This window comes from Neisseria sp. P0008.S004 (genome assembly GCF_051962755.1).
In the GTDB taxonomy this organism is placed as follows: domain Bacteria; phylum Pseudomonadota; class Gammaproteobacteria; order Burkholderiales; family Neisseriaceae; genus Neisseria; species Neisseria subflava_A.
The window spans coordinates 57,672-115,342 of sequence record NZ_JBQCUZ010000004.1 but is presented as its reverse complement, the minus strand read 5'-3'; the positions used below and the strand labels follow the sequence as shown (position 1 = coordinate 115,342).

General features: G+C 48.7%; 51 protein-coding genes and 1 pseudogene (2 of these 52 cut by a window edge). 37 read left to right on the top strand and 15 right to left on the bottom strand.

Going from position 1 to position 57,671, the window contains the following annotated elements; translation table 11 throughout:
• The 3 genes in view from ACTHSW_RS05585 to ubiE are tightly spaced (at most 29 nt apart) and all read left to right on the top strand, a layout consistent with a single transcriptional unit that may run on beyond the window.
• Positions 1-193 carry the end of a gamma-butyrobetaine hydroxylase-like domain-containing protein gene (locus ACTHSW_RS05585; protein WP_070461748.1) on the top strand. The gene continues 239 nt to the left of window position 1, outside the view, so the window shows 193 of its 432 coding nt (coding positions 240-432); the start codon falls outside the window, past its left edge; the stop codon is at positions 191-193.
• Entirely contained in the window at positions 172-579 is a 408-nt protein-coding gene (locus tag ACTHSW_RS05580; protein ID WP_283127021.1) for an MBL fold metallo-hydrolase, read from the top strand. Before ACTHSW_RS05585 ends, ACTHSW_RS05580 begins: the two co-directional genes overlap by 22 nt.
• A gap of 29 nt (positions 580-608) precedes the next feature.
• Entirely contained in the window at positions 609-1,346 is a 738-nt protein-coding gene (ubiE, locus tag ACTHSW_RS05575) for a bifunctional demethylmenaquinone methyltransferase/2-methoxy-6-polyprenyl-1,4-benzoquinol methylase UbiE (RefSeq protein WP_004519946.1), read from the top strand.
• Positions 1,347-1,512: 166 nt separating this feature from the next.
• Here the strand turns inward: ubiE and ACTHSW_RS05570 are convergent, their stop codons facing one another.
• Positions 1,513-2,643, bottom strand: coding sequence for a polyamine ABC transporter substrate-binding protein (locus ACTHSW_RS05570; RefSeq protein WP_070461746.1), 1,131 nt, complete (start codon positions 2,641-2,643; stop codon positions 1,513-1,515).
• A gap of 251 nt (positions 2,644-2,894) precedes the next feature.
• On the opposite strand from ACTHSW_RS05570, the gene alaS reads away from it, so the two are divergent.
• The 3 genes from alaS (at position 2,895) to ACTHSW_RS05555 (ending at position 8,125) form a co-directional block, all read left to right on the top strand.
• Complete coding sequence (gene alaS, locus ACTHSW_RS05565; protein WP_070461745.1) at positions 2,895-5,786, top strand: alanine--tRNA ligase; 2,892 nt, start codon at positions 2,895-2,897, stop codon at positions 5,784-5,786.
• 219 nt (positions 5,787-6,005) lie between these two features.
• Positions 6,006-6,998, top strand: coding sequence for an adenine-specific methyltransferase EcoRI family protein (locus ACTHSW_RS05560; RefSeq protein WP_070461744.1), 993 nt, complete (start codon positions 6,006-6,008; stop codon positions 6,996-6,998).
• A 14-nt stretch (positions 6,999-7,012) separates the two neighbouring features.
• Positions 7,013-8,125, top strand: coding sequence for a GmrSD restriction endonuclease domain-containing protein (locus ACTHSW_RS05555; RefSeq protein WP_234396200.1), 1,113 nt, complete (start codon positions 7,013-7,015; stop codon positions 8,123-8,125).
• Between the two features lie 289 nt (positions 8,126-8,414).
• On the opposite strand, the gene ygfZ is transcribed toward ACTHSW_RS05555, so the two are convergent.
• The 3 genes from ygfZ to ACTHSW_RS05540 all read right to left on the bottom strand — a co-directional run bounded on the left by ygfZ (position 8,415) and on the right by ACTHSW_RS05540 (position 12,380).
• Positions 8,415-9,272, bottom strand: coding sequence for a CAF17-like 4Fe-4S cluster assembly/insertion protein YgfZ (gene ygfZ, locus ACTHSW_RS05550; protein WP_070461742.1), 858 nt, complete (start codon positions 9,270-9,272; stop codon positions 8,415-8,417).
• A 122-nt stretch (positions 9,273-9,394) separates the two neighbouring features.
• Positions 9,395-9,958, bottom strand: a complete 564-nt coding sequence (locus ACTHSW_RS05545; RefSeq protein WP_070461741.1) for a peptidylprolyl isomerase — start codon at positions 9,956-9,958, stop codon at positions 9,395-9,397.
• 199 nt (positions 9,959-10,157) lie between these two features.
• Positions 10,158-12,380, bottom strand: coding sequence for a TonB-dependent receptor (locus ACTHSW_RS05540; RefSeq protein WP_070461740.1), 2,223 nt, complete (start codon positions 12,378-12,380; stop codon positions 10,158-10,160).
• A 232-nt stretch (positions 12,381-12,612) separates the two neighbouring features.
• Here ACTHSW_RS05540 and ACTHSW_RS05535 point away from each other — a divergent pair, with 232 nt between their 5' ends.
• From ACTHSW_RS05535 to ACTHSW_RS05480, 12 genes are all read left to right on the top strand, one after another.
• On the top strand, positions 12,613-14,379 hold the full coding sequence (locus ACTHSW_RS05535; protein ID WP_070461739.1) for an ABC transporter ATP-binding protein/permease: 1,767 nt from the start codon (positions 12,613-12,615) through the stop codon (positions 14,377-14,379).
• A 146-nt stretch (positions 14,380-14,525) separates the two neighbouring features.
• On the top strand, positions 14,526-15,251 hold the full coding sequence (locus ACTHSW_RS05530; protein ID WP_107696908.1) for a glycosyltransferase family 2 protein: 726 nt from the start codon (positions 14,526-14,528) through the stop codon (positions 15,249-15,251).
• Between the two features lie 4 nt (positions 15,252-15,255).
• Complete coding sequence (locus ACTHSW_RS05525; RefSeq protein ID WP_107696909.1) at positions 15,256-16,185, top strand: LpxL/LpxP family acyltransferase; 930 nt, start codon at positions 15,256-15,258, stop codon at positions 16,183-16,185.
• Positions 16,186-16,211: 26 nt separating this feature from the next.
• Positions 16,212-16,649, top strand: a complete 438-nt coding sequence (locus ACTHSW_RS05520; protein ID WP_107696910.1) for an acyl-CoA thioesterase — start codon at positions 16,212-16,214, stop codon at positions 16,647-16,649.
• A 105-nt stretch (positions 16,650-16,754) separates the two neighbouring features.
• A complete protein-coding gene (locus ACTHSW_RS05515) occupies positions 16,755-18,134 on the top strand; it encodes an MATE family efflux transporter (RefSeq protein WP_107810899.1) in 1,380 nt (459 codons plus the stop codon).
• A 62-nt stretch (positions 18,135-18,196) separates the two neighbouring features.
• Complete coding sequence (locus ACTHSW_RS05510; RefSeq protein WP_107791825.1) at positions 18,197-18,970, top strand: LEM-3-like GIY-YIG domain-containing protein; 774 nt, start codon at positions 18,197-18,199, stop codon at positions 18,968-18,970.
• 46 nt (positions 18,971-19,016) lie between these two features.
• Positions 19,017-20,057, top strand: coding sequence for a UDP-N-acetylmuramate dehydrogenase (gene murB / locus ACTHSW_RS05505; protein WP_440373788.1), 1,041 nt, complete (start codon positions 19,017-19,019; stop codon positions 20,055-20,057).
• Between the two features lie 18 nt (positions 20,058-20,075).
• On the top strand, positions 20,076-20,717 hold the full coding sequence (locus ACTHSW_RS05500) for a TetR/AcrR family transcriptional regulator (protein ID WP_004519965.1): 642 nt from the start codon (positions 20,076-20,078) through the stop codon (positions 20,715-20,717).
• An 89-nt stretch (positions 20,718-20,806) separates the two neighbouring features.
• Complete coding sequence (locus tag ACTHSW_RS05495) at positions 20,807-21,580, top strand: NAD(P)-dependent oxidoreductase (protein ID WP_107696913.1); 774 nt, start codon at positions 20,807-20,809, stop codon at positions 21,578-21,580.
• Between the two features lie 50 nt (positions 21,581-21,630).
• Positions 21,631-22,203, top strand: a complete 573-nt coding sequence (locus tag ACTHSW_RS05490; protein WP_004519967.1) for a ubiquinone biosynthesis accessory factor UbiJ — start codon at positions 21,631-21,633, stop codon at positions 22,201-22,203.
• 26 nt (positions 22,204-22,229) lie between these two features.
• A complete protein-coding gene (locus tag ACTHSW_RS05485) occupies positions 22,230-23,120 on the top strand; it encodes an NAD(+) kinase (RefSeq protein WP_039863638.1) in 891 nt (296 codons plus the stop codon).
• A gap of 26 nt (positions 23,121-23,146) precedes the next feature.
• Positions 23,147-23,452, top strand: a complete 306-nt coding sequence (locus ACTHSW_RS05480) for a hypothetical protein (RefSeq protein ID WP_049332487.1) — start codon at positions 23,147-23,149, stop codon at positions 23,450-23,452.
• A 98-nt stretch (positions 23,453-23,550) separates the two neighbouring features.
• Here the strand turns inward: ACTHSW_RS05480 and ACTHSW_RS05475 are convergent, their stop codons facing one another.
• From ACTHSW_RS05475 to ACTHSW_RS05445, 7 genes are all read right to left on the bottom strand, one after another.
• Positions 23,551-24,684 carry an AAA family ATPase gene (locus ACTHSW_RS05475; protein ID WP_070504670.1) on the bottom strand — a complete coding sequence of 378 codons (1,134 nt, stop codon included), beginning with the start codon at positions 24,682-24,684 and terminating at the stop codon, positions 23,551-23,553.
• A 32-nt stretch (positions 24,685-24,716) separates the two neighbouring features.
• Positions 24,717-25,520, bottom strand: coding sequence for an RNA ligase family protein (locus tag ACTHSW_RS05470; RefSeq protein WP_225905480.1), 804 nt, complete (start codon positions 25,518-25,520; stop codon positions 24,717-24,719).
• Between the two features lie 59 nt (positions 25,521-25,579).
• The gene (locus ACTHSW_RS05465) at positions 25,580-26,881 is read right to left on the bottom strand and encodes a hemolysin family protein (RefSeq protein ID WP_070504676.1); all 1,302 of its coding nucleotides are present in this window, start codon (positions 26,879-26,881) and stop codon (positions 25,580-25,582) included.
• Between the two features lie 182 nt (positions 26,882-27,063).
• The gene (locus ACTHSW_RS05460) at positions 27,064-27,480 is read right to left on the bottom strand and encodes a low molecular weight protein tyrosine phosphatase family protein (protein WP_234395576.1); all 417 of its coding nucleotides are present in this window, start codon (positions 27,478-27,480) and stop codon (positions 27,064-27,066) included.
• A complete protein-coding gene (locus tag ACTHSW_RS05455) occupies positions 27,461-27,676 on the bottom strand; it encodes a hypothetical protein (RefSeq protein WP_004519973.1) in 216 nt (71 codons plus the stop codon). The genes ACTHSW_RS05460 and ACTHSW_RS05455 overlap by 20 nt, the downstream gene beginning before the upstream one ends.
• 187 nt (positions 27,677-27,863) lie before the next feature.
• The gene (locus ACTHSW_RS05450) at positions 27,864-29,171 is read right to left on the bottom strand and encodes a replication-associated recombination protein A (RefSeq protein ID WP_070461712.1); all 1,308 of its coding nucleotides are present in this window, start codon (positions 29,169-29,171) and stop codon (positions 27,864-27,866) included.
• Positions 29,172-29,234: 63 nt separating this feature from the next.
• On the bottom strand, positions 29,235-30,494 hold the full coding sequence (locus tag ACTHSW_RS05445; RefSeq protein ID WP_070461710.1) for a hypothetical protein: 1,260 nt from the start codon (positions 30,492-30,494) through the stop codon (positions 29,235-29,237).
• 147 nt (positions 30,495-30,641) lie between these two features.
• Between ACTHSW_RS05445 and ACTHSW_RS05440 the strand changes: the two genes are divergently transcribed.
• The 15 genes and pseudogenes from ACTHSW_RS05440 (at position 30,642) to ACTHSW_RS05370 (ending at position 47,182) form a co-directional block, all read left to right on the top strand.
• Positions 30,642-31,013, top strand: coding sequence for a hypothetical protein (locus ACTHSW_RS05440; protein ID WP_049229122.1), 372 nt, complete (start codon positions 30,642-30,644; stop codon positions 31,011-31,013).
• A 143-nt stretch (positions 31,014-31,156) separates the two neighbouring features.
• Complete coding sequence (thrC, locus tag ACTHSW_RS05435) at positions 31,157-32,566, top strand: threonine synthase (RefSeq protein WP_070461708.1); 1,410 nt, start codon at positions 31,157-31,159, stop codon at positions 32,564-32,566.
• A 227-nt stretch (positions 32,567-32,793) separates the two neighbouring features.
• Positions 32,794-34,560 carry a lipid A export permease/ATP-binding protein MsbA gene (msbA, locus tag ACTHSW_RS05430; protein ID WP_070461706.1) on the top strand — a complete coding sequence of 589 codons (1,767 nt, stop codon included), beginning with the start codon at positions 32,794-32,796 and terminating at the stop codon, positions 34,558-34,560.
• An 85-nt stretch (positions 34,561-34,645) separates the two neighbouring features.
• Complete coding sequence (locus tag ACTHSW_RS05425) at positions 34,646-35,422, top strand: ferredoxin--NADP reductase (RefSeq protein ID WP_070461704.1); 777 nt, start codon at positions 34,646-34,648, stop codon at positions 35,420-35,422.
• A gap of 71 nt (positions 35,423-35,493) precedes the next feature.
• Positions 35,494-36,129 (top strand): annotated as a pseudogene (locus ACTHSW_RS05420) (uroporphyrinogen-III synthase); the annotation flags it as partial.
• A 216-nt stretch (positions 36,130-36,345) separates the two neighbouring features.
• Positions 36,346-37,617 (top strand): uroporphyrinogen-III C-methyltransferase, encoded by a 1,272-nt coding sequence (locus ACTHSW_RS05415; protein WP_234395981.1) that lies wholly within the window; start codon positions 36,346-36,348, stop codon positions 37,615-37,617.
• Positions 37,614-38,837 carry a heme biosynthesis protein HemY gene (locus tag ACTHSW_RS05410; protein ID WP_107768978.1) on the top strand — a complete coding sequence of 408 codons (1,224 nt, stop codon included), beginning with the start codon at positions 37,614-37,616 and terminating at the stop codon, positions 38,835-38,837. Before ACTHSW_RS05415 ends, ACTHSW_RS05410 begins: the two co-directional genes overlap by 4 nt.
• A gap of 135 nt (positions 38,838-38,972) precedes the next feature.
• On the top strand, positions 38,973-40,034 hold the full coding sequence (gene hemE / locus ACTHSW_RS05405; RefSeq protein WP_004519981.1) for a uroporphyrinogen decarboxylase: 1,062 nt from the start codon (positions 38,973-38,975) through the stop codon (positions 40,032-40,034).
• A 146-nt stretch (positions 40,035-40,180) separates the two neighbouring features.
• On the top strand, positions 40,181-41,674 hold the full coding sequence (cls, locus tag ACTHSW_RS05400) for a cardiolipin synthase (RefSeq protein ID WP_440373787.1): 1,494 nt from the start codon (positions 40,181-40,183) through the stop codon (positions 41,672-41,674).
• A gap of 317 nt (positions 41,675-41,991) precedes the next feature.
• A complete protein-coding gene (locus ACTHSW_RS05395) occupies positions 41,992-44,088 on the top strand; it encodes a TonB-dependent receptor plug domain-containing protein (protein WP_440373786.1) in 2,097 nt (698 codons plus the stop codon).
• Between the two features lie 463 nt (positions 44,089-44,551).
• The gene (locus tag ACTHSW_RS05390; protein ID WP_003685761.1) at positions 44,552-44,746 is read left to right on the top strand and encodes a YgaP family membrane protein; all 195 of its coding nucleotides are present in this window, start codon (positions 44,552-44,554) and stop codon (positions 44,744-44,746) included.
• A gap of 12 nt (positions 44,747-44,758) precedes the next feature.
• Positions 44,759-45,280 carry a rhodanese-like domain-containing protein gene (locus ACTHSW_RS05385; RefSeq protein ID WP_070461697.1) on the top strand — a complete coding sequence of 174 codons (522 nt, stop codon included), beginning with the start codon at positions 44,759-44,761 and terminating at the stop codon, positions 45,278-45,280.
• Between the two features lie 79 nt (positions 45,281-45,359).
• Positions 45,360-45,662, top strand: coding sequence for an ArsR/SmtB family transcription factor (locus ACTHSW_RS05380; protein WP_070461695.1), 303 nt, complete (start codon positions 45,360-45,362; stop codon positions 45,660-45,662).
• A gap of 200 nt (positions 45,663-45,862) precedes the next feature.
• Positions 45,863-46,495, top strand: a complete 633-nt coding sequence (locus tag ACTHSW_RS05375; protein WP_107768975.1) for a hypothetical protein — start codon at positions 45,863-45,865, stop codon at positions 46,493-46,495.
• Positions 46,496-46,783: 288 nt separating this feature from the next.
• Positions 46,784-47,182 (top strand): hypothetical protein, encoded by a 399-nt coding sequence (locus tag ACTHSW_RS05370; RefSeq protein WP_070461939.1) that lies wholly within the window; start codon positions 46,784-46,786, stop codon positions 47,180-47,182.
• A 220-nt stretch (positions 47,183-47,402) separates the two neighbouring features.
• On the opposite strand, the gene mfd is transcribed toward ACTHSW_RS05370, so the two are convergent.
• Both mfd and ACTHSW_RS05360 read right to left on the bottom strand, forming a co-directional pair.
• Positions 47,403-50,807 (bottom strand): transcription-repair coupling factor, encoded by a 3,405-nt coding sequence (mfd, locus tag ACTHSW_RS05365; protein ID WP_070461938.1) that lies wholly within the window; start codon positions 50,805-50,807, stop codon positions 47,403-47,405.
• A gap of 130 nt (positions 50,808-50,937) precedes the next feature.
• Positions 50,938-51,630, bottom strand: a complete 693-nt coding sequence (locus tag ACTHSW_RS05360) for a VIT1/CCC1 transporter family protein (RefSeq protein WP_070461694.1) — start codon at positions 51,628-51,630, stop codon at positions 50,938-50,940.
• A gap of 297 nt (positions 51,631-51,927) precedes the next feature.
• Between ACTHSW_RS05360 and ACTHSW_RS05355 the strand changes: the two genes are divergently transcribed.
• The 4 genes from ACTHSW_RS05355 to ACTHSW_RS05340 all read left to right on the top strand — a co-directional run bounded on the left by ACTHSW_RS05355 (position 51,928) and on the right by ACTHSW_RS05340 (position 54,861).
• The gene (locus ACTHSW_RS05355; RefSeq protein WP_049336812.1) at positions 51,928-52,074 is read left to right on the top strand and encodes a hypothetical protein; all 147 of its coding nucleotides are present in this window, start codon (positions 51,928-51,930) and stop codon (positions 52,072-52,074) included.
• 192 nt (positions 52,075-52,266) lie between these two features.
• Positions 52,267-52,467, top strand: coding sequence for a hypothetical protein (locus tag ACTHSW_RS05350; protein ID WP_070461692.1), 201 nt, complete (start codon positions 52,267-52,269; stop codon positions 52,465-52,467).
• Positions 52,468-52,556: 89 nt separating this feature from the next.
• The gene (aspA, locus tag ACTHSW_RS05345; RefSeq protein WP_070461690.1) at positions 52,557-53,954 is read left to right on the top strand and encodes an aspartate ammonia-lyase; all 1,398 of its coding nucleotides are present in this window, start codon (positions 52,557-52,559) and stop codon (positions 53,952-53,954) included.
• Between the two features lie 244 nt (positions 53,955-54,198).
• Positions 54,199-54,861: an NAD(P)H-dependent oxidoreductase gene (locus tag ACTHSW_RS05340; protein WP_070461688.1), complete on the top strand. Its 663-nt coding sequence runs from the start codon at positions 54,199-54,201 to the stop codon at positions 54,859-54,861.
• 178 nt (positions 54,862-55,039) lie between these two features.
• Here the strand turns inward: ACTHSW_RS05340 and ACTHSW_RS05335 are convergent, their stop codons facing one another.
• Positions 55,040-57,241 carry a FepA family TonB-dependent siderophore receptor gene (locus ACTHSW_RS05335; RefSeq protein ID WP_070461685.1) on the bottom strand — a complete coding sequence of 734 codons (2,202 nt, stop codon included), beginning with the start codon at positions 57,239-57,241 and terminating at the stop codon, positions 55,040-55,042.
• A 230-nt stretch (positions 57,242-57,471) separates the two neighbouring features.
• On the bottom strand, positions 57,472-57,671 hold the 3' portion of the coding sequence (locus tag ACTHSW_RS05330; protein WP_003685475.1) for a YdcH family protein. The gene runs 19 nt beyond the window's last position; the window shows 200 of its 219 coding nt (coding positions 20-219); its start codon lies off the right edge, out of view — the gene reads right to left on this strand; it ends in the stop codon at positions 57,472-57,474.

The following is a 57,671-nucleotide window of genomic DNA, read 5'->3' as shown; positions in this document are numbered from 1 at the left end:
AGACGGCCACGACAGCGGCCTTTACGATTGGGACTATCTCTACCGACTGGCGCACAATCAAGACGCGCTCTGGCAAGACTATCTCGACCGCCTCGAAAAAGCCGGCGCGTCCAGAACACCAAGTGCCGAAGACTTAAAACCCAAACACACGCATTCCTGCGGTAGTGGTGGTTGCGGCGGAAAGGTCGTCTGAAAAAAGGCGAGACCGTAACATTCAACGATGGCAGAATCATTGACGGCAAAGCATTCCTCTCCCCGCCCAAAAAAGGACGGGTAGTGGCCATTTTCGGCGATACCCAAGCCCGTCCGCAAGCAGTACGCGCCGCACAAAACGCAGACGTTTTGGTGCATAAAGCAACCTTTGCGACAGGCAATGAAGAGACAGCGGAACGAGTATTCCATTCGACCGTATCCGATGCCGCCAAGCTGGCCTTGCAAGCCAATGTGAAACAACTTTACCTGATCCACATCAGCGCACGTTATACCGAAGAAGAACAACGCCTGATGCTGGAGCGGCAGGCACAAACTATATTTCCCGCGTCGAAAGTGGTTGGCGATTTCGACGTATTCGATATCTGAATCCGTATTATTTTAAGAAGGCAGACACTATGAGCGACCACAAAACCCATTTCGGCTTCTCTACCGTTGACGAAGACGAAAAAGCAGGCAAAGTTGCCGAAGTCTTCCACTCCGTGGCAAAAAACTACGACATTATGAATGACGTAATGTCCGGCGGTCTGCACCGTGTTTGGAAACATTTCACCATCAATACCGCCCGCCTGAAAAAAGGCGACAAAGTATTGGACATCGCCGGCGGCACAGGCGATTTGTCCCGAGGCTGGGCAAAACGCGTGGGCAAAGAAGGCGAAGTTTGGCTGACAGACATCAATTCCTCCATGCTGACGGTCGGCCGCGACCGCCTGCTCAACGAAGGCATGATTCTGCCCGTATCGTTGGCAGACGCTGAAAAATTGCCATTCCCCGACAACTATTTCAATCTGGTTTCCGTCGCGTTCGGCCTGCGCAACATGACGCACAAAGATGCCGCGCTGAAAGAAATGTACCGAGTATTGAAACCGGGCGGCACCCTGCTGGTGTTGGAATTCTCCAAAGTGTACAAACCTTTGGAAGGCGTGTACGACCTCTACTCTTTCAAACTATTGCCGATTATGGGCAAACTGATTGCCAAAGATGCCGACAGCTACCAATACCTCGCCGAGTCTATCCGTATGCACCCCGACCAAGAAACCTTAAAGCAAATGATGCTGGATGCAGGCTTTGACAGCGTGGATTACCACAACATGAGCGCAGGCATCGTTGCACTGCATAAAGGCGTGAAATTCTAAGACCGTCTGAAACAAACACAAAGGGCGTGATTGATATACACGCCCTTTGTTTTTAAACCTTACCCAAGCCAAGCTAATACAAACCAAAGGCCGTCTGAACAGCCGTAAAACGAAATCAAGGATTTCGGTTACACCATTCAGACGGCCTTAATACGTTTAAATCAGCTTATGTCCCTGCTTTCACGCTTTGCCATTGACGGACCATAAATTTCAATGCCGCCGGCTGGATAGGTACCATGATAAAGCTGTTTTTCAAATCCTCCTCGGTTGGGAAAATCGTATTGTCGTTTCTAAACTCTTCATCCATCAGCTCCTGAGCCGGTTTGCTGGATGGCGCATAAGTAACAAAATTGCCGTTTTTCGCCGCAACTTCAGGATCTAAGAAATCATTGATATACGCATGGGCATTGGCCACATGTTTAGCATCTTTCGGAATCACAAACGAGTCTACCCAAATTCCCACGCCCTCTTTCGGCATCATCACACGGATTTTTTCTTTGCCGCCTGCTTCTTCGGCACGGCGTTTGGCAATATTCAAATCGCCGCCGAAGCCAATCGTTACGCAAGTATCGCCGCGCGCCAAATCATCGATAAAACCGGACGAGGTAAAACGCTTGATGTACGGACGGTTTTTCTTCAAGACTTCTGTAGCCGCCTTAATATCCGCCGTTTCGCTGCTGTTTGGATTTTTACCCATATAGTTCAATACCATAGGATAAATCTCCGCTGCGCTGTCCAAATAGCTGATGCCGCATTGCTTGAGTTTGGACGTGTATTCGGGGTTAAACACCAAATCCCATTGATTGTCCGGCAGCTGATCCGTGCCCAAAGCCTTTTTCACACGCTCGGTATTGATAGCGAAGGTGTTAGTACCCCAATAAAACGGAACGGCATATTCGTGGTTCGGATCAACGCCTTCCATCAGTTTCATCAACTGAGGATTCAAGTTTTTATAGTTGGGAATCAGGGATTTGTCGATTTTCTGATACGCACCTGCCTTAATCTGCCTACCGACAAACGCATTGGAAGGACCTACGATGTCGTAACCCGACTTGCCGGTCAACACCTTGCTCTCCAGCGTTTCATCGCTGTCATATACATCGTAAGTTACTGCGATACCGTGTTTTTTCTCAAACGCGGCAACCGTCTCGGGATCAACATATTCCGACCAGTTGTAAATGCTCAATACCTTTTGATTATCGGTTTGAGCCGCCTTGTCGGCAGAAGTTTTGTCCGAGCCGCCGCAGCCGGCCAGTGCCAGCGCAGTCAGTACGATAAGGGGCAGATGTTTGGTCATTATCATTCCTTGCGTATCCGGTTGAAAATAGAGAGGCATTATAAAGCAGGCAAGCCCGAGCGGATAGGCTTCATTGTTAAAAGATATCGTCCCGCTTAAGGCCGTCTGAAAGACAGATTGCAATCAACTTAAAACCTTTCTGCCGATAGCTTGAAATATGGTTTTGCGGTAAGATAACGCCCATTCGTTTTTAATCTCAACGCGCCGTCCGGGCCGTCTGAAATCTTTGTACAAAATTTTATCGAGACATTATGAAAACCACCGAACTACGCCAAAAATTCCTGAAATTTTTCGAATCTAAAGGCCACACCATCGTCCGCTCTTCCTCGCTCGTGCCACACGACGACCCGACCCTGCTGTTTACCAACGCAGGCATGAACCAATTTAAAGACGTATTCCTCGGCTTTGACAAACGCCCCTACAACCGCGCCACTACCGCGCAAAAATGCGTACGCGCAGGCGGCAAACACAACGACTTGGAAAACGTCGGCTACACCGCCCGCCACCACACCTTCTTTGAAATGATGGGTAACTTCTCCTTCGGCGACTACTTCAAACGCGACGCGATCCACTTCGCTTGGGAATTCCTGACTTCTCCCGAATGGTTGAATATCCCTAAAGAAAAACTCTTGGCGACCGTTTACGCAGAAGACGACGAAGCCTACAACATTTGGTTGAACGAAATCGGCATGCCTGCCGAGCGCATCGTCCGTATCGGCGACAACAAAGGCGCGAAATACGCATCCGACAACTTCTGGCAAATGGGCGACACCGGCCCTTGCGGCCCTTGCTCCGAAATTTTCTACGACCACGGCGAAGAAATCTGGGGCGGCATTCCGGGCAGCCCTGAAGAAGACGGCGACCGCTGGATCGAAATTTGGAACTGCGTATTCATGCAGTTCAACCGCGACGAACAAGGCAATATGAATCCGCTGCCTAAGCCTTCCGTCGATACCGGCATGGGCTTGGAGCGTATGGCCGCCGTCATGCAGCATGTTCACAGCAACTACGAAATCGACTTGTTCCAAGACCTGCTCAAAGCCGTTGCCCGCGAAACCGGCGCGCCATTCAGCATGGAAGAACCCAGCCTGAAAGTCATCGCCGACCACATCCGCTCCTGCTCCTTCCTGATTGCAGACGGCGTATTGCCTTCCAACGAAGGCCGCGGCTACGTATTGCGCCGCATTATCCGCCGCGCTGTACGCCACGGTTACAAACTCGGTCAGAAACAGGCGTTTTTCTACAAACTTGTGCCCGATTTAGTCAAAGTAATGGGTGATGCGTATCCTGAGTTGAAAGAGAAACAGACACAGATTATGGAAGCCTTGCGCGCGGAAGAAAGCCGCTTCGGCGAAACGCTGGAAAAAGGCATGGGCTTGTTCAACCAAGTGCTCAACGGCATGAAATTCCTGAAACTGGAAAGCCTGCTGCCGCAAGACGGTGTGGGCAAACCACTGACATTGAAAACTGCAGATGGTGTGGAATTTACCGCCGCTTCCCGTGTTACTCCGGGCAAAAAGCAAATCGTTATCCGTCCTCGAGTTTCAGGCAGCCTGAACGAAGGCATGTATATCGATTTGCAGGCTGCTTTGGAAACCGCCCATATTCCCGACGCGGAAAAACCGTTTGCCGAAGCCTTGAACACCTACTTGATGGACAACATCGCCAACAGCAAACTCGTTATCGGCGGCGAACACATCTTCAAACTCTACGACACCTACGGTTTCCCCTACGACCTAACCGCCGACATGGCGCGCGAACTGGGCATCGACTTGGACGAAGCAGGCTTCGAGCGTGAGATGGAAGCCCAACGCGCACGCGCACGCGCCGCACAAAGCTTCAAAGCCAACGCCCAACTGCCTTACGAAGGTCAGGACACCGAGTTTAAAGGTTATAGCGAACGCCAAACCGAATCCAAAGTCCTCGCCCTCTACAAAGACGGCGAACAAGTCAACGAATTGAACGAAGGCGACGAAGGCGCCATCGTTATCGACTTTACCCCGTTCTATGCAGAATCCGGCGGCCAAGTCGGCGACGTCGGCTATATCTTCGCAGGCGAAAACCGCTTCGAAGTACGCGATACCCAAAAAATCAAAGCGGCCGTATTCGGTCAATTCGGCGTACAAACTTCAGGCCGTCTGAAAGTCGGCGACAGCGTTACCGCCAAAGTGGATGACGAAATCCGCAATGCCAATATGCGCAACCACAGCGCCACCCACTTGATGCACAAAGCCCTGCGCGATGTATTGGGCGAACACGTTGAACAAAAAGGCTCTTTGGTTACCGCCGAATCCACCCGTTTCGACATTTCCCATCCTCAAGCGGTAACTGCCGAAGAAATCGCCGAAGTAGAACGCCGCGTCAACGAAGCCATTTTGGCCAACGTTGCCGTCAACGCAGCCATTATGAGCATGGAAGATGCCCAAAAAACCGGCGCCATGATGCTCTTCGGCGAAAAATACGGCGACGAAGTGCGCGTACTGCAAATGGGCGGTTTCTCTACCGAATTGTGCGGCGGTACACACGTTTCACGCACCGGCGACATCGGCCTCTTCAAAATCATCAGTGAAGGCGGTATTGCCGCAGGCGTGCGCCGTATCGAAGCCATCACCGGCCTGAACGCACTCAAATGGGCGCAAGATCAAGAGCGTTTGGTTAAAGACATTATTGCCGAAACCAAAGCCCAAACCGAAAAAGACGTACTGGCGAAAATCCAAGCAGGCGCAGCACACGCCAAAGCATTGGAAAAAGAATTGGCACGCGCCAAAGCTGAACTCGCCGTCCACGCAGGTGCCAAACTCTTGGACAACGCAAAAGACCTAGGTCCAGCCAAACTCGTTGCTGCCCAAATCGAAGCCGATGCCGCAACCCTGCGCGAAATCGTGACTGACTTGACCGGCAAATCAGAACAAGCCATCGTATTGCTCGCCGCAGTCAACGATAGCAAAGTCTCCCTGTGCGCCGGCGTATCCAAACCGTTGACTGGCAAAGTCAAAGCAGGCGATCTGGTTAAATTTGCAGCCGAACAAGTCGGCGGCAAAGGCGGCGGCCGTCCTGACTTAGCGCAAGCCGGCGGTACAGATGCCGACAAATTGCCTGAAATGCTGGTAAGCGTGGAAGGTTGGGTTAAAGAGAAGCTGTAATGTAGGAAAGTTCAGGCTGCCTGAAAGTGGGTTTTCAGGCAGCCTGTTTGAATAAATTAAGACAAGGAAACATCATATGAACAGCAGACACAGATATAGCAGCACAGCACAGCACAGCACAGCACAGCACAGCACAGCACAGCACAGCACAGCACAGCAATTATAACTTAAAAATCAATACAATATCAAACCTTTCTTGTACTCTTAAAGGGGTTTGATATGGCAGGCAACAAATCCCTTCACGCGGCAAACAAAGCCAAAAACGATGAGTTCTACACCCAGCTTTCCGACATCGAAAAAGAGCTGCGGCACTACAAACACCATTTCAAAAACAAAACTGTTTATTGCAACTGCGACGACCCGCGCGTCAGCAATTTCTTCCATTATTTTTCTTACAATTTCGAGCATCTCGGCCTGAAAAAGCTGATTGCCACCTGCTACAAAAACCAAAACAGCGACCTGTTCAGCCAAAACGACAGCGAACAGGCGGTTTGGCTGGAATATACAGGGGACAAAGACGGCAACGGCATTCCCACCCCCGAAGAAATAGCAGTCAAACCGCTGAAAGGCGATGGCGACTTCCGCAGTGAGGAATGTATCGAACTGTTAAAACAGGCTGATATCGTCGTAACCAATCCACCGTTTTCGCTATTTCGGGAATATGTGGCGCAGTTGGTTGAATATAGCAAGAAATTCATCATTATCGGCAATCAGAATGCCATTACCTATAAAGAGATTTTTCCCTTGCTAAAAGAAAATAAAATATGGCTTGGCAACCATAATGGTGATATGGCATTCCAAGTACCTGATTATTATAAGCCAAAAGCAACACGCTATTGGCAGGATGAAACGGGACAAAAATGGCGAAGTATGGGAAATATCTGTTGGTTTACCAACTTGGATATAGCCAAACGCCATGAAGAACTGATTCTGTACCGAACCTACAACCCCGCCGATTATCCGCAATACGACAACTACGATGCCATCGAAGTATCCAAAGTTGCCGATATTCCCTGCGATTACGATGGCGTAATGGGTGTGCCGATTACGTTTTTGGATAAATACAATCCCGAGCAGTTTGAAATAATTGGAACTAGCGATAGAGGGGGCGACGGATTGTTGGAATATATCAAGAAGGTTCATGACCGGTATGATGCCCCTGTTGTAAAAGGGAAAGGGATGTATAAACGCATAATGATTAGGAGAAAATAATCATGAAAATCCAAATGACCACTCTCACTATCCGCGAACTGACGGGCTACGACAGCGAAACCAAAAAAGCGGCGGGCTACACCGACAACAACGAAGACGGCGTGCGCGCTTATGGAGGAAAACTGGACGTTCGCCCGCCCTATCAGCGCGAGTTTGTCTATAAAGACAAACAGCGCGATGCCGTAATTGATACCGTATTGAAAGGATTTCCACTTAATGTGATGTATTGGGCGGTGCGCAATGACGGCACGTTTGAAATCGTGGACGGGCAACAGCGCACTGTTTCCATCTGCCAATATGTGAACGGCGATTTTGCCTATATGATGCGCTACTTCCATAATTTGCAGGCAGACGAACAGGAGAAGATTTTAAATTACGAACTGACCGTTTACCAGTGCGAAGGGACGGACAGCGAAAAGCTGGACTGGTTCAAAACCATCAATATTGCGGGTGAGAAACTGACCGACCAAGAATTACGCAACGCCGTGTATTCGGGCAACTGGGTAACGGATGCCAAACGTCATTTCAGCAAAACCAACTGTGCCGCCTACCAAATCGGAAAAGACTATTTGAACGGTACAGCCATCCGCCAAGACTATTTGGAAACCGCTATCGGGTGGATTGCCAACCAAGACGGAGACGAAGCAGTCTGCAAATATATGGCGGTTCACCAACATGATAAGAATGCTGATGATTTATGGCTGTATTTCAAAAATGTGATTGAATGGGTAAACCTAAAATTTTCCAATAAACGCATCAAACTGATGAAAGGGCAGCCTTGGGGATTCCTATATAACCGTTTCAAAGATACCGATTTGGATAAAGATGTATTAGAAGCGGAGATTGCCAAACTGATTGCCGACGACGACGTGGAAAACAAAAAAGGGATTTACCAATATGTCCTAACGCACGATGAAAAGTATCTAAACATCCGTGCCTTTTCAGACAGCATCAAACAGAAGGTTTACGAAAGACAAGAAGGCATTTGCCCACACTGTGAACAGAAATTTGAATTGTCGGAAATGGAAGGCGATCACATTACACCGTGGTGTGAAGGTGGGAAAACGGTTGAAGAGAACTGCCAGATGTTGTGCCGGGACTGCAATCGAAGGAAATCTAACAAATAGCAAGCCGTAGCCCGCACCCCTGCCAACCGCGTGCGTGGCTACGCCACACACCCTACCACTGCGGGCGACGCAAACCTTAAGATTAAGGTGTAGGGTGTGTGCGGTACGCACGCACGCGGTTTTTGTTGCTACCGAATGATTCCAAACCATGCCGTAATCCAGTCAGCAGCAAACGCAGCTTGGGTCATGTACCAACAAAACTCAATATCAAAGGCCGTCTGAATTTCAGACGGCCTTTCTGTTTTCATTTCAAGCTAATATTTAAGCTTTTTATTCAATCATCTGACAATCAATCTTTCTCTACCGTAAAAAACAGTTTTTCCTGTTTCAAAGCATTACCGTCTGCATCGGTCAATGCTGCTTCTGCTGCGGAAAACTTGATAACGGCGAGGCTGAGGCTGCCTTGCTCTGTGAGTGCAGTATTAAGAATAACGCCTGCCTCTTCTTCGCCAACTTTGACGGTAATACCGGCAGCTTCCAAAGAATCGCCGCTTAATACGGCCAGACCGCGTTTGACTTGGCCTCGATATTGGGCGCGGGCGATGATTTCTTGGCCGGGGTAGCAGCCTTTACGGAAATGGACGGCGCCGATGATGTGTTGGTTGAGCATTTGGGCAACGGCCGCTTCTTTGGTTGCGGCGCAAATCCACGGATAGCCGCTGCGTATTTCGTGCAGGTTCCATGCGTTTTCGGCTTCTGATTGATATTCGGCTGCGTTTTCGGCTGCTGAAATTTTCAGACGGCCTGTGTGCGGCAAGGCAATTTCTACGGCGTTTGCTTGAATTTGGGCTGGGAAAGACAGTTGCGGTTCGGCAGCAGGATGAGGTTCTGCATTGTCTGCTAACTCGCCGCTTACTGCCAAATCGGGCATCAGCTCGAAGACGACTTTTGCACGCAAGACAAACATTCTCAGGCGTTTGACGATGGCTTCGGTCAAATCTTGAGCCATGACCAACAGTAAATCTTCTCCGCGATTGACGACCAGCATATTCGCCAATACACGGCCTTTAGGCGTATTGTATGTGGCATAACATGCCTGACCGATAGCTAAATTATTAATATCGTTGGATAATTGACCATGAAGAAATGAAGCTCTGTCTTCGCCGCTGACACGGACAACGCCGAAAAAAGGCAGGCGGGTTTGCATAATCGACTCCTTAAATTGTAGATGCTGAATTATCGCCCAAATTGCCGCTTATTATCAAATAAATAAATTCAGGCCGTCTGAATGTTTCAGACGGCCTGTTGTTTGGATTCAAACAATCAAAATTATTTGATGCTGACTTTGCGGATAATCACGGCTTCGGTTGGAACGTCTTGATGATAGCCGCGTGCCGCTGTTTTCACTTTGCTGATTTTACGGACAACGTCCATGCCGGAAGTAACTTTACCGAAAACGGCATAGCCGTAGCCTTGAGGGGTTTTGCTTTTGAAATTCAAAAAGTCGTTGTCGGCCGTATTGATAAAGAACTGGCTGGTTGCGGAATTCGGATCGCCGGTGCGCGCCATGGCGATGGTGCCGACGTTATTTTTCAGGCCGTTGTCTGCTTCGTTGTTGATGGCTTTATCGGTGGATTTTTGAACCATTTTCTCGGTAAATCCGCCGCCTTGAATCATAAAATTGTCGATAACGCGGTGGAAAATCGTGTTGTCGTAAAAACCTTTTTTGGCATAATTGACAAAGTTTGCCACAGTTTTCGGCGCTTTGACTTCATCCAGCTCCAGTTGGATGTTGCCCATATTGGTTTCAATCACTGCATGGGTAACTGCTTGTGCTTGTACGGAAAGTGAGAGTGCAAGGGCGCACAGGGTCAGTTTGATGGATTTTTTCATATGTCTTCTCGAATGATGTATTGTGAAAATGGAATATTAACCTTGTTTCGCGTGAAATCCATAAAAAACATGTAAGATTTTTCAAGCAAAAAACATAAGGCAATCAAATCAGGCCGTCTGAAAAGGGATAAAAACCAAATTCTTGCTCTTTATCATTCCCTTTCAGACGGCCTGCTATTACGGTCAAACCGAAATCAGATTAGAAATCCAATTCCGCTTTTAGCCAATAAGTACGCGGCATGCCGACAACGGCGAAGCTGCGGTCGTATTGGCCGCGCTGTACCTGCCAGTAGTTTTTGTTGAACAGGTTTTCTACCGAGCTGCTGACGGTCAACGTATTTTTGCCGAGCTTGGTTTTGTAGCGCGCGCCTATGTCAACCAAAGTGTAGGACGGGAAGGCGTATTGTTTTTGCGTGTCTTGGTAAGACTTGCCGAAGTACGAAACGTTGCCGTTCAGGGTCAAGCCTTTGGCAAACGGGGTGTCCCATTCCACGCCTGCTTTGGCAATCACGCGCGGGTTGGCGACTTGTACGCCGTTAACTAAATTGTCGGCGAAATTCGGATAATCTTTTACGGTTGATTGCAGATACATCAGACCGAAAGTCGGACGCAGGGTTTTGTTCAACAAGTTGGCATAGGTATTGAACTCGATACCGCGGCTGCGTTCTATGCCTTGCTCCGAACCGCTATAAGCCAAGCCTGCATTTTTGCGCGCTGCGAAATCAGTTCCTGAAGTCGTGTTGCCGCGCCAGTAGCCCGGGCGTTTGATTTGGAACGCGTTTAAAGTGGTGACAAAGTCGCCCCAGTTTTTGCGTACGCCGACTTCAAATTGGCGGCTGACGCGCGGATCTGCCATCGTTACATGACCGTCGTCATCAGTACGAATGTCGGACGGCTCCAAATCTTCCATATAGTTTCCGTAAACCACCAAATCGGGCTGCGGAACCCATGCTGCCATCAACATCGGGCTGAAACGGCTCGCATCTGCTTTGCGGCCGTTTAATTTGTTTTTCTGCTCGACGGCTTGGAAACGCCCGCCTAAAGTGAGGCGGTATTTGTTGTCGGCAAAACCAAGCGTGTCAGATACCGCCAAACTGTTTACTTTGATCACGGTATCCAATGAAGGGGTTGGGTTCCACGCGCTGCCTAAGTTGGAATCCAATTTTGCCAATTGAGTAGGAATGTCGATGCTCGGATCGATAACGCTGCTTCTTGTTTGACGTGCGCCTTGATAAGTAGTGCGTTTGCGGTCGATGCGGTCAAATGCGGTACTCCAGTTGTGGCTTACCGGACCGGTTTCAAATTCGCCGCGTGCAGTCAGATTCATACTGAGCGTTTTAAAACGCTGGTCGGTCAAACGCGCGCGACCTGAATTGTAGGTCAAACCGCTGCTTGTAACGGTAGGAGAGGCGAAATTGCCATAATAGCGCGCATTGTTATAACCAATACCGCCTGTAATTTGGGCATTTTCAAACGCATCCCATTCAAAAGTCAGCATATTGGTCTGACCGCGCGTGTTTTGAGCCTGCCAGCTCGGCGCCAAATTCACTTTGCCTTCAGGTGCGTCAAACAAGCGGCCGTTGGCGTTTTGAATGTCCTGCATACGCGCGCGGCCGCCGTTGGTTTTGCGTTTTGCGTAGATGGAATCGAACGCCACGCGCAGTTTTTCGCCGCGGTAGTCGGTATTCAAAGCAAATTCTTTGTTGTCCTCGCTGTAACCGTCGCGCGGGGTGTCGCCGTGGCGCAGTTTGCCGTTGGCGCGCACGCCGAATTCTTTGTTTTCGCCGAAGCGTTGGCCCAAGTCGAACGTACCTTGGGCGCGGTTGTTGCTGAACCAGCCCAAACCGATTTTGCGGTTACCTTCGTCAGCGGCTTTTTTAGTTTCGATATTGACGGAACCGGATACCGCGCCTTCAGGGTCCATGCCGTTTACGGCAGTGGACGCGCCTTTAATCAGTTGCGCAGAACCGACTTGCACGCTGGCCGTACCTTGCGTGCCGTACATGCCTGCCAAACCGTTGACGCTGAATTGGCGCGCATCAAGCTGATAACCGCGGAAATACAGGCCGGTCAATGTGTTGCTTTCGCCGCCGAACTGCCAAACGGAAGCGTCTTTTTTCGCTACGGCATCCACCAAAGTACGCGCTTCAGTATTGTTGAGGGCTTGTTCGTCGTAGTTGACGACGGTAATCGGCGCGGTAAAGGCGTTGGCTTTGCCCAATACGCCCAAGTTCACGCGGTCGCGCAAGTCGCCGTCGCTGGCGATGGAGTAAGAACGGGCGGCTTTGACGCGTTTGGCGTCGGCGCGGACATTGACTTCCTGCAACTGCTGTTGCACAGGGGCTTCGGGTGTCGCTTCATCGGCGGCATAAGAAAATGCGCTCATAATCAAAAGCGGCATCAGGGCTAATTTGCTGTTCATAAAATACCTTCTGGTTTGAAATATTAATAATTCTTATATCGAGTAAAAAATTACAAAGTAATTTGGTTTTGCGATTATATTTGATAAGATTTCTGCTTTCCACAAAAACAAATAAGAACCGTTTGTAAATACAAAAAATACAACAGTTCAGAAAACTATTATTACAGTTACCATAGTCAAATAAATTTGCCGTCCTTTCAGACGGCCTTTACATCCTTTCAGAGAACACCCCATGCAAAAATGGCAAATCGAGCTTTATTCCACGCCGTCTTGGCTGTTGCAGACCTTATTGATGGTCGCTGCAGCCTCAGCGGTCATTCTGTTTTTTGCACGCAACACACGCTTCGGGCGCGAGTTTAGCTATATCCTGCGGCTGTGTTTGACGCCGAAAAGTACCGTCAAAGTTTTGCTGCTGATTACGGCGATGATTACGCTGCTGTTAACCGAAGTACGGCTGAATGTGTTGAGTACCTTTATGTCCAAAGGGCTTTACGACTCGATGCAAGATTTGAATGCCTCCGCGTTTTGGATGTTTGCAGCGATGAATGCAGGCGTGGTGTTGATACGGGCGTTTAACAACGTCGTCAACGACTTTCTCGATCAAGGTTTGTCGATTAAATGGTCGGAGCGGCTCAATGAAGTTTTGACTTCGCGCTGGCTTGCCGACAAAAACTACTACCTCCTGCAAATGCGCCGTCATGCGCCGGACAATATCGACCAGCGTATCCAACAAGATGCGCAGGATTTCATCGCCTCGACCATAGAATTTGTGCGCGGCATGGTCAATTCGGTCGTTACCTCGCTGGAATTTGCCGTTGTTTTGTGGGGCTTGGCGGGCATCCTGAACGTGTTCGGCTTCGACATTCCGCACGGCATCGTTTGGTTTGTCTATATGTTTGTGATTTTGGCGACCTTTATCGCCATGTGGATAGGCAACCCTTTGATTCGTTACAACTATGAAAACGAAAAGCTCAACGGCGACTACCGTTATTCCCTCATCCGCGTGCGCGACCACGCCGAAAGCGTGGCGTTTTACAGCGGCGAAAAACACGAACACGACCAGCTTTCCGACCGTTTTAAAGCCATTATCCGCAACCGTTGGCGCATTGCGCGACAAAGCGTCTGCCTGAGCGGCTTTAACGATATGTTCACCAACGGCATCAAACTCTTCCCCATTATTTTACAAGCCCCGCGCCTGTTTGCCGGACAAATCAAAATCGGCGACATCCAGCAGACCGTCCAAGCCTTCGCACGACTGCAAAACGCGCTGTCTTTCTTTCGAATGTTCTACAACAAATTCACCGCCTACCGCGCCCGACTGGAACGTCTGTACGGCTTTTTGCTGAGTACGGAAGAAAAACACACCGCACGACAACCCGACCTTACCGAAGTTTCAGACGGCCTGATCTTGGAAAACGTTGCCCTATACCGCCACAACGGCGAAGTTTTATTAGACGGCATCAACATCAACCTCAAAAGCGGCAATTCCCTACTGATACGCGGCCCGAGCGGTTGCGGCAAAACTTCGTTGCTGCGCGCGCTGGCAGGGCTTTGGCCTTTCGGCAGCAGCGGTAAAGTCAGCCATCCGCCGCATCAAGACATCCTCTTCCTGCCGCAACGCCCATACACGGCACAAGGCAGCCTGCGCGATGCGATTTGTTACCCCGACATCGACAAACAACATCCGGAACTGATCGAAGCCATGAACACCTGCCGATTAGGTTATCTGGTTGATAAATTAGACAAATCTGATGACTGGCAACACAAACTCTCCCCGGGTGAACTACAACGCGTCGCCTTCGTCCGCGCCCTGCTCTCGCAGCCCAAAGTCATCCTGCTCGACGAAGCCACCGCCGCCTTGGACGAACCGACCGAAGCCATGCTCTACCGTGCCTTAAAGCAAAAACTACCCGACAGCATCATCATCAGCATCGGCCACCGCAGCACGCTCAATGAATTCCATGATTTATGCCTCGATGTCGGTCATGTACAATGCTGAATTAATGGCATAGCAAAGGCCGTCTGAAACAGTGAAAAACGAAATCAAACGATTTTGTCATCGCCGTTTCAGACGGCCTTTTCAAACGCTATGGCATGTTTATTTGCTATACTCTGCATTGTGTTAACGTCGTCTAAAAAATATTTATGAAAACCCTGGCCCTCATTCCACATTACAACCACCCGACCACCATCAGCCACGTTGCCCAAACCATGCGCGGCTTCGGTTTAAACGTTTTAATTGTGGACGACGGTTCACGCGAAGAATGCAAACCTGTATTGCAGGCTTTGGTTTCAGAAGGCATTGATGTCCTTTACCGTCCCATCAACGGCGGCAAAGGCGCAGCGGTCAAAACCGGTTTGGAATACGCTGAAGAACATGGCTATACCCACGTTTTGCAGGTTGATGCAGACAGCCAGCATTGCTTAAGCGACACACCCAAACTCCTCGCCGCAGCAGAACAAAATCCCGAAGCCGTTGTTTGCGGCTGGCCGCAATACGGTAATGACGCGCCCAAAGCACGACTTTACGGACGCAAAATTACCGACTTTTGGAATATGCTGCACACTTGGTCATGCGACATCAAAGACGGCATGTGCGGCTTCCGCCTCTATCCGCTTACACCCGCGCTATCCGTTGTCCGCGAAGAAACTGTAGGCGACCGCATGGACTTCGATACAGAAATCCTTATCCGCCTCTACTGGCGCGATGTCAAACCGGTTTGGATTAAAACGCCCGTCCAATACGCCGCCGACGGCGTGTCCCACTTCGATGCCTTTGCCGACAATGTCCGCATCAGCAAAATGCACACACGGCTGTTTTTCGGTATGTTGAAACACCGATTGGGTAAAGTTTTCGGAAAGGCCGTCTGAAACCATGACCGACAATAAACAAACCCATTGGGCGGCGCAGCCCGAACGCGGCAACCGCCTGTTTCTCGCTCTGACCACATTGATGGTGCGCTATCTGCCGGCTTTTTTCATGAGGCCGTGCATTTGGTTTGTGGTGCTGTATTTTTATGCAACCGCGCCCAAACCGCGCCGTCATGTCTTACGCTATCAAACCCGTCTTCAGATGGCCTTTCCCCATACTGTCCTGCCGAAACACAGCGTATTCAAACAATTCGTCGCATTTGGCGAAGCGGTTTGCGACCGTTTTGCCGTGTGGCAACGCAAAATCCGTTATGAAGATTTGGTAATTGAAGACCCGGACGACATCTATTCGCAAGTCAAGCGCAACGAACGCGGCCAGATTTTTGCCTGCTCACACTTGGGCAATACCGAAGTTTGCCGTGCGCTGGTGTCACACCATAAAAATTTCAGACTCAACGTATTGGTGCACAGCAAACACGCGCAGGCATTTAACGAGGCATTGCAAAAAGCCGGTGCAGATCATATCCGTCTGATTCAGGTGACAGATTTGGACACCACCCTGATGATGGAATTAAACCACCGTATCGAAAACGGCGAATGGATTGCCATCGCGGCCGACCGCGTGCCTGTACGCGGTGAGAAAACCGCCGACATTAATTTCTTAGGCCACACTGCCCCTATGCCGCAAGGCGCATGGCTATTGGCTTCGCTTTTAAAAACACAGGTAAACACGCTGTTTTGCGTCAAACAAAACGGCCGCTATCATTTGAAACTGCGCCGCTTTACCGACACTTCCAGCTGGAAACGCGGCAACCGCGAGGCTGCCGTCAAAGACGCGATGCAGCGTTTTGCCGACATTTTGGCGCAAGAATGTGCGCAAAATCCGCTACAATGGTTCAATTTTTATGATTTTTGGGGCGAAGACGCCGTCTGAAACCATCACACTCACTCTTTTAAACCATGAAAAAACACATCTACTGCCAACACAGCTTTGAAACCGAAGTTCCTTTTTTTGACGTAGATGCCATGCACATCGTGTGGCACGGCAACTATGTCAAATACCTTGAAACCGCACGTTGTGCTTTTTTGTCTTCCATCGGTTACGACTACAACGAGATGGGACGGCAGGGGTACAGCTGGCCGATTGTGCAGATGAACCTCAAATACATCCGCCCTGCCCGTTTCGGCCAAAAGATCCGCGTTGATATGGACATCGTCGAGATCGAAAGCTGCCTGCGTATCGATTACACCATTTACGATGCCGAAACCAACGAAAAAATGACCCGCGCTTCGACTACCCAAGCCGCAGTATCGCTTTCAGACGGCCTGATGCAGTTTCAAACGCCGGACAGCTGGTTGGAAGCAGTAAAAAGACATCCGACATTTAAGGCCGTCTGAAAAATTTAGCGATTAAACAACATATTGCCTGCTTATCAGCATTACCCTTTATAATTTTACGTTTCCGTTTCAGACGGCCTTTATCCTCAATCCACGCACACACTTATGCTACTGAACCTCAACCGCTTTGCCTTTCCTGTTTTCTTAAAAGAAACCCGTCTGCTTACTGCCCTCGCCCTGCCTATGCTGTTGGCGCAAGTGGCGCAAGTGGGTATTGGTTTTGTCGATACGGTAATGGCTGGTGGCGCAGGTAAGGAAGATTTGGCCGCGGTGGCTTTGGGCAGCAGCGCATTTTCCACGATTTACATTACCTTTATGGGCGTGATGGCGGCGTTGAACCCGATGATTGCCCAGTTGTACGGCGCAGGTAAAACCGAAGAAGTCGGCAAAACAGGAATGCAGGGCATTTGGTTTGGCTTGTGTTTGGGCGTATTCGGCATGCTGTTGATGTGGGCGATGATTACGCCGTTCCGTCATTGGCTGACATTGAACGATTATGTCGAGGACACGATGGCGCAATATATGTTCTTTACCAGCTTGGCAATGCCTGCCGCCATGATACACCGCGCCCTGCACGCTTATGCCTCCAGCTTGAACCGTCCGCGCGTGATTATGTTGGTCAGCTTCGCGGCATTTGTATTGAATGTGCCGCTGAACTATGTGTTTGTTTACGGCAAATTCGGTATGCCTGCTTTGGGCGGCGCAGGTTGCGGCGTGGCAACGGCGGCGGTATTTTGGTTCAGCGCATTGGCTTTGTGGCTTTATATCGCCAAAGAAAAATTCTTCCGTCCGTTTGGCTTGACAGCAAAAATCGGCAAACCCGATTTGGCGGCCTTTAAACAGATTTGGAAAATCGGCGCACCCATCGGCTTGTCTTATTTTCTAGAAGCCAGCGCGTTTTCGTTTATCGTCTTTTTGGTGGCGCCATTCGGCGAAGATTATGTCGCCACGCAACAAGTCGTCATCAGCCTGTCGGGCATTTTGTATATGGTTCCGCAAAGCGTCGGCTCTGCAAGCACGGTACGCGTTGGCTTTTCGCTCGGACGGCGCGATTTTTTGCGGGCGCGTTATATTTCAGGCGTGTCGCTGGTGCTGGGCTGGGTACTTGCCACCTGTACCGCGCTGCTCTTGGTCATCTTTCGCTTTCAGTTGGCCGGTATGTACACCAACGATGCGGCAGTATTAGGCATTGCCGCGACCGTTTTATTTTTTGCCTCCCTATTCCAACTGGCAGATGCTACCCAATGTATCGCTTCATATGCGCTGCGCGGCTATAAAGTGACCAAAATGCCGATGTTCATCCATGCCGTGGCTTTCTGGGGTTGCGGCCTGCTGCCCGGCTACCTGCTTGCCTATCATGTCGATATGGGCATTTACGGCTTCTGGACCGCGCTGACCGTTTCCCTGACGATTGCCGCCATCGCATTGGTATGGTGCCTGGAGCTTTGCAGTAAAGAGATGGTCAGATCGCATAAGGTCGTCTGAAATTTCTTTCAGACGACCTCCATTGATATTTCATTTACGGCTTATTCACTTTTAAGGGAAAAATGTTTTCAACTTCCATTATAGAAAAACTTGCTTACTATGTTTATTGCTTGATTGATCCTAGAGACGGCAATATTTTCTATGTAGGAAAAGGCATAGGCAATCGCGTTTTCCATCATGCCCTAGGTTCATTACAAGAAACAGAAACGCCAAGTGATAAAATTGCCTTGATTAGGGAAATACATCAAAGTGGAAACCAACCCGTGTATTACATTCTGCGGCACAACATCCAAACAGACAAACAGGCTTTTGAATATGAAGCGATGGCAATAGACCTACTCTCCTTAGTCAAACCGAGCCAGCAGCCGCTGACTAATATTCAAGGCGGCACACATTCTTCTGAAGTAGGATTGATGAGCTTATCCGAATTAAAACGAAAATATGATGCGCAAGAATTGAAAACTGATAAACCTATTGTTTTAATTACGATTAATAACGAATACGAGAAACTGAAAAAAGACATTAGATCTGGGAATATTCCTGAAGCCAATAGGGATAAGGAAATTTACGAACGCACACGGAAATATTGGAAAATCGGAAGCCGACGTGAAAAAGCAAAATATGCAGTTGCAGTCTATCGCGGCTGGACATTGGCAGTGTATGAAATCGAAAGATGGATTTCTGCCGACGATATTATTCAAGGTCGTTGGATGTTTGAAGGCAAGCCGTTACCAGAAGGCTCCGACATTTATGAAGAAATCGTGAATAAGCTGACCTATTCTTCCCAAGAAAATTATAAAGCGCCCCAAAACCCCATTACCTATCGTAATTGTTAAATAGTAAGTTTTCAGACGACCTGAATCCACAAAATCACAAATCATCATGCAACCCATCCAATACCAAACCGACCTCACCCCCTACAACACTTTCGGCCTTCGCGCCCAAGCCCAAGCATTTGTTGCACTCAAACATGCCGACGAGTTGCGCGACATCGTCCGGCTGCCCGAGTTCAACCGAAATACTGTTTTATGGCTCGGCGGCGGCAGCAATATCCTTTTGATGGAGGACTATGCCGGTCTGGTTGTGCATATGGAAAACAAGGGAATACGCGAAATTGAGCGTTCAGACGGCCTGGTTTATATCGAGGCTCAGGCTGGGGAAATTTGGCATGATTTTGTTTTGCACACGGTTGGGCTGGGTTTAAGCGGGCTGGAAAACCTCAGTCTGATTCCGGGCACGGTCGGCGCGTCTCCGGTACAAAATATCGGTGCATATGGTGTTGAAGCGAAAGATGTTATCCATAGCGTACGCTGCTTTGATTTGGATACGGACACCTTTGTCGAACTTTCCAATGCCGACTGTGACTTTGCCTATCGTGAAAGCCTATTCAAACAGGAAGGCAAAGGCCGTTATGTGATTGTTTCGGTTGTATTCGCGTTAAAAGAGCATTTTGTGCCGAACTTGGGCTATGGCGATTTGGCGGCAGCGGTTGCCGAACTAAGCCAAGACCGCGAGGCAACGGCTAAAGATGTTTCCGATGCAGTGTGTGCAATCCGCAACAGTAAACTACCTAATCCTAACGTGCTTGGTAATGTCGGAAGTTTCTTTAAAAACCCTGTTGTCAGCGCTGAAAAAGCTGCCGATTTGTTGCAACAATACCCCAATATGCCACGCTATCCGCAGCCTGACGGTTCGGTCAAACTCGCGGCCGGCTGGCTGATTGACCAATGCCGTCTGAAAGGCCATCAGATCGGCGGGGCGGCTGTGCATGACAGACAGGCTTTGGTTTTGGTGAATAAAAACAATGCGTCCGCTCAAGATGTCCACCAGCTGGCACAATATGTTTGTAATACAGTATTTACTCAATTTCAGGTAGAATTACACGCAGAACCCAACTGGCTGCCGACTTCATACAGCCTATAAAACAAAGGAGTGTATTCCATGCCGCGCATTGCTAAAGTCAACACTTACACACGAATCATCAATGCCAGCCTCGCCTTGTTCAACGAAGAAGGCGAGCGCAATATTAGCACCAACCATATTGCCGCCCACTTAGGCATCAGCCCGGGCAACCTCTACTACCATTTCCGCAACAAAGACGAAATCATCGTCCAATTGTTCAAACGTTACAGCGAGGCCCTGCTTGTCTACCTTAACGAAGCTGTGTTGCCGTCTAATGTTGAAGACTCCATCAACTACATGGCCGGTATTTATGATGTGATGTGGGAATACCGTTTCCTTTTCAGCGATGTGAATACCCTGCTTGCCCGCAGTGCCGAATTATTGGGCGAGCACAATACCTTTACCCAAGCCAAAGTGTCCCCGCTGTTGGTCAACCTGCTGACCCAGCTCAACGGTCTGAACATCATCAGCGCAGACCAAACCGCGATGAACGACCTTGCCGTCAATATGTGGATGGTGACGAAATACTGGTTTGACTTCGACAGCTCCCTGCGCGGCCGCGCCAAGTTGACCGAAGATTCCAAAGTACGGGGCATCAGCCGCACACTCAGCCTGTTGCGCCCTTACCTCCTGCCGGAACACCGCGCTGAATTCGACCAAAAAATCGGCAGCAACCATTAATTTTTCCATACAAAGGCCGTCTGAAAACGTGGCTTTAACCAAGTTAAAGCGATTTTCAGGCGGCCTGTTAATTTTCGGATGCTTTATTTATGCACCTTCCCAATATTTCCATTCTCGGCTTAGGTTATCTCGGCCTGCCGCTGGCGCAAAAATGTTATGAACAAGGCAGTCAGGTAGCCGCCGTCAAACGCAACCTGACCTCTGACGACATCAATCTGCCGATTGAACTCGACATCATCGATTTGAATCAAGACGATATTTTTCACAGTTCGGCCTTGTGGCAAAACCATATCAACAAGCCGACATGGTTTTGCCTGCTTCCGCCTTCGTCATTAAACCATTACGCCGATACCCTGAAAAAGTGGATTCAACTTGCCGAGCAATCTAAGGTACAACACATCATCTTTACCAGCAGCACCAGTGTGTATGGCGACCAAGCACGCATATGCGATGAAACCATGCCGCCCGATCCGCAAACCGAATCTGCCCGTCAAATCCTCGCAGTCGAGCAAGCCTTGCTGGAAAGCGCCGTCCCCCATATCGACATACTGCGACTGGGCGGGCTTTACTCTGCCGACCGTCATCCCGTTACCAAGCTGGTTCAAAAAACACGCATTCAAGGTGGCAATCGACCCATCAATATTCTTCATAAAGACTTGGCCGTCCAAGTCCTTTTTCAGACGGCCTGCCAAGCTGACGGCAAACGTATCCGCAATATTGTCGAACCCCGCCACCCAAGCCGAGCCGAATTTTATACTGCCGAAGCGGCCAAACTCGGCCTGCCGGCTCCTGATTTCATCGTTGATGACAAAAGCAACGGCAAAATTGTAAATACCGTTTGCGCAGACGGGCTAAGCCTGTAAAATTGCGACTCAACCCATTAATCCGTTTCAGACGGCATTTAGAGTAAACCATGTCCGCCCTATTTCCCCTTATCAACCACCTGATACAGCAAAATCCAGAGCAACAGCGCGAGCTGTCTGAATTTGCAGGCAGCATCATCTGCATCAGCCTAACCGGTTTCAGACTGACCGGACGCATCAGCGAACAAGGTTTTCTTGAAACCGCAAATGAAACCGCCGACACCAACATCACATTCCACAACAGCGCCATCCAAAAAATCCTCCAAGGCGGCCAGCCCGGCGTGGGCGACATCAGCCTCGAAGGCGACTTGGTATTGGGCATGTCCGTCCTTCCTATTTTGGGTGGACTGCGCTATTATCCGAGCGAAGATTTGGCGCGTGTATTCGGTCATGTGGCCGCAGAAAGCATCAGCTCGCGCGCCGGCGACATCGGTCGCACCATGAAAAAAATCGGCAAAAGCATTGCCGAGCAAATCAGCGACTTTTCACGCGAACCCGAATCCCCTGTTATCGACCAAGCCACGCTTGCCGCATGGTTGGAAGAAGTGGACAAACTGCGTGACGACGTTGCCCGCCTAAACGAACGCCTCGACCGCCTCGAGCGCGATATCTGGATAGATTAGACACTTAATTTCAGACGGCCACTATCATGAAAAGCCCATTCAAAAACATCGGTATCGTTACGCGTCCCAATACGCCCGAGATTCAAGATACCGTCCACACATTGGTTTCTTTTCTGCGCGAAAACGGCTTCACCATCTATCTGGATGAATTGAGCGTAGAAGAACACTGCGTCTATATCCAAGATTCCGCATACTGCGAAACCGTAAACAAAGCCCAGCTGGGCAAATATTGCGACCTCGTCGTTGTGCTCGGCGGCGACGGCACCTTCCTCTCCGCCGCCCGCGAAGTCGCCCCGCGCGCCGTCCCCATCATCGGCATCAATCAAGGCCACTTGGGCTTTCTTACCCAAATCTCACGCGACACCATGGTTGAGGGCATCCGCCCCGTACTGGAAGGTAAATATCTGCCCGAAGAGCGCATCCTCATCGAAGCCAGCATCATTCGTGACGGCGAAACCATCGAACGCGCCCTCGCCCTCAACGACACCGTACTGTCTCGTGGTGGCGCAGGCCAAATGATTGAATTTGAAGTCTTTATCAATCAAGAATTTGTCTATACCCAACGTTCGGACGGCCTGATTATTTCCACGCCGACAGGTTCGACCGCCTACGCGCTTGCCGCCGGCGGCCCCATTATGCAGGCCGGCCTGCACGCATTCACACTTGTACCTATCTGCCCGCAATCCATGACCAACCGCCCGATTGCCATCTCCGACACCAGCGTAATCGAAATCCTCATTACCAAAAGCGGCGACGCACGCGCACACTTTGACGGACAATCCCATATCGACGTGCAAAACTTCGACCGCATCATCATCCGCCGCTATCACAACCCCTTGCGCGTCCTCCATCCCACCGATTACCAATACTTCAAAACCCTGCGCCAAAAGCTGCATTGGGGCGAACAATTGATTTAAACACCACTTCAATAAATAGGCTTACCATGAAAACCATTTCCCAAACCTTAATCATCGCGCTGTGCGCCCTTTCCTCCCTCTCCGTCTCCGCACACGGCATGCACAAAAGCAAACCCTTGTCCTTTGAAGAATTGCCGAAAATCTGCCAGCAATACTTTACCCGTGCGGATGCGTGTTATCAAAAAGCAGGAGATAAAGCATCGTTCCAACGCGACAACACAAAATACCTGCGCCAAATCCTGCCCGCCGCCGACGTAGGCCAACGTGAACGCATGTGCCAAATTGCCATGGATACATTCGCCGAAAAAACAAAAAACTTGAGCTGCGAATAAAGACCTTTGTCTTAGCTCTAGCAATTTTTGATTTCATAAAAAGGCCGTCTGAAACATTGGATTGTTTCAGACGGCCTAATTACAAGGTTCTTACCCTTTTAAGAAGAAACCACAAAATCCACTGTATGCGCTTCACTGTAATCAGGGATTTCCAGCTTTTCTATCATGCGGTGCAACACATCATTCGGAACAGAATGTTCGCGGTTACGGTTTTGCGATAGTAATTGCGTGTAAGGCACTTCCAAATAAATGAGATGCACACGTGCACCGTAATCGGCAAACATCGGTAGCCATTTGCTGCGCAGGTCGCGGTTAAGATTGGTCGCATTAAAAACAAATGACGTACGGGCTCGCAGGTATTCTTTTGCCTGCTCTTTACCCAAACGCACTGCTTCGGCGGTATGTTTGGAGTCCGCGGGATTGAGTTTACGCTCACGGCGAATCTCATCCAGCGACAGCATGGGCAGATGGGCAAGATGTTGCCTGATGTAACTGTCTTTGCCGCTACCTGCTATGGCGCACATGGCGTACACATCAAAGGTTTGATCATCAAATGGCTGATAATCCGGCATTTCGCTACGGCCGTTAAGATAGAGATAGCGTCCGTAATCGCTGGCAAAAGTACGCGCCTTACCCCAACAAGCGTTTTCTTCACAGAGTTCACGAAACAAATCAATGCGCAGCAAAATATCCTGTTGGTCGCAACATATACGACCCAGTACATCGGCTTTAGCAAGCATGGCAAGATGTGCAGTATTGACCTGCAAACTGGCCGCTATGACGGCTCGCTCAGGATTAGGCTTGTTAATCGCCCATAAGGGCAATCCGTGCAAGCGCACGAGTTTGGCGATTGCTTCTCTTACAGCAAACGGAGCGGCAAGTTCGGTATACAGTAAAGTACGGGCGGTATGCTCGCCTTTTTTTGCGTGATGCGGCGAAACGAGACGCTCTTTGCCGTTTTCTATTTCACGCTTGGTCGTACTGCGTTTTTCCACATCATGCAGCATGGCGGCAGCAAACAGAATATGCTGCTCCTGTCCATCAAGCGCTTGAAACTCGGGCAATTGTAAAAGGGCTTCGCATACCATTTTGGTATGCGTAAATACATCGCCTTCGGCATGCCACTCAGGGTCTTGCGGAACGTCCTTCATATCGGCAAACCAGCTGAAACGACGTTCTAAGGCTTGCCAATCAGGAAGTTGACCGGGTATGTAATATGGGAATGTCCACATAATTGTCTTTCTTATTATTGGATAATTGGACTTCAGGCCGTCTGAAACTGCCAGCTTTGCCAATGGTATTTGTCGTAATCGATAAGACGGGCAGGCTTCCAAGTTTTCGTCCAATGAACGTCGGTTTTAACGTGTTTGGCTCGCACCAATTTGAAAAGATTGTCGAATTCATTGGATTGAACAGGCAGATTGCCGTTGTTGGTGGCAAAATCATCGGCGTTCCGGATAACGAAACCTTCGCTGCATGCCGCTCCTGTGTTCGGATCGTAGCCGCCAAGCTTGCCGGAAGTTTGTACGCTGTCCGTCCACGGTTCTCCCAAATTAGCAGCAAGCCATTGCGCTAAAGCAAGATCTTCATTGGCGTACTTTTGAGTGAAATCTGCAAGCGGCTGGACAATGGGGATTTCTGGTACAGTCGGAAAATCAAACAGCTGCGCATAAAATTTAACCTCTTCCCATGAAAGCCAATGTCCGCCACGGCGGACTGCAAACAGGTAAAAATAGCTTTCCAGTTTCGAATAGGCAATCGAATGAATGCCATACATATTCTCGCCAAAAAGTTCAAGATCGCCTAAATCATCTTTGATTCGCTGCCATCGTTGCAGCAAAGGTTTATCCCACGGATGCTGGGTAGGCGCAGCATGACTACGGGCATAGAGGCCGTGCGCAGCAAAGCAGTTGTTTTGCCCATCTAATTTTTCGGTTAAAACCAATTTCGGCAGTGAGGCAAAATATGAAAGAAAGCCGCGCGGCATAAAGCGGTCGTCTGAAGTCGTGCCGAGGCTGATGGGCGCGTGCAGGCTGCGGGCGTATTTTTGAGGTTCAGTTGTCGTCATAATATTTTTTCCTTTTTATTTATTTTTTAATTTTCTTTTCAAGTGTTCCCAGCTACTTGTTACATTTTCCCCACCATATTTCCTTGTTTGGAAACCAAAAGTTGGTCGATTTTCAAATTTTCAGTATCGATGATTTCAAACTTATAACCGGCATAAACCAGAAAATCCGTACGCTTCGGGATTTTGCGCAGGGAATACATCATAAAGCCGGCGATGGTTTCATAATTTTCCGAATTGGGAAACTCTTCAATATCCAGCGCGCGCATGACATCGGCGAGCGGGGTCGCGCCGTCCACCAGCCAGGTGTCTTCGGTGCGGCGGATGATTTGCGGCTCTTCTTCGGTATTGACCAGCTCACCCATCACAATGCTCATCACATCTTTCAGCGTTACCACGCCGACCACCAGCGCGTATTCGTTCACCACTACGGCAAAGTCTTCGCCGGAAGTCTTGAAGGTTTCCAAGACATCGTAAAGCGACAGTGTATCGGGGATGAACAAGGCTTTACGCAACACGCGCTTGTCGGTCAGGCGGACGTCTTTTTCTTTTAAAAACAAAGTCAGCAGCGTGTGCGATTCGATATAGCCGATAACGCGTTCCAAATCGCCGTCGCACACCAAGAATTTATTGTGTGGTTTTTCCGACATTATTTCCAACACGGTATCGCTGTCGTCATGTTTGTCAAAATAGGCGATATATTCGCGCGTGCTCATGGTGGAAGTCACCGTGCGCTCCTGCATATCGAAAATGTTTTCAATCAGATAGTGTTCTTGTTCTTTCAATACACCAGCCTGCGCGCCTGCATCAACAACGGCATAAATATCTTCCGAAGTCAGCTGCTCCTGACGGACGGTTGAGATTTTGAAGAGTTTGAATATTGCGTTTGCCAACCCGTCAAAAATCCAGACAAGGGGCTTTAAGATAAAAATCAAAAACATCATCGGACGGACGATGCGTACCGCCACCGCTTCGGGATGGGTCATTGCCATACGCTTGGGCATCAGGTCGGCAATTAAAATAAAGCTACCTGTAACCAGCGAGAAGGTCAGCAAAGAGGCAGCTGTGCTGCCCCAACTGCCTGCGTTCTCCAAAAGTTTGCCAAAATACGGACGTATTGCCGCCTCGCCGACGATACCGGCAAGAATGGCGACGGCGTTCAATCCGATTTGGACGACAGTAATAAAACTGCCTGGCTGCTGCTGCATATTGATTACGTCAAGCGCGCGCGTATCGCCGCCGTCTTTCGCCATGACCTGCAATTTGATTTTACGTGCCGAGGCAAGCGCGAGTTCGGAACAGGACACAAACGCGCTAATGACAATCAGCAGGCACAATAATAGTAAGGCTTCAAAAATATTCATGGAAATGTGTGTGTATGGTATAGGTTAAAAATATTCAAACAGCAAAGGCCGTCTGAAAAATTCAATTTGATTTTAGATTTGCGTTTTATTTGTCAGTGATGCGTGAAGCAAATGATGGTATTGAAATAAATTTCACTTAAAAGTCAATCATATTTTTTCAGATAATCTTACGGAAAACCTCATTATTTATACAGATAAGGCACGACACTTTCCTTCAATATTTCTATCAACTCTTCATCCATGTATCTGTAATCATCAGGAATATCTAAAACAATCATTTCCTTATATTGCAAAGCACGGGGAAACTGTGCCAACAGACGGCTCTTATGTTTTTGTTCCATCACGAAAATCTTATCCGCCCATGCGATGCCGTCTATGGAAACAGTATGCCGCGCATTGGGGCTGGTCCCTGCAGAACGTGCCTGTACATTTGGATAACGTCGAAATACGGTTTCAGCGGTAGGACTGCGCCATTGGTTACGACTACAAATAAAAAGTGCATTCATAAAAATTAAAAAAGGCGGAAAGTATCCGCCTTGTGAAAACCATCTCGATTGAATCGAAAATGTATCTTTTGAGTTAGTCAAACCATTCAGCATCAAATTCATGCTGTCTGAACGGATAAATAAAACCCAGTTTTTGTGCACGTTTGATTTTATTGCTGCGGAGATACATCAAATCCCACTTTTTTTCAGGTTTATATTTCAAAGGATTTTTGCCATGTACACGATGACTGGGGCGTTGCTCTTGATGTCGTCGCCATGCACGGCTACGACTTTGATCTAAATTGTCCATTATCTGCTTTCTAATTTTGTTTCGGAAATCGGGTTCAGCAGCCGCAATTTTTTATGTATTCGATTATTCGGCAAGAAAATAGGATGACAAAATTATAGCGAAATTAAAGATATAATGCCAATATTAAACAATTTATTACGCTCAAAATGGCCAAAGGCCGTCTGAAACTTGAGACACATTTACTGTTTTAATCATCCAGCGCATCTTCATCCAAGGATTTCAACCATTTCAGCTTTTCGCCGATTTTGATTTCCAGCCCGCGCGGGACGGGTTGGTAGAAGTCCGGTTCGTCCAAGCCGTCGGGCATATAGCTTTCTCCAGCAGCGTAGGCATTGGGTTCATCATGGGCATAGCGGTATTCGCGTCCGTAGCCCAATTCTTTCATCAACTTGGTCGGGGCGTTGCGCAGGTGGACGGGTACTTCGTCGCTGGCGTTTTCTTTGACGAAGCGGCGCATTTGGTTGTATGCCTTATAGCCTGCATTGGATTTAGCGGCTGCGGCGAGATACAACACGGCTTGAGCTAAAGCGAGTTCCCCTTCTGGCGAGCCTAAGCGCTCATAAGTAGCGGCAGCATCATTGGCAATCGTTAAAGCACGCGGATCGGCCAAGCCGATATCTTCCCATGCCATGCGGACAATGCGGCGGGCAAGATAGCGCGGGTCAGTACCGCCGTCGAGCATACGGCAGAACCAATACAATGCCGCGTTAGGATGCGAACCGCGCACGGATTTGTGCAGGGCGGAGATTTGGTTGTAGAAACTCTCACCGCCTTTGTCGAAACGGCGGATTTGCGCGCCCAAACTATCAGCAAGGAATTCGGCGGTTAAGGTTTTCAGACGGCGTGTATTAGCAGCGCGTAAAAGCTGCTCGATCAAGTTCAACAATCTGCGCGCATCGCCGTCGGCAGTATTGACGAGCAGCTCCTGCGCATCTGCTTCAATCGTAAAACCTTGGTATTCGGGCAAAGCCAATACTTTGGCAATCAGCTTCTTCAGGTCGTCTGAAGACAAGGATTGCAAAACATACACCTGCGCCCTGCTGAGCAATGCCGGATTGACTTCAAATGACGGGTTTTCCGTGGTAGCGCCGATAAAGGTTAATAAACCGCTTTCGACATAAGGCAAAAATGCGTCCTGTTGCGCTTTGTTGAAGCGGTGTACCTCGTCAACAAACAAAATTGTCGCGCGCCCTTGCTGCAAGGCAATTTCAGCTTTCTCAATTGCCTCTCGTATGTCTTTTACACCTGAAAATACGGCGGAAACCGGCAGAAACTGGGCATTGAAACTCTGCGCCAAAATCCGCGCCAACGTCGTCTTGCCCACGCCCGGCGGCCCCCACAGCAACATAGAATGCGGCTTCCCGCCTTCCACCGCCACGCGCAAAGGTTTACCTTCGCCGATTAAGTGCTGCTGCCCGATGACATCGTCTAAAGAATGCGGGCGCAGGCGTTCGGCAAGCGGCGCATCAGGTTGGCGGGTAAAGAGGTCGGCCATGGCGGTTTCCGTGAAAGAGGGTTTTCAGACGACGTGGATTATAGCAGGTCATATGAAAGCGGATTAACGCTCTTTGGGCATAATATCAATATAGTTTTTATTCAAAATTTGCAGGAATTTCCCACTGATAACGATACATTCTGTTGCTAATTTTGCGGCTTCCTTTTTTCCTTTGTTGTTTTCAGCAGTCGGCGGGCAGAAGACCTTAGTGTCGCCTAAGTTCCAAGCCATATAGCCGTATAGGGCGTTGTTACGCTGTTCGGGGATTGAAGAACAGGAAATGCCTTTTTTTACTTTTTCTTTTTCTGAAAGTGCAGAGCATTTGAATTTTTGTTTTAACTTGAACAAGTCATTTCTGTCAATTCCGCTGGTTTCTTGGAAGCCATTGTTTTGTTGAAAATTATTATGTAATAAGTACCATGAGGAATTCTCAGGGGTTTCGGCAAAACGAGCAAAATGGACTGAGTTTAGTGATAGTTTATTGCTTGGGATTAAATGAAGAAAAATTACGTATGCATGAGTTAAAAATAAGAATATAAAAATCTTTATATTTCTTTTGTAATCTTTATCAAATCCTAACATGCAAGCTGTGGAACATGTTGTAAATATAAAAAATAAAAATGATATAAATGTAAGTGTATCTGATATAAGAGGATATAAAAAATGATAATCTAATACACAGGAAAATATGTAAAAAATTGAAAAAGATACAATCGGCTTTGAAGTATTCCATCCTTGCCCTGATTTAGCGTTTATTCCTAATAAAAATGCCACGAAAAATTTGAAATATAAAAATAATACTATGCCTCCAAAAATAGTAGCAGTAGCTATTAAAGCAGGTGGATTAGTAATTACTTCAGGAAAAATGCTTAATTGATCTATGATTTTAAGATAATCATATATAAAAAATCCACCAATAAATGTTCCTAATATTGCTGAGAACCCTAATAATTTACTGATGATTTCCAAATAATCAGAGAGTTTTCTTTGCTCTTCTGGTTGCTCAACTGTCTCAGCTTGTTTAATTTCCTCCTGTTGTGTAGCAGCATTATTTTTAGCAGCATTTTCTTCCGCTTTCTTTGAGTTTTTATTTTTTTCTTGAACATCTCCATTCCATAATTTTTTAAAAAATTTACATAAGCGTGTAAGTTTATTTTTATTCTGTACATTGTCTTTTGATTCAGGCTGCTTATTTTCAGCGGTGTGCTCTGACTGCTCTTGAATGCCTTTGTCAGCCGTTTTTTCTTGATTTTCTTTAGGGTTTTGCGTGTTTTTGTTTAAGTTAGCTTTTGATTTGTTTTTTGATTTAACCGGTTTAACCATTGATCAATCCTCTTTTTTCCCAAAAAAGACGGATTATACCCGACTTTCACAATCCCCCATCTCACACCGCTTACGGTATAATATGCACTTGTTTAAAGACTTTGCGGGGCGTTTCAGACGACCTTGCGGCAAGGGATGGCTATGAATATGAAAAAGATTGTTGCCGTTGCTTCTGTGGCGGCGTTGTTGGGCGGTTGCGCTTATGATTCAGACTCGGCGTTCGGCGGTTTGGGCGGTGGTACGGGTATTGGCGGCAGCGTGGTGAAAATGGCGGTCGATCATCAGTGCCGTTCGGAGTTGAACAAGCGCAATGAGTGGCGTTTGATTGCGCTGACGATGAGCGCGGACAAGCAGCGCGAGTGGGAAGACAAAATCTGCGGCTGCGCGAGCGAGGAGGCGCCGAATCAGGTGTCCGCGCAAGAGTTGATGGATGTTTTGAATCCTTCTTCGCGCGATCGGGCGATTGCGTCGGTAACGGTGAAAACCGTCAATGCTTGTTTCAAGCGTCTGTATAGATAATGTTTTTCAGACGACCTCTGTGTATCGGGGTTGTCTGAAAGTTTATAGTGGATTAAGGTCGAGATAGGGCGGCTTGCGGGATGGTTCGCAGGCGGATTTTCTGTTTTGACCGGCAATATTTTTGTTTTTATAGAGAAGAAATCATGAAATATATCAGCACCCGCGGTGCAACCGCACGCAAGCAATTCAGCGAAGTTTTATTGATGGGTTTGGCTCCTGACGGCGGTTTGATGCTACCTGAGCAATACCCTCAAATCGACCGTGCCACTTTAGACCAATGGCGCACACTCAGCTATCCTGAGCTGGCGTTTGAAGTCATGAGCCTGTTTGCCACCGACATTCCTGCTGATGATTTACGTGACATTATCAACCGTACCTACACCGAAGAAGTATTCGGCACAAAAGCCATTACTCCGGTTCGTACACTTTCAGACGGCATCAAAATTCAAGCCCTCTCCAACGGCCCGACTTTGGCATTCAAAGACATGGCCATGCAATTCTTGGGCAATGCGTTTGAATATGTATTGAACAAAGAAGGCAAAGAACTCAATATCTTAGGCGCCACCAGTGGCGACACCGGCTCTGCCGCCGAATATGCCCTGCGCGGTAAAAAAGGCGTCAATGTCTTCATGCTGTCTCCGGAAGGCAAAATGAGCGCATTCCAACGCGCGCAAATGTTCAGCTTGCAAGATGCCAACATCCACAACATCGCTGTTGAAGGCATGTTTGACGACTGCCAAGACATCGTCAAAGCCGTACAAAACGATGCCGAATTCAAAGCCAAATACCACATCGGCACAGTCAACTCCATCAACTGGGGACGCATTGTCGCCCAAGTCGTGTACTACTTTGCCGGTTATTTCAACGCCACTTCGAGCAATGACGAAAAAGTCAGCTTCTGCGTACCAAGCGGCAACTTCGGCAATGTCTGCGCCGGCCATATCGCTCGTCAAATGGGCCTGCCCATCCACCGCTTGATTGTCGCCACCAATGAAAACGACGTATTGGACGAGTTTTTCAAAACCGGCGCATACCGCCCTCGCAACAGTGAACACACCCACGTCACATCCAGCCCGTCTATGGATATTTCCAAAGCCTCCAACTTCGAGCGTTTTGTGTTTGACCTGATGGGCCGCGATGCGGACGAAATCAAAACCTTATGGGCTGAAGTAGGTTCCGGCAAAGGTTTCAATTTGGAATTTGCCTTAAACAAAGTACATCAACAATATGGCTTTGTTTCCGGCAAATCGACCCATGCCAACCGCCTTGCCGCCATCAAACAGGTTTACGAGCAGGACCGTGAATTGATTGATCCGCATACAGCCGATGGCATCAAAGTAGCGCGTGAAGTACGCGAAGCCGGCGAAACCATTGTCTGCCTCGAAACCGCATTGGCTGCCAAATTTGAAGCCACCATCCATGAAGCGGTCGGCGAAGTTTCCATCCCCCGCCCAGCCGCACTGGAAGGCTTGGAAAACCTGCCGCAACGTGTCCGTGTTGTCCCTAATAACGCAACAACAGTGAAAGACATCATTAAGGAAGCTTTGGCTTAACCGGCTGTCTTTGACGACTGAAGAGGCCGTCTGAAACTTTTTCAGACGGCCGCGACTGGTGTTTATGAAGTAGGCAGCGTTATTGCCAATCCAACCGCATTACAGTCGTTATCATATAAAATCAAGGCGTTAAAACAATACCAACTCCTTTTGACTTTCAATTGCAAACATTGTAATGACAGATATTTTCGTTTAGAATTGCATGTTTGCTCTAAATCTGGATTGATATGCAGACAACACAAGCCACATCCAACTGGGAGCTGTACAAGCGTTTGCTTGGATATTTAAAAAGCTATTGGAAGATGTTTATCGTCTCCGTAGTGGCCATGCTGATTGTCGCCGGTACGATGCCGGCTTTCGGTTACTTGCTCAAACCTTTGATTAATGAAGGTTTTGTCGATAAAAACATGAAAAGCATGTCATGGTTGCCGCTGGCAATTGTGGCGCTGTTTTTCATTCGCGGCCTGTTCAACTTCATTAACGAATATTGCACGACTTATCTGTCCAGCCACTTGGTGCAGCGCTTGCGCGGTGAAATGTTCAACAAAATGATGCACCTGCCGACTTCGTATTTCAGCAGCAATACCGGCGGCCGTTTGATGTCTCGTATCTTGAACGACGTCAATCAAATTACCGATGCAGGGTTTAACGTCATTACCGTGATTGCTAAAGACGGCGTGAGCGTAGTCGGCCTATTGGGCTTGCTAACTTATCTGAACTGGCGTTTGACCCTGATTACTTTTATCATCTTGCCGGTTGTTGCTGTATGTATCCAAACAGTCAGCAAACGCTTGCGCAAACTGTCTGCCAACAACCAAATTTATCTTGGCCAGCTGATGCAGGTCTTGGGCGAAAGCATTAATGGTGAACGCGTTGTAAAAATCTACGGCGGTCAAGATTATGAAAACCGCCGCTTCAACCGTATTGCCGACGATGTGCGCCGCAACCTGCTCAAACAGGTTTCCGCCAGCTCTGCGGGTACCGGCATTACGCAATTAATGGCCTCGGTTGCTCTGGCTGCGATTATTTACGCAGCCGCCCGCCAAGCAGGGCTTTCCGGCTTCAGTGCAGGCGATTTTATGTCGTTTTTGTCGAGCATGATCATGATGTTTGACCCCATCAAACGCATGACCGGTGTGATGCAATCCCTGCAACGCGGTTTGGCGGCGGCAGAAAGTGTCTTCACCTTTTTGGATCAACCTGAAGAAAGCAACGAAGGCAAACAAATTCTCAGCCCAAACCCTGGCGATATCGAATTTTGCAATGTTGTACACCGCTATCCTGAAGCCGAACGCAACAGCTTGAACCACATTAACCTGCTTGTACCGCAAGGCAAAGTGACCGCATTGGTCGGCGCATCAGGCTGCGGTAAAACCACCCTGGCCAATATGTTGCCGCGCTTCCTTAATCCGGATGAAGGCAAGGTTTTGATTGGCGGCGTCAACATCAATGAATATACGCTCGAAAACCTGCGCAGCCGCATGGCATTCGTCAGCCAAAATGTTGTCCTGTTTAATGGTACGATTGCTGAAAACATTGCCTATGCTCAAGCTGATAAATTCAGCGAAGAAGAAATTATCAATGCTGCAAAAGCCGCGAATGCTTGGGAATTTATCCAAAAAATGCCGCAAGGCTTGCACACTGAAGTCGGCGAAAACGGTTTAAAACTGTCCGGCGGCCAACGTCAACGCCTCGCCATTGCGCGTGCACTTTTGAAAAATGCACCGATTTTGATTTTGGACGAAGCCACCAGCGCATTGGATAATGAATCTGAACGTTTGGTGCAAACCGCATTGGAAAATCTGATGCAAAACCGTACCACATTGGTGATTGCCCACCGACTTTCGACCATCGAAAAAGCCGACAATATTGTTGTCATGCACGAAGGCAATGTAGTCGAACAAGGCACTCATCATGAATTGATCAACGCAGGCGGACGCTATTCCGACCTGCACAGCCTCAGCGAAAAATCAGCCAAACCGGCAAGCAAGTAGCTGAACACCATATTCCATTCTTTTTATTAACCTTGGCCGCCCCGACCTATCCTTTTCAGACGGCCTTATCCGACAGGAAATATCAATGGCAGCATTCAACACCCAGAAAGTCTTGTCCGTACACCACTGGACCGACGCTTACTTCACTTTCACCTGCACCCGTGACGAATCTTTGCGCTTTGAAAACGGCCAATTCGTCATGGTCGGCCTGATGGTAGACGGCAAACCACTGATGCGCGCATACAGCGTGGCTTCCGCCAACTGGGAAGAGCATCTGGAATTTTTCAGTATCAAAGTACAAGACGGCCCATTGACCAGCCGCCTACAACACCTTAAAGTCGGCGACGATGTCCTTATCAGTAAAAAACCGACCGGTACATTGGTTGCCGGCGACCTGAATCCGAGTAAACACCTCTACCTCTTGAGCACCGGTACCGGCATCGCCCCTTTCTTGAGCATTACCAAAGACCCTGAAATTTACGAGCAATTCGAAAAAATCATCTTGGTTCACGGCGTACGCTACAAAAAAGACTTGGCATACTACGACCGCTTCACCAAAGAATTGCCCGAACACGAATACCTGGGCGACTTGGTTAAAGAAAAACTGATTTACTATCCAATCGTTTCACGCGAAGAATATGTACACCAAGGCCGTCTGACCGATTTGATGCGCAGCGGCAAACTCTTCGAAGACATCGGCCTGCCTAAAATCAATCCGCAAGACGACCGCGCCATGCTGTGCGGCAGCCCTGCCATGTTGAAAGACACCTGCAGCGTCTTGGACGAATTCGGCCTGACCGTTTCTCCGAAAACCGGCGTTCGCGGCGACTACCTGATTGAGCGCGCATTCGTCGATCAATAACGTACGTCAGCAACAGGCCGTCTGAAACCCTTCTTTCAGACGGCCTAAACCTTAATAATTTATCCCACATTATGCCTACTCTACTCATCATCCGTCCGTCCAACCGTCCACAGCAAGATATCCAAACCTGCCATGCAGCCGGTTGGCAGGCTCAGGTATTGAGTCCGATTGAAATAGAGTTGGATCATTCGGCGCTAAAAAAACTTCCCGAACAATTCAAGCAAGCCGATGTGGTGTTTTGGGTCAGCCCGACCGCTATTGAAACTGCAGTACCGTGTCTGACCTTTTCAGACGGCCCTAAAGTACACATTACCGTCGGCCAAACCAGCCAACATACTTTGGCACAATTCTCCCCCTATCCCGCCTTCTCTCCCGAAGATGGTAACGACAGCGAAGCCGTCTTGAGAATGCCTATTTGGAAAACCCTGCCACCCAACGCCCGAGTTCTAATCATTCGAGGCCATGGAGGCCGTGATTTTCTAGCAGACAAACTGACCGAACTGGGTTTCCAAATCAACATCGCTGAAATCTATTTCAGACGGCCACACGCCATCGATTGGCAGAACTTTAAAACTGAAGACATCGCCGCCGCCTACGTTACATCCGGCGAGCTCGCGCGCGAATTTTTCCATCAGATTCCGCCGCAATTTTCCCGATTCTTCGAATCCTTGCTATACTTTACCCACCATCCTCGCATTGCCGATGCGCTTCGCATCGTCGGTGCCAAACATGTAGAAACCGTCACTTCTTTATCCGCTGCACTTTCATCCATACCACAAAGGAGCCAAGCAGTGAACCCAGTCGAAGACAATAAAGATACCCAACAAGTTGCCAATACGGCAACTACGGCGCCTGAACGTTCTGAAAACACCAGGCCGTCTGAACAAATCAAACCTACCCAACCTCAGCGAGTGGAGGCGAGCATGCCCGAGTCCAACAATCTCCCACAAAACAACGCCCCTGTTATCATCAAACAATCTGGCGGCAAAGCCTTGGCCGCAGGTGCGATCGTCTTGGCACTGCTTGGCCTAGGCGCGAGCGGATTCCTGTTTGTACAGGGTCAAAATGTTTTAAAAAACCAAGAGCTCGAATTCAACCAAAAAATCGACAAAGCTGCGTTAGGCGAATCTGAAAACTCCAGCCTTTTAAAAGACAACCTCAACCGCCAAACCGCTATTCAGACCGAGTTAGACCGCCTGAACAACGGTCAAAAAAACAATAGTGATCAAATCCTGCAAACGCAGAAAGCTTATCAAGAGTTACTCAAAGGCCGTATCAACTGGCTGGTTGACGAAGCCGAATCCATGCTGAACACTGCTTCGCAACAATTGATGCTGTCAGGCAACCTACAAGGCGCGGTCAGCGTATTGGAACACATCGACAGTCGCTTAAGCCGTTTTGAACAGCCTGAACTTATCCCCGTCAAACAAGCCATCAGCAATGATTTGGCCGCACTGAAAAACCGTCCTTATGTCGATATTTCCGCTACAGCCTTGCGTATCGACCGTTTGGAAACCGGTATTTCCGGCCTGCCTTTAGTCTTGGACGGCGTATTGAAACCAGGTGCCGCGCCTGTCGAAGCCACCAATTCAGGAACCTGGTGGGAAAACACATGGGAGAAATCCCTCAATGCCCTCAAAGGCTTGGTTGAAGTCCGTCATCTGGACAGCAACGACGCCATGTTGATTTCGCCCGAACAAACCTACTTCATCCGTGAAAACCTGCGCCTACGCCTTTTGGATGCGCGCATTGCCCTGTTGCAACACAATGGCGAAGTGTACCAAAGCGATTTGAACAACGTTGAAGCAACCGTGAAGCAATACTTCGACAGCAAATCCCCTGCTACCCAGTCATGGTTGAAAGAGTTGGCCGAACTCAAAGCCCTTGATGTCCGCATGATTTCAGACGACAGCCTGAAAGCCAGCTTGAGCGCCGTTCGTGCTTATCAAGAAGGTTCGCGTACACAAATGACGACCGAAGAAGCTACGCAAACCCAAGCTGCCGAGAAAACCGCTTCCGCTCCGGCTGCAGCTACCGAACAAGCCACGACTGCCGCACCGGCTGCCGCTTCTGCCCCTCAATCTCTGGAAGCACCTGCTTTGCCGTCTGAAAACAAAAAAGAACCGGCCGCCGAAGCTGCCAAACCACAAAACCAAACCAAGCCTGCTGCCAAAATTAAAGGAGAGCAAGCATGAAAACCGTCGTTTGGATTGTCATTCTGTTTGCCGCCGCCGTTGGTTTAGCGTTGGCTTCCGGCATTTATACAGGTAACGTGTATGTCGTGGTTGAGCAAACCATGCTGCGTATCAATCTGCATGCCTTTGTTTTAGGCCTGCTGTTGAGCGTATTCGTCTTGTATTTCCTGATTAAATTCGTGTTCGGCCTCTTAAATATTCCAGCGCGTATGCAACGCTTCGGCATTGCCCGCAAAGGCCGTCAGGCTTCCGCCTCTTTGAACAGCGCAGGTTTGGCATATTTTGAAGGCCGTTTTGAAAAAGCCGAACAAGAAGCCGCCAAAGTCTTGCAAAACAAAGAAGCAGGCGACAACCGTACCCTGGCTTTGATGTTGGGCGCGCACGCGGCCGACCAAATGGAAAACTTCGAACTGCGCGACCGCTACCTGCACGAAATCGAACACCTTCCGCAAAAACAACAGCTTTCCCGTCATCTTTTGCTGGCTGAATCCGCACTGGGCTGCCGCGATTATCCGACTGCCGCACAAAATCTTGAAGCCGCAGCCAAAATCAACGGCAACTTAAGCCGCTTGGTGCGCCTGCAATTGCGTTATGCCTTTGATCACGGCGATGCTTCAGATGTCTTGGCAAAAGCGGAAAAACTGGTCAAAGCCGGCGCTATCAACGATTACGAAGCAGAACAGTATCAGAACTGGGCATATCGCCGCCTCTTGAGCGAAGTAACCGATGCAGGCCGTCTGAAAGCCTGTTTGAAACAGATTCCCGAAAGTGTGAAGTCTGGCGAATTGTGCGTCGCGATTGCCGAAAAATACGAGCGCTTGGGCTTGTATGCCGAAGCGGTCAAATGGGTAAAAAACCATTATCCGCAAAACCGCCAGCCCGAGCTTTTGGAAGCATTTGTCGAATCCGTTCGTTTCCTAAGCGAGCGCGACCAGCAAAAAGCCATTGATTTGGCAGATTCTTGGTTGCAGGAACAACCGGACAATGCACCACTGTTGATGTATCTTGGCCAACTGGCTTACGGACGCAAACTTTGGGGCAAAGCCCAAGGCTACCTCGAAGCCAGCATTGCCCTGCAACCCAGCGTATCTGCGCATTTGGTCTTGGCTCGCGTGTTTGATGAAACCGATCAGCCGCAAAAAGCGCAAGAACAACGCAATCTGGTTTTGGAAAGCGTGGCCGAAGAAGAACATCCGGCAGCCCTTCCCCAACCAAATTAATGTGCTGATTTCGCATTAAGCGATAATATGAAATCTACAACAGAACCAATCATTTAATCATTTCAGACGGCCTCAATACATATCTAAGGCCGTCTGAACTTTGTCCAACACACCAAATCAGAAAGCCTATTTATCATGACTGCTCTGAAAAACGACACTTTCCTCCGCGCCCTGCTCAAACAGCCTGTCGAATACACGCCCATCTGGATGATGCGCCAAGCCGGACGCTATCTGCCTGAATACAAAGCCACACGCGCACGCGCAGGCAGCTTTCTCGATTTGTGTAAAAACACCGAGCTGGCAACCGAAGTTACCATCCAGCCTTTAGAACGTTTTGATCTGGACGCAGCGATTCTGTTTTCCGACATTCTGACCGTACCCGACGCCATGGGTTTGGGTCTGTATTTTGCCGAAGGCGAAGGCCCGAAATTTGAACGTGCCTTGCAACACGAAGCCGACATTGCCAAACTGCAAGTTCCCGATATGGAAAAACTGCAATACGTCTTTGACGCAGTAACTTCCATCCGTAAAGCACTGGGCGGCCGCGTGCCACTCATCGGCTTCTCCGGCAGCCCGTTCACACTCGCCTGCTACATGGTCGAAGGCGGCAGCAGCAAAGAATTCCGCACCATCAAAACAATGATGTATTCGCGCCCTGATTTACTGCATAAAATCCTCGACACCAACGCCCAAGCCGTTACCGCTTATCTCAATGCCCAAATCGATGCCGGCGCACAAGCCGTACAAATTTTCGATACTTGGGGCGGCGTGTTGAGCGATGCCGCATTTAAAGAATTCAGCCTGAAGTACATCCGACAAATCGTTGCCGGACTCAAACGCGAAAGCGAAGGCCGCCGCGTGCCTGTTATCGTATTTGCCAAAGGCGGCGGCTTATGGCTGGAAAGCATGGCAGAAATCGGCGCAGACGCATTGGGCCTGGACTGGACCTGCAACATCGGCGAAGCACGCCGTCGCGTCGGCGAACAAGTTGCCCTGCAAGGCAACTTCGACCCGTTTGCCCTCTTCGGCACACCAGAATCTATCCGCACCGAGGTCGCACGCATCCTCGCCGACTACGGCAACGGCAGCGGCCATGTATTCAACCTCGGCCACGGTATCAACCAACACGCCAATCCGGAACACGCTAAAATTTTGGTCGATACCGTACACGAATTGTCCCGTCAGTATCACCGTTAATTAAAGCAACTCAAAGGCCGTCTGAAAACAAAAAACACGATTATCGTGTAAATTTGTTTTTAGACGGTTTTTCTATATACTTAATATCTGAAGCTTATCAGCTGACACCTTCAAACTTAAAAACACATCCACTCCCTCTACCGAATATGAATTTTTTAAAAGACATCACCTGGACCGAAATTTTTATCTTCGCCCACACCTGCGCCGCACTCGTCTGCATGCTGCGCGTGTTGTACAAACAAAAAAATATCGGCTCAACCTTTGCCTGGCTAATTATCCTCTTCCTTTTCCCCGTGTTCGGAACCATCGCCTACATCCTTATCGGCGAGCCGCGTCTCGGCACGGCCCGCGCCAAACGTACCGGCGAAATGAACCGCTTCTACCGCAACTTTGCCGCCACCCATCTAGCCGATATCTATCTCGACATTGCCGACCAAGTCAAATCACGTTACCACGGCATCAGTAAAGTTGCTGAAAAAGGAACGGGGCTGGGTGCCACCAAAGGCAACGCCATGAGCCTGCTCTCAACCACCGATACCATCATCGACAGCATGCTCGCAGACATACGCGCCGCAACCCATTCCTGCCTGTTGGCCTTTTACATTATCGAACCCAAAGGCCGCATTGAAGAAATTCTAAATGAAATTCTTGCCGCCAAAGCCAGAGGCGTAGACTGCTCCATACTGGCCGATGCCGTTGGCAGCAGGAGCTTTCTTGAAAGCGATTGGGTAGAGAAACTGCGCCAAGCAGGCGTTGAAGTACATACCTCCTTACCTGTCGGCATCTGGCGTACATTATTCACACGAACCGACCTGCGCAACCACCGCAAAATCCTCGTTATCGACAGCAAAATCGGTTACACCGGCAGCTTCAACCTTGTCGACCCGCGCTATTTCAAACAAAATTCAGGCGTCGGCGAATGGATAGATGCCATGATGCGTTGCACAGGACCTATGGTACTGGAGCTGTCAGCCGTCTTCTTCGCCGACCTTGCCGTCGAAACCGATAAAAACCTCCAAAACGTACAAACATACCTCAACCAAGCAAAAAACCTGCTGCCCCAAATCCTTCCCGAAAAAATGCAGCAAGGCAATATTGTTGCCCAAATCATTCCATCCGCCCCAGAGCAAAGCAGCTTCGTTATCTACGAAACCATCATCAGCGCCATCTATGCCGCCACCAAACAAATCACGATTACCACCCCCTACTTTGTCCCCGACGAGCCGCTTCTCATGGCGTTAACCGTTGCCGCCAAACGCGGCGTCAAAGTGACCCTGATACTGCCTGCCAAAGTCGATTCACTGATGGTACGCTATGCCTCACGCGCCTACTACCCTATGTTGCTGGAAGCCGGTGTCAAGATCGCCATGTTTGAAGGCGGTCTTCTACATGCCAAAACCATGACCATTGACGAAGACTACTCCCTCTTCGGCACGGTCAACATGGACATGCGCAGCTTCTTCCTCAACCTCGAAATTAGCCTCGCCATCTACGATCGCGATACCACCAAACAAATCTGCAACCTCCAACGTGACTACCTCAAAAACAGCAGCTACATTGCCATCAAATCATGGCAACAACGCTCCAAACTCCGCGGCCTCGTGGAAAATGCCGTCCGCCTGATGAGCCCTTTACTGTAAAACATAAATATTTAGGCCGTCTGAAAAGTACTTTTCAGACGGCCTTTTAAATAAAACACTGATAGACAAAATTCTTTATTGACAGATATTTAAGCTATCCCATCTCTCCCTCTCGGAAAAAGTAAGACTCAACCCATTTCCCAGCCAAAGAATCTTTACTAAATTTAACTAAAATGTAAACTAATTGATTTTTATAAAAATCATATTAATTTTAGATTGAAATAAAACAGAATATATTTATTAATATTCATTAAGAATTTGATAATCATTATTATAATAATTAGAATAAGCAGTCAATTTTTTACTTAGGAAAAATCATGAATAAGGTCTCCTCTCCTGTATTCCGCCTTAGTATCATTACACTCGCATTATCAACAAGCTTCGCTCATGCCGAAAATTTGCAACCCGCAGAAACTGCCGAGCTGAATGAAATTAAGGTCACCGGTACTGCCGTACCGACTCGTGTAACCCGCAACCAGCTCGACCGCGAAATTTCGACCGATTTAAAACAAGTCATGAAAGACCAAATCGGTATGGATGTCGGTGGCGGCAACGGCGTAGCACAGTTTTACAGCATCCGCGGCGTTGGTGAAGACAAAATTAACCTAGAAGTCGACAACACCAGCCAATCCACAAAAATCTTCCACCACCAAAGCCGCTTCCAGCTTGATCCTGCTTTGGTGAAAAGCATCAACGTCGAAAAAGGCACCGGCGCGGCAAGCGCGGGTTTGGGTGCGGTCGGCGGTACCATCCGCGTAACAACGGTTGACGCAAAAGACCTGCTGACCGACGGCAAACCTTTCGGTTTCAAACTGGGCGCAGGCTTGAGCAGCAATAAAGGCTCAACCGGCAGCGCAGCGGTTTACGGCTATCAAAACGGCTTTGATGCCCTGTTTGCAGGCAACTTCCTCAACAACCGTGACTACAAAGACGGCAACGGCAATGTCAATCTCGGCAGTCGTCTTAAACAGCACAGCTACCTCGCCAAACTCGGCTACGATTTCAACGACGACCACGGCATCCGCCTGACCTACCGTCAGGAATACCAAAAAGGCAACCGCACCGACAAAGCCGAGTTCCAAAACGTTGACAGCTACATCGGCGTGGATGGCACTTATCAAAAAGAGCAGACCTACAATCTGGAATACCGCGGCCGCAACGTCGGCTTTATCGACAAAATCGACGCCAACGTCTTCCAAATCAACACCGACGACACCAAGCCTCCTAAAGGCGCTCCTTCTCCAAAAGCCCAAGCTTCCGGCACGGCGCAAGGCGGCGTTCCCATCGGTCAGCTTGAGCTAAGCAAAATCAAAGCGACCGGCGCGAATCTGAATCTCGCCAGCTCCTTCGGCGACGGACACATGGTGAAATACGGCGTCAACTACCGCCACGAAACCTCCGAACCGTCCGACAAAGGCGCATGGCTGAAGATTCTCGGCCTGTATGACCGCGACAAAGAGAAAAAGGCCGAATACGGCGTGTACGCGGAAGGCATTTGGAACCTGAACCCCGTTACCTTGACCACCGGCCTGCGTTACGACCATTTCAAATACAACGCCGCCAGCAAACAAAGCGCGTCGCACGGACAACTCAACCCCAGCATCAGCGCGATTTGGGACATCAACGACAACTTCTCCCTCTTGGCAAACCTCAATCAGGCAAGCCGTGCGCCCCGCCTGAACGAAGCTCTGTTGGCTAACGAACGTGCAGGCGCTGCCGCCGATTTGGACAGCAACCTCAAAGCCGAAACCGCCCGCCGTGCTGAAATTGGCTTCAAATGGCGCAACGACAACTTCAACGTCAGCGGCAGCGTGTTCCATCAACGCATCAAAGACCTCATCGTCTATCGTTGGGCAAAAATCAACAACAATACCGCCTCCATCACTGAACGCGGCAGGATTTACAACGGCGGTACGCTCAAAACCTACGGCTACGAACTTGACGCATCCTACCGCTGGGGCGGCCTGACCGCGCGCGCCGGCGTGTCCTACGTCAAACCCCGTCTGAACGGCGACATGTACTACGGCGAAAGCCCGATTCAAGCGGAAGACCACGAAAGCTCGTTCACCTTCTGGAATACCGGCCGCCAATGGCTGACCGGACTGTCTTACCAGTTTGAAAATCCCAAACTCGAAATCGGCTGGCGCGGCCGCTACGCCCAAAGCGTGAAATACACCGACGTCGCCCGCGGACAAGGCACGATACACGGCAAGAAAGCCGGTTACGGCGTACACGACATCTACGCCAACTGGCAGCCGCTGAAAAAAGACAACCTGAACGTCAACTTCGCCGTCAACAACATCGGCAACAAACAATACCGTTCGCACAGCCAACGCTTCCCCGACGGCAACGGACGCGTGCCCTTCTACGAACGCGGCCGCGAGTTTGCCTTGGGCGTGAACTATCGTTTCTGATGATACGAACGACGTTATAAAGAAATTAAAGGCCGTCTGAAATTCAATTTTCAGACGGCCTTTTATAATTCGTAAATAATTTGATTTTAAAGTGTTTTCTCTCCCTTGCTAGTTACACAACGGATTATCCAGTCTTCAAATCGTCTCCATTGAACTTCTTTTCCGAATCGGTCATGATTTGATTCCTTCTGAAAACTGACTACTCATTCTTCCAATATAAATAAAATATTATATAGATCATCTTCAGTGCCGTCTGAAAATATCAGGCTGTATTTTTACATTTAACCATGCCGTTGGAGATTGATTCTATTTGTGCGTTTAAAAATACAATGCAAATATTCATTACACTTTTACTGTAAACCATTTGACAAAGTCATCTTTAAAGCTATAATATTTCTCATATATGATTTTTGTTATATATGTTTATTTATAGACAATCCATTCTTAAACAAGGAGCAATAAAATGAAACGAAACTTGGGTACTTTAGATCGCGTAATCCGTATTGTTATCGGTGTTGCGCTGATTGCTGCAGCCGCTACCGGACAAATTGGCTGGTGGGGTTGGCTGGGCATCATCCCCCTGGGTACAGCACTGATTGGCAACTGTGCGCTGTACAGCTTATTGGGCATCAACACCTGCCGTATCAACAAAAAATAACGAAGGCAAAACATGACTACGGTCGGACAACTCCCGCGAATTATGCCTTCCGAAGCAATGGCAAAAATCCGTGAGGGCGCGTTGGCAGTGGACATCCGAAGCCAAGCCGAATATCGGGGCGGGCATATTGGCGGCGCATTATCCCTTCCGCCTGAACAGTATCGAGACAAACTGCCCGATGATACAGCCCCATGCCTGATTTTTTATTGTCTGAGCGATAAACGTACAGCAGGGGCAGAAACAATATTGTCAGTGCTTGGCCAAGGTCGAGAATGCTATATTCTAGAAGGCGGCTTACAGGCATGGAAAGCTGCAGGGCTTTCAATTGTTGCCGACCGTGCCGCACCGGATATCATGCGGCAGGTGCAAACCATAGCGGGCAGTTTGATTCTGTTGGGCGTGCTGGCAGGTTGGCTGGTATCGCCTTGGTTTTATCTGATAGACGTGATGGTCGGCGCAGGCCTGTTAACGGCCGGACTAACCGGATTCTGCGGCATGGCACGCCTACTGGCCAAAATGCCATGGAACCCTTAAACAAAGGCCGTCTGAAAGTTACTGTCAAGGACATTATGACTGATAATTCGACCTCCTCATTTGCCGACAAGCGTGAAAAATGACCACTGCCGACAATCAACCTCCCTACGAAGAAGCCTCCGCTTTTCTCAAACTTCTGGCTAATCCCAACCGTCTCGCCGTATTGTGCAAACTACATGAAAGGCCGTACAATGTAACCGAGTTGGCTGAATCATCCGGACTGCCGCAAGCGGCAATGTCCAGCCAATTAGCGCTACTGCGTGAAGCCGGTTTGGTATCGTTTGAAGTAAACCACCGAGAGCGGCAATATTATATTGCCGACCCCCGAGTTAACGAGATGATACAGCTGCTGTATTTTTTTTTCTGTGCAGGAAAAGATTGAAATGTGGTTGTACTGCCTTAGAAAGGCTATTCGGAAAATTAACCTAAAAGGTCGTCTGAAAATTTTTCAGACGACCTTTTTATACTGCTTCTGTATTTACACTTAAAGCACGCGTACGTGCGTACCGCGCACACCCTACCTGCAGCTTTCATGCGGACTAATGCTTGCTGGTGATAAAGTTATTAAGGAATTTGTCAAATATGGAAAAGATTGAGAAATTTAAATCTGAATTATTGGATAACATCTTTGAGTACATTCAGTGTATATCCATTTTTGTCTATAAGAAAAAGATATATTATTTGATTGATTATAAGGCTAATTTCATATTAAACATGAAATTAGACTTAGATTTGGATTTTAAAAACGGTAATATTACGTTAGAACAGTATCAGGATGAAATGAATAGTTATTATTACCGAAACGGCATCTGGCAGTTAACTAAGGACAATTTTGAAAACTATCTTCAATCAGATTCGGTCGTCGTACTGGAAAAAGACGAATTGAAGGCGCTGATGTTACAGGGCTTTAATTTAAATGAGGCAGCAAGATTATATTCCGTTGTCGAGAACAAGTTGTCGTATGATGATCCTATTTCGGATTCTGGCCAACAAAGTGATTTCTTAAAAATCAATCAGATTTCTTCAAGATTACCGTTGTTCTATATTAATTTTGATACGGAAGTTTACCTTCATATGGATTGGGACAGATGTCATGAAGATTATGTCTATGATGGCTGGTTTTCTAAGGCAATGGACTTTGGGTATTTGATACCGGACGAATTTTGTTATTGGAAAATTGAAGGACGGGATTATTGGAAATTTCAGCAATTATAAAAATAAACAAACGATACAAGTCGTAGTCTGCCCAAAACTTGAAGGTGGGGCTGAGTTAGACAAGTGATATTTCGCATCATTTGATAAAAGGTCATCTGAAAGCCTGAAAATCGTTTCAGACGACTTTTTATTACGCTTAAAGCCCACGTTTGTGCGTGCCGTATACACTCTACTTACAGGTTTAATGCGGGCTAAGGCTTGCTTACACCCCTTCTAAAAATATTAAAAATTAAAAGCCACAGGAGATTCGAGATGTCGAGAGATATAGGTTTAAGTATAGATTTATCGATGAATAACAAAAAAATTTCTCGTTATGAAATACTGAAATATTTATGGGAGGATGGTTGGCGTTTTCTCGATAATGGACAATTTACTTATTTGCTGCTTGGTAATGACGACTGGGATTGGAATTCGGCCTCTATGTCGGAACAAGAAATTTTTGATTTTTTAAAAATCAAAAGTAATTCGGATGAAGTTATCGGGTTTGTAATGACATGGTCTGATACCAATATCGGTGGAGACGTCTTATTTTTTCCTAACTTTGAATTCTTATTCAGCATTAATATCAATATTAAGGAAATTTATAATAAAATAGTGGATATAAACTGGTATCTAATTAAATTACTGCCTGTTTTTGACAAGAATGGCGTTCTATATAATTCTATTGTCTATAATGAATACAGATAATTGCCGAAAATTTTGAAAAATTAAATGATGAAAAGCTAATTAATACAATTATATAATTGATTTAGTTAATATTTTTAAAAAAGAGCGTTAGGTGTAGGTCGGATTCTCGAATCCGACAGCTTCATGGGAGATTTTGTCGGATACAAGTATCCGACCTACAAATTTTGGATAAGGAAAGGTCGTCTGAAAATTTTTCAGACGACCTTTTCTTCATCAACCTCTACTTTGCTACCACTCTTTCTTTCAAAGTCTTCAACACACTTTTCACTGTCTTAATCCTCATCTCCACATCCTCCATCTGAGCCGTAAACTTCAACTTGTCTGCCCCTGCCAGCCGGTATTTTTTATCCGTCTGAATCAGCAGGATAATTTCTGTCGGGTCGATTTGGTGGTGTTTACCGAAGGTAACGGTGACGGCTTCACTTGTCGCGTCGATGGCGTCTATACCCAATTCTTTTGCGGCGAGCCGTAAGTGGTGGCTTTCGATGAGGGTTTTAACGGGTTGTTCGGGCAGGCCGAAGCGGTCGACCAGTTCTTCATGTATGGCGTTGATTTGCTGCACGGTTTCGCAGACGGCGAGGCGTTTGTAGAGGACGAGGCGCTCGTGGATGTCGGGGCAGTAGTCTTCGGGAAATAAAGCCGGGCTGTGCAGCTTGATTTCAGTGGTAATGCCCAATGGCGCGTCGAGGTCGGGCTGGCGGCCTTTTTTGAGGTCGCGCACGGCTTGTTTGAGCATTTCGGTGTAGAGCGTGAAGCCGACCTGTATCATTTCGCCGGACTGCCCTTCGCCAAGGATTTCACCTGCGCCGCGGATTTCCAAATCCTGCATGGCAAGGGTGAAACCTGCGCCGAGTTCGTCTGCCGCCGCGATGGCATCGAGGCGTTTTTCTGCGTCTTTGGTGATGTATTCGGGCGTGAGCAGGTAGGCATAGGCTTGGTGGTGGCTGCGGCCGACGCGCCCACGAAGCTGGTGCAGTTGCGCCAGCCCGAATTTGTCGGCGCGGTTGATGATGATGGTGTTGGCGTTGGGGATGTCGATGCCGGTTTCGATGATGGTTGAACAGAGCAACACGTTAAATCGTTGCTGCAAAAAGTCGCGCATGACTTGTTCCAGCTCGCGCTCGCGCAGTTGTCCGTGCGCCACGCCGATGCGGGCTTCGGGCAGCAGGGTTTCCAGCCGCTCGCGCATATTCTCAATCGTATCCACTTCATTGTGCAGGAAAAACACTTGTCCGCCGCGTTTGAGTTCGCGCAATACGGCTTCGCGCACGCTGCCTTCGCTGAAGGGTTTGACAAAGGTTTTGACGGCGAGGCGGCGGCTGGGCGCGGTAGTAATCAGTGAGAAGTCGCGCAGACCTTCGAGCGCCATGCTGAGGGTGCGTGGAATCGGTGTGGCGGTCATGGTGAGGATATCGACATTGGCGCGCAGGAGTTTGAGCTGCTCTTTTTGGCGCACGCCGAAACGGTGTTCTTCATCGATAATCACTAAACCTAAGTTTTTGAATTTGATGTCGTCTTGCACCAATTTGTGCGTACCGATAACAATATCGACCGTGCCGTCCGCCATGCCTTCGAGCGCGGCTTTGGTGGCTTTGCTGTTGTTGAAACGCGAAAGGCTAGCGACTTTCACAGGGAAATCGGCGAAACGGTCGGCAAAGTTTTGCGCGTGCTGCTCGACCAGAAGCGTGGTTGGGGCGAGTACGGCGACCTGTTTGCCACCCATCACCGCCACAAATGCGGCGCGCAGGGCAACTTCGGTTTTGCCGAAGCCGACATCGCCGCACACAAGGCGGTCCATCGGCTTCGCCTGTGTCAAATCTTTAATCACGGCGGCAATGGCGGCGGCCTGGTCTTCGGTTTCCTCGTAGCCGAAGCCATCGGCAAACGCCTGATAGTCCAACTCGTTGATTTCAAACTTATGTCCCGATTGGGCGGCGCGTTGGGCGTAGAGGTTGAGCAACTCGGCGGCGGTATCGCGCGCTTTTTCGGCGGCTTTGCGTTTCGCCTTGTTCCACGCGCCACTGCCGAGCTTGTGCAAAGTAACGTTTTCATGCGCCTGACCGGAGTAGCGGCTGATTAAATGCAGCTGCGAAACAGGCACATAAAGCTGCGCTTCGCCCGCATATTCGAGCAACATCATTTCGTTGGTTTCATCGCCCAAGTCCATTGTGACCAAGCCCATATACCGCCCGATGCCGTGTTCTTCGTGCACGACAGGGTCGCCAATATTGATTTCGGCAAGGTCGCGCAACAGGCCGTCTGAAACGGCGGCGTGTTTCTTACGATGATGTTTGCGCGAGCGGGCAACATATTGATAAAGATCGGATTCGGTAATGACCGCGATGTTTTGATCTTCTAATTTAAACCCGTAAGCTAACGGCGCCACTGTAATCATCAGCGGCTCATGCGCCGACAAAAAGCCCTGCCAGTCGGACACGCTTTTGGCTTTTAAGCCGTTTTGCTGCAAGAAGCCGAGCATGGTTTCGCGTCGTCCTAAACTTTCGGCGCACAGCAAAATCCGTCCGTCAAAGGCCGTCTGAAAATCTTTCAATGCCTGCAACGGCTCATCTGCTTGGCGGTTGACGGCCAAGTTTGGCAACGTATGTTCATCACCAAAAATATCCGGCAATACCTGACCATAATTTTTCAGACGGCCTGCAAAGACATCAGAAGAGAGATACAAATGCTGTGGAAGCAAAGGCGGATAGGTTTCGTCGCCCTGCGCCATGGCGTAACGCGATTTGACGTCGCTCCAAAAACGGTTTGCCTCGGCGTGAACGTCGCCCAAAGAGACAAACAGCGCATCTTCGCCGATATAGTCAAACAGCGTTTCCAGCTCGTTTTCAAAAAACAGCGGCAGATAGTATTCCACGCCCGCACCGAAATGGCCGTTGCTGACGGCTTTATATACGGCGGCATCGTTCGGATTGCCATCAACTTCCTCGCGGAAGCGGCTGCGGAAGATTTTTTGCGCCTCGCTGTCGGTGGGGAACTCGTGTGCCGGCAGCAGGCGGATTTCGGAAACGGGAGAAATGGTACGTTGCGTTTCGGTATCGAAGGTTTTAATGCTGTCGATTTCATCGTCAAACAAATCGATGCGGTAGGGCATTTCGCTGCCCATCGGGAACAAATCAACAATGCCACCGCGCACGGCAAACTCGCCCGCCGCAACAACGTGGGAAACATGGTTATAACCCGCATCTACCAAATCGGTTTTCAGACGACCTATATCCAAAGTCTGCCCCGTTTTCAGCCAAAACGTGCGCCCTGCTAGAAACGGCACAGGTGGCAGCTTCTGCATCGCCGTAGCAACCGGTACGAACAACACGTCCGCCGTGCCGCTTTTAATCTGCCACAATGCCGACAAGCGCTCCGACACCAAATCCTGATGCGGTGAAAAACGCTCGTAAGGCAGCGTTTCCCAGTCAGGTAGGAACACGGCCGTATCGTGTGGACGGAAAAACAGCCAGGCCGTCTGAAGGCGTAGCGCCTGTTCCGCATCTTGGGTCAAGACAACCTTGAGCTGCTTATGCGGCAGATAACGCGCCAAAGCCAAAGGCAGCGAGCCTTGAGACAGATTGAGCCAACGGGATTTTTCACGGGGTTTGGGAATCGGATAGGTCATGATAAAACAGTTTGTAATAAATAAATACAAGCACCATAGGCCGTCTGAAAAATTTTCAGACGGCCTTTAGCGATCAAATCAATTTTCAATTTTACTGGATACAGGTTTAAAAGAATATAAGGCCTTACATTCAGACGGCCACGCCTGCTATTTTTCCAATAAATCCGGTTATCACCAATGCCGCAACGCCCCATATGCACACGCGCAAAACGGCAGGAACGACAGGCGCGCCGCCGAGTTTGGCGGAGGCATAGCCCAGTCCGGCCAGTCCGCACAAAGTGGAAACTGCCAAGGCTGGAACAATGGCGGTAGAAGCCGTCAACGCAACCAGTAAAGGCAAAATTGCGCCTGCACAAAATGAAGCGGCAGAAGCCAGCGCGGCCTGCATGGGTTGGGCGGCAGAGGCTTCGGTAATGCCGATTTCGTCACGTGCATGAGCGGCGAGTGCATCGTGTTCCATCAAGGCTTTGGCCACCTCTGTGGCGAGCGGGTCGGACAAACCGCGGCGGCGGTAAATTTCCGTCAGCTCTTCCAACTCCGCATCAGGATTATTTGCCAATTCGTAGCATTCTTTGTGTAAATCGGCTTTTTCCGTATCCAATTGGCTGGACACGGAAACGTACTCCCCCGCCGCCATTGATACTGCGCCCCCGATAAGCGCCGAAACGCCCGTCAACAGCAGGGTTTGGAAATCAGGCGCGGCAGCGGCTACGCCCGTTAACAGGGAGGCAGTGGAAATCAGGCCGTCATTGGCACCCAATACGCTTGCCCTAAGCCAGTTGTTGCGGTCGCTGAAATGGCGTTCGCTGTGGTATGAATACATATATGCTCCGATAAATTGGCTGTTTCCAGATGATGATAACATTGTATTGTTTTTTGAAATCCATGTCAGTTTATCCCTTCAAATCAAGCATTCTTAAATCTTTCTGCTGCCATTTCAAACCATAAAACCAATATTTCTCTTTGGATTTTTTCAGACGGCCTTAACGTTTTTATAAGCAAATTTATTGTTCCAAGTCATGGCATTATCACAAGGCAGTTTTGTGCTACTTGGTTTATCCGTTTAAAGATGCTATCTTTATGAATCTTTCCACTCCTCAATCCATTGAAAGGATGTATCATGGCCGAAGAAAACAAAATCAAAGTAAACGATTTGCCTGAAGATAAAAAAGAGCAAACCGAAGAAACCGAGCTGCCCGTTATCAACAACGAAGAAAAACGCGGCGGTCATGGCGAAGGCGGTTGCTGCGGCGCATGCGGCGGCTAAATCTTTCCGATAAAGCCTCCGAGGCCGTCTGAAAAGTCTTACTTTTCAGACGGCCTTTTCTTTTCTAAACACTTACAGGTAAATCAATGAAAGGATGTGGGAGAAGAATTTAAACCCAACCGCGTTTGTGCTACATTCACATCTTTACAAACCACAACAATCTGCACACGCAGACACACAAGGAAGAAAAAAATGTTTTGGTATATCGTTGGTTTTTTCGCCCTCATCGTTTCCCTGCTTTCCCTTTGGGTCAATGCCAGCGCATTCGGCATGGAAGAGGATGGCACGCCGCAATCCGAATATGAAAAAATGTTGGGCTTGGGTGCGAAATTGAAAGATAAAGAGACAGCCGCAAAAGAGCGTGAAGCAACGCGCTTTCATCCTGACGATTAAGCCTTATTAACTGGACAATCTTGCCGAACTGGGCTAATGTTCCAAACGCATAATGCACACCAACACAACTATACGAGAAGGTAAGAGAAATGACTGTACGAATCGAACACGATTTATTGGGCGACCGCGAGATCCCTGCTGAAGTATATTGGGGCATCCATACTTTGCGCGCCATTGAAAACTTTAAAATTTCCACACAAAAAATTTCCGACGTACCGCAATTTGTCCGCAGCATGGTCATGGTTAAAAAAGCCACCGCGCAAGCCAACGGCGCATTGGGTGCCATCAAGCCGGAAATCGCGGCCGCCATCGAAAAAGCCTGCGATGAAGTATTGGTCAAAGGCCGCTGCCTCGACCAATTCCCATCCGACGTTTATCAAGGCGGCGCCGGTACTTCGGTCAACATGAATACCAACGAAGTCATTGCCAACCTCGCATTGGAAGTCTTGGGTCACGAAAAAGGCCACTACGACATCGTCAATCCGATGGACCATGTCAACGCCAGCCAATCCACCAACGACGCCTACCCTACCGGCTTCCGCCTTGCCGTGTATTACAGCATCGGCGAATTGCTCGACAAACTGGCCATCCTGAAAAATGCCTTTGCCGCCAAAGCCGAAGAATTTAAAGACGTTTTGAAAATGGGCCGCACCCAGCTTCAAGATGCCGTGCCGATGACTGCCGGCCAAGAGTTTCAATCTTTCCAAGTGTTGCTGGAAGAAGAAATCCTCAACCTCGACCGTACCCGCTCCCTACTGCTTGAAGTCAACCTCGGTGCTACCGCCATCGGTACAGGTGTGAATACACCTAAAGGCTATGCGGCTTTAGTCGTTGAGAAACTTTCCGAAGTCAGCGGCCTGCCTTGCAAACTGACTGAAAACCTGATCGAGGCGACCTCCGACTGCGGCGCATATGTGATGGTACACGGCGCATTGAAACGCACAGCCGTCAAACTGTCCAAAATCTGTAACGACTTGCGCCTGCTCTCTTCCGGTCCGCGCGCCGGTTTGAAAGAAATCAACCTGCCTGAATTACAGGCCGGTTCTTCCATCATGCCTGCCAAAGTCAATCCCGTGATTCCTGAAGTCGTCAACCAAGTCTGCTTCAAAGTCATCGGCAACGACACCACCATCACTTTCGCAGCCGAAGCAGGTCAGTTGCAGCTGAACGTTATGGAGCCGGTAATCGCCCAATGTATGTTTGAAACCATTTCCCTCTTGGGCAATGCCGCGGTCAACCTGTCCGACAAATGCGTCAAAGGCATTACGGTCAACCGCGAAATCTGCGAACACTATGTCTTCAACTCCATCGGTTTGGTCACTTATCTGAACCCATACATCGGCCACCGCAATGGCGACTTGGTCGGCAAAATCTGCGCCCAAACCGGCAAAGGCGTGCGCGAAGTCGTATTGGAGCGCGGTCTGTTGAGCGAAGAAGAACTCAACCGCATCCTCTCTCCTGAAAACCTGATGAATCCTCATCTGTAATCAGGATTTGAAATCAAAGGCCGTCTGAAACTTTAAACGTTTAAAGTTTCAGACGGCCTTTCGCATTGATATTGATTTTTATCGAATTTTTTTGCGAAATTCAGAATTAAAAGATAGCCTGACCGTCAGGTTTGATTTAACATGGTGTTGCCCCAGCCTGTTTCCTCATTAAGGTTATGCCGGTAATGATGCCTCAAAAGGAACCGGATATTGGAATAACATCTTCATTTATTAGGAAAACCAGATGAATCAAATTACACGCGAACAAATGCTGCAAGTATTCGAAAATCGCTGCTCCACCCGTTATTACGATCCCAACAAAAAAATCAGCCAAGAAGATTTTGCAGCGATTCTAGAATTTGCCCGCCTCTCCCCAAGCTCCGTCGGCTCTGAGCCGTGGAAATTCTTGGTGATTCAAAACAAAGCCCTGCGTGAGAAAATCAAGCCTTTCAGCTGGGGGATGCAATCCCAACTGAACGACTGCAGCCATCTGGTGATTATCCTTGCCAAGAAAAATGCCCGTTACGATACCCCGTTCTTCCGCAGTGTTGCCGAACGCAGGGGCCTGCAAGGAGAGCAACTGGAAAAAGCGTTGGCAAGATACAAAAGCTTCCAAGAAACCGACATTAAAATTGCCGACGACCAACGCGCACTATTTGACTGGAGCGGCAAGCAGACCTATATTGCTTTGGCCAATATGCTTACAGGTGCAGCGGCCATCGGTATCGATTCCTGCCCAATCGAGGGCTTCAACTACGACAAAATGAACGAAGTATTGGCAGCAGAAGGCCTGTTTGATGCCAATGAATGGGGCGTATCCGTAGCGGCAACATTCGGCTATCGCGCCAAAGAAATCACCCAAAAATCACGCAAACCGATTGAAGAAATGGTGACTTGGGTCGAATAAGCAGTTTGTATTCTCAGGGCGGCAAATACCGCCCTTTTACTTTTCTAAAAAGAGAAGCAAATTCCGTAACAACAAATACTTCTAAATTTAAAATCTGAAGGCCGTCTGAAACCATGTGTCAGAAATCCTAGATTTCATTTCACACCGTTTCAGACGGCCTGATTTAATACGCTTCTACTTAAAACGATACTTTCAAACTGCCGTAGAAGGCGCGGCCATGTTCGTTGTAAGTTTGTGCTCCGGCAGTTGTGCGGTACAGTTTTTTGTCAAACAGATTGCTGATACCGCCACGGACAGCCACGCGTTTGTTCCAGTTGTAGCCTGCATTGATACCCCAAATACCGTAAGAGCCGACTTGGGTTTGGCTGTGTTCGGAAGACAACGCTGCTACGCCTGCACGAGGATTGCCGTTTTGTTCCAAACGGTTGACTGCCACGCTGCGCGGCTTGGTGCGGCCGTAGTGGGTAAAGGTCAGATTGGCATCGAAGCGTTCGTTCGGCGTCCAAGACAATGTGCTGTTGATGGTATGTTTCGGCACCAAAGACAATGGATTGCCTTGATAATCTTCAGATTTGTGCATATAAGTGAAATTGTTGCTCCACTTGAGTGTGTCATGCAACGGAATCACCAAGTTGCCTTCGATACCTGAAATAGTCGCTTTCGGCGTATTTTCCCATTGCAGGAGCCAGTTGCCAATATTGCTGGTGGCAATGAGCTGGTCGCCGATCACGATTTTATTGCGGTACGCGTTGTGGAAATAAGTCGCCGAAGCCTGCCAGCCGTTTTTGTTGAATTCAAGACCAATCTCTTTATTGATACTGGTTTCAGGTTTCAAATTGCCATTGCCCATGTAGTAGCAGCGGACACTGTTCGGCGCATTGAGCGGACAGCCTTGACCGCGTGTGTACAGGATAAAGTCAGGATTGGTTTGATACAGGTTTGGCGCTTTATACGCACGGGCAATACCGCCTTTGACCAACCAGTTTTCGCCGATTTGATGCGAGAAGTTCAAAGCCGGACTCCAATTTCTGCCGCTGTCGCTGTTGTGGTCGAAACGGATGGCCGGAATCAGATGGGTTTTGTCGGTCAATGAAATATTGTCTTCAACGTATGCCGCCCAGTTGCGTTGAGATGCCTTACCACCGCGCGTTGCGGAGATGCCGTTAAACGCATCGGTTTTGCCTTGGTCTTTAAATCCCTGAGTATTGGAGGCAGGATCGTCCAATTTGCTGTCAGTAAATTCTGCACCAACCGTCAACACGTTATCGACACCAAGTTTGAACGGAATATTCGCTTCGCTGCTGAAGCGCAGGTTTTTCAGACGGCTTTGAACAAAATCCAAGCCTGTATAGCTGCCTTCCGGACCACCGGCCAAACCTTCAGGCAAGTGGCTGTTGATTGTGCGCTCATAACTGATCACGTTTTTAGTATCGCCCCATTCCCATGCGCCGTCATGCGTTAAAGAATAAGCGGAACGGTATAAGCGGGCAGTTTCGGCTTTGCTGTCGGCCAAAGAATTAACCAAAGCAGAACGCGGATTGCTGTTTTGCGTATCGCCGTTGTAGATATTGCCCTGACGGCTGTAACTGCTGTCCAAAATCAGCGTTTGCGCTGGGCTGATTTTCCATTGCAGACGGCCTGCAATGTCTTTATTGCGTACACCTTCAACACCGGCCGCGCTGTCATTGCCGTGTCCGGCATTAATATCGGCAGCATCTGCATCCGTTTTATTCAGGTTGCCATAAATGCGGAAGCCCAAAGTATCTTGGATAATCGGACCGCTCAAATTAAAGCCGATACGGCGGGTTGCGCCCTCTTTGTTGTCTTGCGGCTGATTGGCGTAAAGATTGACTTGGCCTTTAAATTCTTTAGACACTTTTTTGGTAACAATATTGACCACGCCACCCATCGCGCCAGAGCCGTAACGTGTTGCCGCCGGACCGCGCAAGACGGTAATGGATTCAATCTCTTCAACCGGCACCCAGTTACTGTCGCCACGCGTATTGCGTTCACCACGCATACTAATACGCTCGGATTGGCGCGAATTAACCGGCTTGCCGTCAATCAAAATCAATGTATTTTCAGGGCCCATACCGCGCAAGTCGATTTGGCGTTTGTTGCCACGCTGACCCGTCGCCGTATTGCCGGTCAGGTTAACGCCCGGCATAGTGCGGACAAATTCGGAAATATCATTGGCTGCAGGGCGTTTGTCGATGTCGTCTTTAGAAATACGCGATACGCCGAGCGACTGTTGCAACTGCTTCTCGGCAGTAACGTAAACGGTATCGACTTCAGCCTGTTCAACAGCTTTCTCTTCAGCTGCGTGTGAGAATGCACTAATTAACGCCAAAGGCAAAATAGCGAGTGTGAATGTTTTCATTGCATTGTTTCTCTTGGTTTTGTTTGTTTAAAATCAAAATAAAAATTATTCGAGATTTTAAATAACCTTAACAGAGTTTTCAACGCAATTAAGAGTGATTTACAATTAAAAGTTAAATTGTGCTAATAAAAATAACAAATACCAAACAACTAAAAAGGCCGTCTGAACCAGTATGAAACGAAATCCGAGATTCCTATCATACCGTTCAGACGGCCTTATTCAATTTTTAATTATTTGCCTGCTGCTTTTTGCAGAAGAGCATACAATTCGTCTTTGAGTTTGAGTTTGGCTTTTTTCAGCTCTTCAATCTCTTCGGCACCGCTGGTAACAGGGTTGTTAACCAAACCGGTGATTTTATCGTCCAGCTCATTGTGCTCGTCAAACAAACGGGCAAAGTGTGCATCTTCTTGTTTCAATTTAGAAATCAAAT

Bases quoted from the DNA above. Each gene is read 5' to 3' on its own strand.
- ubiE (WP_004519946.1), top strand. From the start codon at position 609: ATGAGCGACCACAAAACCCATTTCGGCTTCTCTACCGTTGACGAAGAC.
- ACTHSW_RS05570 (WP_070461746.1), bottom strand. From the start codon at position 2,643: ATGACCAAACATCTGCCCCTTATCGTACTGACTGCGCTGGCACTGGCC.
- alaS (WP_070461745.1), top strand. From the start codon at position 2,895: ATGAAAACCACCGAACTACGCCAAAAATTCCTGAAATTTTTCGAATCT.
- ACTHSW_RS05560 (WP_070461744.1), top strand. From the start codon at position 6,006: ATGGCAGGCAACAAATCCCTTCACGCGGCAAACAAAGCCAAAAACGAT.
- ACTHSW_RS05555 (WP_234396200.1), top strand. From the start codon at position 7,013: ATGACCACTCTCACTATCCGCGAACTGACGGGCTACGACAGCGAAACC.
- ygfZ (WP_070461742.1), bottom strand. From the start codon at position 9,272: ATGCAAACCCGCCTGCCTTTTTTCGGCGTTGTCCGTGTCAGCGGCGAA.
- ACTHSW_RS05545 (WP_070461741.1), bottom strand. From the start codon at position 9,958: ATGAAAAAATCCATCAAACTGACCCTGTGCGCCCTTGCACTCTCACTT.
- ACTHSW_RS05540 (WP_070461740.1), bottom strand. From the start codon at position 12,380: ATGAACAGCAAATTAGCCCTGATGCCGCTTTTGATTATGAGCGCATTT.
- ACTHSW_RS05535 (WP_070461739.1), top strand. From the start codon at position 12,613: ATGCAAAAATGGCAAATCGAGCTTTATTCCACGCCGTCTTGGCTGTTG.
- ACTHSW_RS05530 (WP_107696908.1), top strand. From the start codon at position 14,526: ATGAAAACCCTGGCCCTCATTCCACATTACAACCACCCGACCACCATC.
- ACTHSW_RS05525 (WP_107696909.1), top strand. From the start codon at position 15,256: ATGACCGACAATAAACAAACCCATTGGGCGGCGCAGCCCGAACGCGGC.
- ACTHSW_RS05520 (WP_107696910.1), top strand. From the start codon at position 16,212: ATGAAAAAACACATCTACTGCCAACACAGCTTTGAAACCGAAGTTCCT.
- ACTHSW_RS05515 (WP_107810899.1), top strand. From the start codon at position 16,755: ATGCTACTGAACCTCAACCGCTTTGCCTTTCCTGTTTTCTTAAAAGAA.
- ACTHSW_RS05510 (WP_107791825.1), top strand. From the start codon at position 18,197: ATGTTTTCAACTTCCATTATAGAAAAACTTGCTTACTATGTTTATTGC.
- murB (WP_440373788.1), top strand. From the start codon at position 19,017: ATGCAACCCATCCAATACCAAACCGACCTCACCCCCTACAACACTTTC.
- ACTHSW_RS05500 (WP_004519965.1), top strand. From the start codon at position 20,076: ATGCCGCGCATTGCTAAAGTCAACACTTACACACGAATCATCAATGCC.
- ACTHSW_RS05495 (WP_107696913.1), top strand. From the start codon at position 20,807: ATGCACCTTCCCAATATTTCCATTCTCGGCTTAGGTTATCTCGGCCTG.
- ACTHSW_RS05490 (WP_004519967.1), top strand. From the start codon at position 21,631: ATGTCCGCCCTATTTCCCCTTATCAACCACCTGATACAGCAAAATCCA.
- ACTHSW_RS05485 (WP_039863638.1), top strand. From the start codon at position 22,230: ATGAAAAGCCCATTCAAAAACATCGGTATCGTTACGCGTCCCAATACG.
- ACTHSW_RS05480 (WP_049332487.1), top strand. From the start codon at position 23,147: ATGAAAACCATTTCCCAAACCTTAATCATCGCGCTGTGCGCCCTTTCC.
- ACTHSW_RS05475 (WP_070504670.1), bottom strand. From the start codon at position 24,684: ATGTGGACATTCCCATATTACATACCCGGTCAACTTCCTGATTGGCAA.
- ACTHSW_RS05470 (WP_225905480.1), bottom strand. From the start codon at position 25,520: ATGACGACAACTGAACCTCAAAAATACGCCCGCAGCCTGCACGCGCCC.
- ACTHSW_RS05465 (WP_070504676.1), bottom strand. From the start codon at position 26,881: ATGAATATTTTTGAAGCCTTACTATTATTGTGCCTGCTGATTGTCATT.
- ACTHSW_RS05460 (WP_234395576.1), bottom strand. From the start codon at position 27,480: ATGCTGAATGGTTTGACTAACTCAAAAGATACATTTTCGATTCAATCG.
- ACTHSW_RS05455 (WP_004519973.1), bottom strand. From the start codon at position 27,676: ATGGACAATTTAGATCAAAGTCGTAGCCGTGCATGGCGACGACATCAA.
- ACTHSW_RS05450 (WP_070461712.1), bottom strand. From the start codon at position 29,171: ATGGCCGACCTCTTTACCCGCCAACCTGATGCGCCGCTTGCCGAACGC.
- ACTHSW_RS05445 (WP_070461710.1), bottom strand. From the start codon at position 30,494: ATGGTTAAACCGGTTAAATCAAAAAACAAATCAAAAGCTAACTTAAAC.
- ACTHSW_RS05440 (WP_049229122.1), top strand. From the start codon at position 30,642: ATGAAAAAGATTGTTGCCGTTGCTTCTGTGGCGGCGTTGTTGGGCGGT.
- thrC (WP_070461708.1), top strand. From the start codon at position 31,157: ATGAAATATATCAGCACCCGCGGTGCAACCGCACGCAAGCAATTCAGC.
- msbA (WP_070461706.1), top strand. From the start codon at position 32,794: ATGCAGACAACACAAGCCACATCCAACTGGGAGCTGTACAAGCGTTTG.
- ACTHSW_RS05425 (WP_070461704.1), top strand. From the start codon at position 34,646: ATGGCAGCATTCAACACCCAGAAAGTCTTGTCCGTACACCACTGGACC.
- ACTHSW_RS05415 (WP_234395981.1), top strand. From the start codon at position 36,346: ATGCCCGAGTCCAACAATCTCCCACAAAACAACGCCCCTGTTATCATC.
- ACTHSW_RS05410 (WP_107768978.1), top strand. From the start codon at position 37,614: ATGAAAACCGTCGTTTGGATTGTCATTCTGTTTGCCGCCGCCGTTGGT.
- hemE (WP_004519981.1), top strand. From the start codon at position 38,973: ATGACTGCTCTGAAAAACGACACTTTCCTCCGCGCCCTGCTCAAACAG.
- cls (WP_440373787.1), top strand. From the start codon at position 40,181: ATGAATTTTTTAAAAGACATCACCTGGACCGAAATTTTTATCTTCGCC.
- ACTHSW_RS05395 (WP_440373786.1), top strand. From the start codon at position 41,992: ATGAATAAGGTCTCCTCTCCTGTATTCCGCCTTAGTATCATTACACTC.
- ACTHSW_RS05390 (WP_003685761.1), top strand. From the start codon at position 44,552: ATGAAACGAAACTTGGGTACTTTAGATCGCGTAATCCGTATTGTTATC.
- ACTHSW_RS05385 (WP_070461697.1), top strand. From the start codon at position 44,759: ATGACTACGGTCGGACAACTCCCGCGAATTATGCCTTCCGAAGCAATG.
- ACTHSW_RS05380 (WP_070461695.1), top strand. From the start codon at position 45,360: ATGACCACTGCCGACAATCAACCTCCCTACGAAGAAGCCTCCGCTTTT.
- ACTHSW_RS05375 (WP_107768975.1), top strand. From the start codon at position 45,863: ATGGAAAAGATTGAGAAATTTAAATCTGAATTATTGGATAACATCTTT.
- ACTHSW_RS05370 (WP_070461939.1), top strand. From the start codon at position 46,784: ATGAATAACAAAAAAATTTCTCGTTATGAAATACTGAAATATTTATGG.
- mfd (WP_070461938.1), bottom strand. From the start codon at position 50,807: ATGACCTATCCGATTCCCAAACCCCGTGAAAAATCCCGTTGGCTCAAT.
- ACTHSW_RS05360 (WP_070461694.1), bottom strand. From the start codon at position 51,630: ATGTATTCATACCACAGCGAACGCCATTTCAGCGACCGCAACAACTGG.
- ACTHSW_RS05355 (WP_049336812.1), top strand. From the start codon at position 51,928: ATGGCCGAAGAAAACAAAATCAAAGTAAACGATTTGCCTGAAGATAAA.
- ACTHSW_RS05350 (WP_070461692.1), top strand. From the start codon at position 52,267: ATGTTTTGGTATATCGTTGGTTTTTTCGCCCTCATCGTTTCCCTGCTT.
- aspA (WP_070461690.1), top strand. From the start codon at position 52,557: ATGACTGTACGAATCGAACACGATTTATTGGGCGACCGCGAGATCCCT.
- ACTHSW_RS05340 (WP_070461688.1), top strand. From the start codon at position 54,199: ATGAATCAAATTACACGCGAACAAATGCTGCAAGTATTCGAAAATCGC.
- ACTHSW_RS05335 (WP_070461685.1), bottom strand. From the start codon at position 57,241: ATGAAAACATTCACACTCGCTATTTTGCCTTTGGCGTTAATTAGTGCA.